Origin of the sequence: Algibacter pacificus (genome assembly GCF_008033385.1) — a bacterium.
In the GTDB taxonomy this organism is placed as follows: domain Bacteria; phylum Bacteroidota; class Bacteroidia; order Flavobacteriales; family Flavobacteriaceae; genus Algibacter; species Algibacter pacificus.
In genome coordinates, this window is record NZ_VOGY01000006.1 from 57,672 (window position 1) to 115,342 (window position 57,671).

55 protein-coding genes (2 of these 55 cut by a window edge) are annotated in these 57,671 nt (G+C 33.7%); 39 read left to right on the forward strand and 16 right to left on the reverse strand.

Annotation, left to right across the window (positions count from 1 at the left end; genetic code table 11):
- Nucleotides 1-262, reverse strand: the 5' portion of a protein-coding gene (locus tag FQU21_RS10410; RefSeq protein WP_147677945.1) for an ABC transporter substrate-binding protein. The gene continues 1,361 nt to the left of window position 1, outside the view; only the first 262 of its 1,623 coding nucleotides appear in the window; it begins with the start codon at nucleotides 260-262; its stop codon lies beyond the left edge, outside the window.
- A gap of 89 nt (nucleotides 263-351) precedes the next feature.
- On the opposite strand from FQU21_RS10410, the gene mtaB reads away from it, so the two are divergent.
- Nucleotides 352-1,668, forward strand: a complete 1,317-nt coding sequence (gene mtaB / locus FQU21_RS10415; RefSeq protein ID WP_147677946.1) for a tRNA (N(6)-L-threonylcarbamoyladenosine(37)-C(2))-methylthiotransferase MtaB — start codon at nucleotides 352-354, stop codon at nucleotides 1,666-1,668.
- Between the two features lie 67 nt (nucleotides 1,669-1,735).
- On the opposite strand, the gene FQU21_RS10420 is transcribed toward mtaB, so the two are convergent.
- Nucleotides 1,736-2,032, reverse strand: coding sequence for a GNAT family N-acetyltransferase (locus FQU21_RS10420; RefSeq protein ID WP_147677947.1), 297 nt, complete (start codon nucleotides 2,030-2,032; stop codon nucleotides 1,736-1,738).
- A gap of 121 nt (nucleotides 2,033-2,153) precedes the next feature.
- Between FQU21_RS10420 and FQU21_RS10425 the strand changes: the two genes are divergently transcribed.
- Together FQU21_RS10425 and FQU21_RS10430 are read left to right on the forward strand one after the other, a co-directional pair.
- The gene (locus tag FQU21_RS10425; RefSeq protein ID WP_147677948.1) at nucleotides 2,154-2,819 is read left to right on the forward strand and encodes an alpha/beta hydrolase family protein; all 666 of its coding nucleotides are present in this window, start codon (nucleotides 2,154-2,156) and stop codon (nucleotides 2,817-2,819) included.
- A 36-nt stretch (nucleotides 2,820-2,855) separates the two neighbouring features.
- On the forward strand, nucleotides 2,856-3,776 hold the full coding sequence (locus FQU21_RS10430; RefSeq protein ID WP_147677949.1) for a lytic transglycosylase domain-containing protein: 921 nt from the start codon (nucleotides 2,856-2,858) through the stop codon (nucleotides 3,774-3,776).
- A 294-nt stretch (nucleotides 3,777-4,070) separates the two neighbouring features.
- On the opposite strand, the gene FQU21_RS10435 is transcribed toward FQU21_RS10430, so the two are convergent.
- Nucleotides 4,071-4,646 (reverse strand): DUF2892 domain-containing protein, encoded by a 576-nt coding sequence (locus FQU21_RS10435; protein WP_147677950.1) that lies wholly within the window; start codon nucleotides 4,644-4,646, stop codon nucleotides 4,071-4,073.
- Between the two features lie 291 nt (nucleotides 4,647-4,937).
- Between FQU21_RS10435 and rpmH the strand changes: the two genes are divergently transcribed.
- Both rpmH and carB read left to right on the forward strand, forming a co-directional pair.
- On the forward strand, nucleotides 4,938-5,099 hold the full coding sequence (gene rpmH / locus FQU21_RS10440; RefSeq protein ID WP_042495769.1) for a 50S ribosomal protein L34: 162 nt from the start codon (nucleotides 4,938-4,940) through the stop codon (nucleotides 5,097-5,099).
- A 113-nt stretch (nucleotides 5,100-5,212) separates the two neighbouring features.
- Entirely contained in the window at nucleotides 5,213-8,065 is a 2,853-nt protein-coding gene (gene carB / locus FQU21_RS10445) for a carbamoyl-phosphate synthase large subunit (protein WP_147677951.1), read from the forward strand.
- Nucleotides 8,066-8,240: 175 nt separating this feature from the next.
- On the opposite strand, the gene FQU21_RS10450 is transcribed toward carB, so the two are convergent.
- Nucleotides 8,241-8,750, reverse strand: coding sequence for a metallophosphoesterase family protein (locus FQU21_RS10450; RefSeq protein WP_147677952.1), 510 nt, complete (start codon nucleotides 8,748-8,750; stop codon nucleotides 8,241-8,243).
- Between the two features lie 91 nt (nucleotides 8,751-8,841).
- On the opposite strand from FQU21_RS10450, the gene truA reads away from it, so the two are divergent.
- Together truA and FQU21_RS10460 are read left to right on the forward strand one after the other, a co-directional pair.
- The gene (gene truA, locus FQU21_RS10455; RefSeq protein ID WP_147677953.1) at nucleotides 8,842-9,585 is read left to right on the forward strand and encodes a tRNA pseudouridine(38-40) synthase TruA; all 744 of its coding nucleotides are present in this window, start codon (nucleotides 8,842-8,844) and stop codon (nucleotides 9,583-9,585) included.
- Complete coding sequence (locus FQU21_RS10460) at nucleotides 9,586-11,355, forward strand: ABC transporter ATP-binding protein (RefSeq protein ID WP_147677954.1); 1,770 nt, start codon at nucleotides 9,586-9,588, stop codon at nucleotides 11,353-11,355.
- Here the strand turns inward: FQU21_RS10460 and FQU21_RS10465 are convergent.
- The 3 genes from FQU21_RS10465 to folP are packed head-to-tail and all read right to left on the reverse strand — an operon-like array spanning nucleotide 11,352 to nucleotide 13,679.
- Nucleotides 11,352-12,137 carry a diadenylate cyclase gene (locus tag FQU21_RS10465; RefSeq protein ID WP_147677955.1) on the reverse strand — a complete coding sequence of 262 codons (786 nt, stop codon included), beginning with the start codon at nucleotides 12,135-12,137 and terminating at the stop codon, nucleotides 11,352-11,354. The two genes, FQU21_RS10460 and FQU21_RS10465, sit on opposite strands and share 4 nt — an antisense overlap.
- Nucleotides 12,138-12,172: 35 nt before the next feature.
- Nucleotides 12,173-12,853 carry a hypothetical protein gene (locus tag FQU21_RS10470; RefSeq protein WP_147677956.1) on the reverse strand — a complete coding sequence of 227 codons (681 nt, stop codon included), beginning with the start codon at nucleotides 12,851-12,853 and terminating at the stop codon, nucleotides 12,173-12,175.
- Between the two features lies 1 nt (nucleotide 12,854).
- Nucleotides 12,855-13,679 (reverse strand): dihydropteroate synthase, encoded by an 825-nt coding sequence (folP, locus tag FQU21_RS10475; RefSeq protein WP_147677957.1) that lies wholly within the window; start codon nucleotides 13,677-13,679, stop codon nucleotides 12,855-12,857.
- 135 nt (nucleotides 13,680-13,814) lie between these two features.
- Here folP and FQU21_RS10480 point away from each other — a divergent pair, with 135 nt between their 5' ends.
- The 7 genes from FQU21_RS10480 (at nucleotide 13,815) to FQU21_RS10510 (ending at nucleotide 20,832) form a co-directional block, all read left to right on the forward strand.
- Nucleotides 13,815-14,357, forward strand: a complete 543-nt coding sequence (locus FQU21_RS10480) for a DUF1599 domain-containing protein (RefSeq protein WP_147677958.1) — start codon at nucleotides 13,815-13,817, stop codon at nucleotides 14,355-14,357.
- A gap of 143 nt (nucleotides 14,358-14,500) precedes the next feature.
- The gene (locus FQU21_RS10485) at nucleotides 14,501-15,808 is read left to right on the forward strand and encodes a BT_3928 family protein (protein ID WP_147677959.1); all 1,308 of its coding nucleotides are present in this window, start codon (nucleotides 14,501-14,503) and stop codon (nucleotides 15,806-15,808) included.
- A 57-nt stretch (nucleotides 15,809-15,865) separates the two neighbouring features.
- Nucleotides 15,866-16,939 carry an ABC transporter permease gene (locus tag FQU21_RS10490; RefSeq protein WP_222708006.1) on the forward strand — a complete coding sequence of 358 codons (1,074 nt, stop codon included), beginning with the start codon at nucleotides 15,866-15,868 and terminating at the stop codon, nucleotides 16,937-16,939.
- Between the two features lie 45 nt (nucleotides 16,940-16,984).
- Nucleotides 16,985-17,473, forward strand: coding sequence for a TlpA family protein disulfide reductase (locus FQU21_RS10495; RefSeq protein ID WP_147677960.1), 489 nt, complete (start codon nucleotides 16,985-16,987; stop codon nucleotides 17,471-17,473).
- Nucleotides 17,474-17,550: 77 nt separating this feature from the next.
- The gene (gene tpiA / locus FQU21_RS10500) at nucleotides 17,551-18,300 is read left to right on the forward strand and encodes a triose-phosphate isomerase (RefSeq protein WP_147677961.1); all 750 of its coding nucleotides are present in this window, start codon (nucleotides 17,551-17,553) and stop codon (nucleotides 18,298-18,300) included.
- Between the two features lie 1,353 nt (nucleotides 18,301-19,653).
- The gene (gene prmA, locus FQU21_RS10505) at nucleotides 19,654-20,490 is read left to right on the forward strand and encodes a 50S ribosomal protein L11 methyltransferase (RefSeq protein ID WP_147677962.1); all 837 of its coding nucleotides are present in this window, start codon (nucleotides 19,654-19,656) and stop codon (nucleotides 20,488-20,490) included.
- Nucleotides 20,491-20,556: 66 nt separating this feature from the next.
- Complete coding sequence (locus tag FQU21_RS10510) at nucleotides 20,557-20,832, forward strand: ATP-dependent Clp protease adaptor ClpS (RefSeq protein ID WP_147677963.1); 276 nt, start codon at nucleotides 20,557-20,559, stop codon at nucleotides 20,830-20,832.
- A 130-nt stretch (nucleotides 20,833-20,962) separates the two neighbouring features.
- On the opposite strand, the gene FQU21_RS10515 is transcribed toward FQU21_RS10510, so the two are convergent.
- Nucleotides 20,963-23,749 carry a TonB-dependent receptor gene (locus FQU21_RS10515; RefSeq protein WP_246124820.1) on the reverse strand — a complete coding sequence of 929 codons (2,787 nt, stop codon included), beginning with the start codon at nucleotides 23,747-23,749 and terminating at the stop codon, nucleotides 20,963-20,965.
- Between the two features lie 1,013 nt (nucleotides 23,750-24,762).
- Between FQU21_RS10515 and FQU21_RS10520 the strand changes: the two genes are divergently transcribed.
- The 11 genes from FQU21_RS10520 to argH all read left to right on the forward strand — a co-directional run bounded on the left by FQU21_RS10520 (nucleotide 24,763) and on the right by argH (nucleotide 36,244).
- The gene (locus FQU21_RS10520; protein WP_147677965.1) at nucleotides 24,763-25,329 is read left to right on the forward strand and encodes a GNAT family N-acetyltransferase; all 567 of its coding nucleotides are present in this window, start codon (nucleotides 24,763-24,765) and stop codon (nucleotides 25,327-25,329) included.
- A gap of 27 nt (nucleotides 25,330-25,356) precedes the next feature.
- Nucleotides 25,357-26,538 carry an argininosuccinate synthase gene (locus FQU21_RS10525; protein WP_147677966.1) on the forward strand — a complete coding sequence of 394 codons (1,182 nt, stop codon included), beginning with the start codon at nucleotides 25,357-25,359 and terminating at the stop codon, nucleotides 26,536-26,538.
- 57 nt (nucleotides 26,539-26,595) lie between these two features.
- On the forward strand, nucleotides 26,596-27,579 hold the full coding sequence (gene argC, locus FQU21_RS10530) for an N-acetyl-gamma-glutamyl-phosphate reductase (RefSeq protein ID WP_147677967.1): 984 nt from the start codon (nucleotides 26,596-26,598) through the stop codon (nucleotides 27,577-27,579).
- Between the two features lie 215 nt (nucleotides 27,580-27,794).
- Nucleotides 27,795-28,589 carry a pyrroline-5-carboxylate reductase gene (proC, locus tag FQU21_RS10535; protein ID WP_147677968.1) on the forward strand — a complete coding sequence of 265 codons (795 nt, stop codon included), beginning with the start codon at nucleotides 27,795-27,797 and terminating at the stop codon, nucleotides 28,587-28,589.
- A 2-nt stretch (nucleotides 28,590-28,591) separates the two neighbouring features.
- Nucleotides 28,592-29,743 (forward strand): aspartate aminotransferase family protein, encoded by a 1,152-nt coding sequence (locus FQU21_RS10540; RefSeq protein WP_147677969.1) that lies wholly within the window; start codon nucleotides 28,592-28,594, stop codon nucleotides 29,741-29,743.
- Between the two features lie 178 nt (nucleotides 29,744-29,921).
- Entirely contained in the window at nucleotides 29,922-31,115 is a 1,194-nt protein-coding gene (locus FQU21_RS10545; protein ID WP_147677970.1) for a glutamate-5-semialdehyde dehydrogenase, read from the forward strand.
- A 93-nt stretch (nucleotides 31,116-31,208) separates the two neighbouring features.
- Nucleotides 31,209-31,970 (forward strand): glutamate 5-kinase, encoded by a 762-nt coding sequence (proB, locus tag FQU21_RS10550; protein WP_147677971.1) that lies wholly within the window; start codon nucleotides 31,209-31,211, stop codon nucleotides 31,968-31,970.
- A gap of 55 nt (nucleotides 31,971-32,025) precedes the next feature.
- The gene (locus FQU21_RS10555) at nucleotides 32,026-32,964 is read left to right on the forward strand and encodes a Rossmann-fold NAD(P)-binding domain-containing protein (protein WP_147677972.1); all 939 of its coding nucleotides are present in this window, start codon (nucleotides 32,026-32,028) and stop codon (nucleotides 32,962-32,964) included.
- 52 nt (nucleotides 32,965-33,016) lie between these two features.
- Complete coding sequence (gene argB, locus FQU21_RS10560; RefSeq protein WP_147677973.1) at nucleotides 33,017-33,793, forward strand: acetylglutamate kinase; 777 nt, start codon at nucleotides 33,017-33,019, stop codon at nucleotides 33,791-33,793.
- A 1-nt stretch (nucleotide 33,794) separates the two neighbouring features.
- Nucleotides 33,795-34,874 (forward strand): M20 family metallo-hydrolase, encoded by a 1,080-nt coding sequence (locus FQU21_RS10565; RefSeq protein WP_147677974.1) that lies wholly within the window; start codon nucleotides 33,795-33,797, stop codon nucleotides 34,872-34,874.
- A 95-nt stretch (nucleotides 34,875-34,969) separates the two neighbouring features.
- On the forward strand, nucleotides 34,970-36,244 hold the full coding sequence (gene argH / locus FQU21_RS10570; protein ID WP_147677975.1) for an argininosuccinate lyase: 1,275 nt from the start codon (nucleotides 34,970-34,972) through the stop codon (nucleotides 36,242-36,244).
- A 92-nt stretch (nucleotides 36,245-36,336) separates the two neighbouring features.
- Here argH and FQU21_RS10575 read toward each other — a convergent pair whose 3' ends face one another.
- Nucleotides 36,337-37,248, reverse strand: coding sequence for a bifunctional metallophosphatase/5'-nucleotidase (locus FQU21_RS10575; protein ID WP_147677976.1), 912 nt, complete (start codon nucleotides 37,246-37,248; stop codon nucleotides 36,337-36,339).
- Nucleotide 37,249: 1 nt separating this feature from the next.
- Nucleotides 37,250-38,008, reverse strand: a complete 759-nt coding sequence (locus FQU21_RS10580) for a 5'-nucleotidase C-terminal domain-containing protein (protein ID WP_147677977.1) — start codon at nucleotides 38,006-38,008, stop codon at nucleotides 37,250-37,252.
- A gap of 59 nt (nucleotides 38,009-38,067) precedes the next feature.
- Here FQU21_RS10580 and FQU21_RS10585 point away from each other — a divergent pair, with 59 nt between their 5' ends.
- The 14 genes from FQU21_RS10585 (at nucleotide 38,068) to FQU21_RS10650 (ending at nucleotide 51,873) form a co-directional block, all read left to right on the forward strand.
- Nucleotides 38,068-38,595: a DUF6913 domain-containing protein gene (locus tag FQU21_RS10585; RefSeq protein ID WP_147677978.1), complete on the forward strand. Its 528-nt coding sequence runs from the start codon at nucleotides 38,068-38,070 to the stop codon at nucleotides 38,593-38,595.
- Nucleotides 38,588-39,466: a 4-hydroxy-tetrahydrodipicolinate synthase gene (gene dapA, locus FQU21_RS10590; protein ID WP_147677979.1), complete on the forward strand. Its 879-nt coding sequence runs from the start codon at nucleotides 38,588-38,590 to the stop codon at nucleotides 39,464-39,466. Before FQU21_RS10585 ends, dapA begins: the two co-directional genes overlap by 8 nt.
- Nucleotides 39,467-39,604: 138 nt before the next feature.
- Entirely contained in the window at nucleotides 39,605-40,405 is an 801-nt protein-coding gene (locus tag FQU21_RS10595) for an outer membrane protein assembly factor BamD (RefSeq protein WP_147677980.1), read from the forward strand.
- A gap of 14 nt (nucleotides 40,406-40,419) precedes the next feature.
- Entirely contained in the window at nucleotides 40,420-40,749 is a 330-nt protein-coding gene (locus tag FQU21_RS10600; RefSeq protein WP_147677981.1) for a DNA-directed RNA polymerase subunit omega, read from the forward strand.
- A gap of 105 nt (nucleotides 40,750-40,854) precedes the next feature.
- Nucleotides 40,855-42,066 (forward strand): bifunctional phosphopantothenoylcysteine decarboxylase/phosphopantothenate--cysteine ligase CoaBC, encoded by a 1,212-nt coding sequence (coaBC, locus tag FQU21_RS10605; protein ID WP_147677982.1) that lies wholly within the window; start codon nucleotides 40,855-40,857, stop codon nucleotides 42,064-42,066.
- Nucleotides 42,059-42,946, forward strand: coding sequence for a type IX secretion system protein PorD (gene porD / locus FQU21_RS10610; protein WP_147677983.1), 888 nt, complete (start codon nucleotides 42,059-42,061; stop codon nucleotides 42,944-42,946). Before coaBC ends, porD begins: the two co-directional genes overlap by 8 nt.
- 63 nt (nucleotides 42,947-43,009) lie before the next feature.
- Nucleotides 43,010-44,662, forward strand: coding sequence for a DNA repair protein RecN (gene recN, locus FQU21_RS10615; protein WP_147677984.1), 1,653 nt, complete (start codon nucleotides 43,010-43,012; stop codon nucleotides 44,660-44,662).
- Between the two features lie 139 nt (nucleotides 44,663-44,801).
- A complete protein-coding gene (locus FQU21_RS10620) occupies nucleotides 44,802-45,629 on the forward strand; it encodes an enoyl-ACP reductase FabI (RefSeq protein WP_147677985.1) in 828 nt (275 codons plus the stop codon).
- A gap of 423 nt (nucleotides 45,630-46,052) precedes the next feature.
- A complete protein-coding gene (locus FQU21_RS10625; protein ID WP_147677986.1) occupies nucleotides 46,053-47,060 on the forward strand; it encodes a glycosyltransferase family 2 protein in 1,008 nt (335 codons plus the stop codon).
- Nucleotides 47,057-48,013, forward strand: a complete 957-nt coding sequence (locus FQU21_RS10630) for a CdaR family protein (RefSeq protein ID WP_246124821.1) — start codon at nucleotides 47,057-47,059, stop codon at nucleotides 48,011-48,013. Before FQU21_RS10625 ends, FQU21_RS10630 begins: the two co-directional genes overlap by 4 nt.
- Nucleotides 48,010-48,603 carry a dephospho-CoA kinase gene (gene coaE / locus FQU21_RS10635; protein ID WP_147677987.1) on the forward strand — a complete coding sequence of 198 codons (594 nt, stop codon included), beginning with the start codon at nucleotides 48,010-48,012 and terminating at the stop codon, nucleotides 48,601-48,603. The genes FQU21_RS10630 and coaE overlap by 4 nt, the downstream gene beginning before the upstream one ends.
- 106 nt (nucleotides 48,604-48,709) lie before the next feature.
- Nucleotides 48,710-50,239, forward strand: a complete 1,530-nt coding sequence (locus tag FQU21_RS10640; RefSeq protein ID WP_147677988.1) for a sensor histidine kinase — start codon at nucleotides 48,710-48,712, stop codon at nucleotides 50,237-50,239.
- Nucleotides 50,240-50,242: 3 nt separating this feature from the next.
- Nucleotides 50,243-50,947, forward strand: coding sequence for a response regulator transcription factor (locus FQU21_RS10645; protein ID WP_147677989.1), 705 nt, complete (start codon nucleotides 50,243-50,245; stop codon nucleotides 50,945-50,947).
- A gap of 317 nt (nucleotides 50,948-51,264) precedes the next feature.
- Complete coding sequence (locus FQU21_RS10650) at nucleotides 51,265-51,873, forward strand: hypothetical protein (RefSeq protein WP_147677990.1); 609 nt, start codon at nucleotides 51,265-51,267, stop codon at nucleotides 51,871-51,873.
- A 198-nt stretch (nucleotides 51,874-52,071) separates the two neighbouring features.
- Here FQU21_RS10650 and FQU21_RS10655 read toward each other — a convergent pair whose 3' ends face one another.
- The 6 genes from FQU21_RS10655 to FQU21_RS10680 all read right to left on the reverse strand — a co-directional run.
- The gene (locus tag FQU21_RS10655) at nucleotides 52,072-52,758 is read right to left on the reverse strand and encodes a hypothetical protein (protein WP_147677991.1); all 687 of its coding nucleotides are present in this window, start codon (nucleotides 52,756-52,758) and stop codon (nucleotides 52,072-52,074) included.
- 43 nt (nucleotides 52,759-52,801) lie between these two features.
- On the reverse strand, nucleotides 52,802-53,455 hold the full coding sequence (locus FQU21_RS10660; protein ID WP_147677992.1) for an alpha/beta hydrolase: 654 nt from the start codon (nucleotides 53,453-53,455) through the stop codon (nucleotides 52,802-52,804).
- Nucleotides 53,456-53,487: 32 nt separating this feature from the next.
- Entirely contained in the window at nucleotides 53,488-53,820 is a 333-nt protein-coding gene (locus tag FQU21_RS10665) for a magnetosome magnetite crystal formation protein family (protein WP_147677993.1), read from the reverse strand.
- A 4-nt stretch (nucleotides 53,821-53,824) separates the two neighbouring features.
- Nucleotides 53,825-55,081 carry a dihydroorotase gene (locus FQU21_RS10670; protein ID WP_147677994.1) on the reverse strand — a complete coding sequence of 419 codons (1,257 nt, stop codon included), beginning with the start codon at nucleotides 55,079-55,081 and terminating at the stop codon, nucleotides 53,825-53,827.
- Nucleotides 55,078-57,003, reverse strand: coding sequence for a BatA domain-containing protein (locus tag FQU21_RS10675; protein WP_147677995.1), 1,926 nt, complete (start codon nucleotides 57,001-57,003; stop codon nucleotides 55,078-55,080). The genes FQU21_RS10670 and FQU21_RS10675 overlap by 4 nt, the downstream gene beginning before the upstream one ends.
- A 91-nt stretch (nucleotides 57,004-57,094) precedes the next feature.
- Nucleotides 57,095-57,671: the 3' portion of a glycosyltransferase family 2 protein gene (locus FQU21_RS10680; protein WP_147677996.1), read on the reverse strand. 431 nt of this gene lie beyond the right edge of the window; only the last 577 of its 1,008 coding nucleotides appear in the window; its start codon lies off the right edge, out of view; the stop codon is at nucleotides 57,095-57,097.

The window sequence follows — 57,671 nt, forward strand, 5'->3', positions numbered from 1 at the left end:
TCCAACTTTTGGCAATGCAAGGGTTTACGTTTAGGTTTTCGTCCATTTGCACTAAACCATTAAAGAGTTGGTTGGTAGCCCAAATATCGGCGATATCCTTAGAAAAAGCAGGATCCAGCGATCCTATGTTTTTATGTTCGTTATATCGAAAAACAAGTTGATCTTTATTGGTAGTCGTATCTGTTTTACAAGAAAATAAGCATAAAAGAATGCAACCAATTGAAATATAGTTTGTTATTTGAAACGCAACATGTTTTATCATATAACTTATAAATTGTAAATTTGCAGACTTTTTAAATGTAAAGATAAATTTAATAAGACCCTGAAACAAGTCAAGGCTCCCAAAATATAATGAATAAAAAAGTTGCATTTTATACCCTAGGTTGTAAACTGAATTTTTCTGAAACTTCTACTATTGCTAGAAATTTTGATAATGAAGGTTTTGATCGCGTCGATTTTTCTGAAAAAGCTGATATTTATGTTATAAATACCTGCTCGGTAACCGAAAATGCAGATAAGCGTTTTAAAACTATTGTTAAGCAAGCGCAAAAGGCCAATCCGGATGCTTTTGTGGCTGCTGTGGGATGCTATGCGCAATTAAAACCACAAGATTTAGCCGATGTAAACGGGGTTGATTTAGTACTTGGTGCCACCGAAAAGTTTAAAATTACGGATTATATTAACGATTTGTCTAAAAACGATTTTGGCGAAGTGCATTCTTGCGAAATAGAGGAAGCCGATTTTTATGTAGGTTCTTATTCTATAGGCGATAGAACTCGTGCTTTTTTAAAGGTGCAGGATGGATGCGATTATAAATGTACCTATTGTACCATTCCTTTGGCTCGTGGTATTTCGCGTAGTGATACAATGGCAGGTGTATTGAAAAATGCTCGTGAAATTTCCAAAAAAAATATAAAAGAAATTGTTTTAACCGGGGTTAATATTGGCGATTATGGTAAAGGCGAATTCGGAAACAAAAAACACGAGCATACTTTTTTAGATTTAGTAACGGAATTAGATCAAGTGGAAGGTATTGAGCGTTTACGTATTTCATCAATTGAGCCTAATTTATTGAAGAATGAAACTATAGATTTAGTATCCAAATCTAGGGCATTTGTACCGCATTTTCATATTCCTTTACAATCGGGGAGTAATGAGATTCTTAAAAGAATGAAACGCCGCTATATGCGTGAACTGTATGTTGATCGTGTAAATAAAATAAAAGAAGTGATGCCACATGCCTGCATTGGTGTGGATGTTATTGTTGGATTTCCTGGAGAAACGGACGAACATTTTTTAGAAACGTATCATTTTTTAACCGAGTTAGATATTTCATATTTACATGTGTTTACTTATTCGGAACGCGATAATACGGAGGCAGCCGAAATGGACGGTGTTGTTGCAGGAAATGTGCGTAGCAAGCGTAGTAAAATGTTACGTGGTTTATCGGTTAAAAAACGTCGTGCTTTTTATGAAAGCCAGTTAGGAAGCTCCCGAACGGTTTTGTTTGAAAGTGAAAATAAAGAAGGATATATTCAAGGGTTTACAGAAAATTATGTGAAAGTAAAAACACCTTGGAATCCAGAACTTGTAAATACATTACATAATATAGAACTCACAGAGATAGATGAGGATGGTTTAGTTCGTTTTAATTTTGAAACCTCATAATTTTGAAATAAAAAAAGCCGAAACGTTTTAAATGTTTCGGCTTTTTTGTAATTTTTTTTAATAGAATTTAAATTCTTACACCTACGGGCAGCATGCGTTTATACTTCCTGTTGCCTCTAACAAATTTTGCTATTTCGGGGCAAGTAGGCATAACGCTTAAGTTACGTTCAGCTATTTGTTCGAAAACAGCTGTTAGAAAATCTTTTTTAAAGTTTTCATCCTCAATTTCTTCGGGAACAATAAGCTTTGTTAAAAATATTTTTCGTTCTTGTAAAGAGTACTCTATTATGGCCAAATGGTCATCGATTTTTATTTCAAATTGACGTAAAAAATCATTATCATTCAATTCAGCAGCTTCAACCATATCATAAAATTGTTTAAATTATTCCCAAACTTAAAATAGTGGGAACTATTTTGTATAAGTTTGTATTGCAAAAATACGAAAAAAAAACGTTATAGAGTTGTTAATTAGAACTTAATCCCTTATGCATCAAGAGCTAATACATGTTTATTTAATGCCCGGAATGGCTGCTAGTCCGCTAATTTTTGAAAATATTAAATTACCTGAAGATACTTTTAAAATCCATTTGTTAGAGTGGATGATTCCTTTAGAAAATGAGTCGCTAAATGCTTATGCTATGCGTATGGTAGCACATATAAAACATGAAAATATTGTGTTGTTGGGGGTGTCTTTTGGTGGTGTTTTGGTTCAAGAAATGGCAAAACTTATAAAACATAGAAAGCTTATTATTGTATCGAGTGTAAAGTCGATGCATGAACTGCCTAAACGCATGTTGTTGGCAAAAGCGACTAAAGCTTATAAATTGGTTCCAACGCAATTGGCATCAAATATTGATGTATTTGAAAAATACGCTGTAGGGAAGGTGGTTAAAAAACGCATAGAACTGTATCAAAAATACCTTTCGGTAAATGATAGTCGTTATTTAGCTTGGGCTATCGAGAATATGGTGTGTTGGAGTCAAAAAAGACCACCAAAACATATTATACATATTCACGGTGATGAAGATGGCGTTTTTCCTATTAAAAACATAAAAAAATGTATTGTTATAAAGAAGGGAACACATATTGCTGTTATTAATAAATACAAATGGTTTAATGAAAATTTGCCGAAAATAATTTTAGAAAATTAGAATAATAACTTTATATTTAATCAAAAGTTTATAAAAATGAAAATAGTACAAAAAGCGCTGGCATTAGTAGGATTATTAAGTTTATGCCTGTTATTTATTAATGCCTTCCAAGATGCTCCAACCGATGAGAATTTTGAAACTAAGCAGGCAAACGATTATAATGTGTATGCTTTGCAAGTTCCTGAATATTTAAATTTTGCAGGAGAACCTATGCCGTTACAAAATCCAGATATTTTAGAGCGCATGGATCGCGAACTTCTTGTAAATACGTATTGGCAATCCAATGGTTTATTGATGTTTAAAAGAGCCAAAAAGTACTTTCCAATTATAGAACCTATTTTGGAAAAATATAATATTCCGGACGATTTTAAATATTTAGCCGTTATAGAAAGTGGGTTAACAAATGCCGTTTCTCCAGCAGGGGCAAAGGGTTTTTGGCAAATTATGCCGGCTACTGCTCGTGAAAATGGATTGGAAGTAAATAGTAATGTTGACGAACGTTATAATTTAGAAATGGCAACCGAAGTGGCTTGTAAATATTTATTAAAAGCCAAAGCTAATTTAGGATCTTGGACCTTGGCAGCTGCAGCTTATAATGCTGGAAATGCGGGGATCTCACGAAGATTAAGAGATCAAAAAGTAAAAGGGTATTACGATTTACTTTTGGGTGAAGAAACTGGGCGCTATATGTTTAGAATTGTTGCTTTAAAAGAAATTTTATCACATCCAAGTAAATATGGTTTTAACTTTAGAGATAAAGATTTATATACTTCCGTGCCAACTTATAAAGTTCCTGTAGATACCGCGGTAACCGATTTTACAGCCTTTGCTAAAACCTACGGTATAAACTATAAAATATTGAAAATACATAATCCTTGGTTGAGAGAACCACACCTTAATAATAAATCTAGAAAACAATATTATATTGATATTCCTAAAAAAGGATATTATAATTAAAAGTTATTGCTCCAGATTTTTTAAGCTGATAATTTTAACTTTTCGATTTTTTTGAAAGTCGAAACGTTTTTTTATTAGTAATTGATAAAGCGAGAATACTAAAAAAGTTTGACCAACGATCAATTCCTGAAACACAAAAAGCAGAGCCGATATACGCGAAACAGTTGTCGATTAAAATAGTAATATTTTGGATAGACAACTTTGCTAAAAACAGGACGTATTCAAAAAATAACCCACAAAAAAAGCCAACACTATAAACAGTATTGGCTTTTTTTATATTTCAAAATCAGATATCTATCCTCTGCGTTTTTGGGATCTTACCGATCCACCAGCACCATAATGTTGGTTGGGGCCAACGGCACGTTTCATATTGTCTTTCATCATTTTAATTTGGTCGGTTAACATACCTTGTTTATCCAATTTAGTAGCTTCGGTAAGTAGTTTTTGAGCTTCTAGTTTTCTTCTTTTAGAAAAAGCAATACCTGCTAAATTTAGTTTAGCCATAGCCAAATCATGATCCATAGATAAGCCTAAGCTTAGTGCTTTCTTAAAATATTTTTCAGCTTCATTCATGTTCGATTGAGATACCATGATACCATGCAAATAATTATAATACCCTTGTTGTTTTTTTACTAAAGCGGCTTCAGGGTTTTTAATTTTATTTAACCATTTTGTAGCACCTTCAAAATCTTGTTTTCTTAATTTTAAAAAGGCTAATAAAATAAATTCATTCTTAAAGTATAAGAAAATAAATATAAGGGATAATAAAATAAGCATAATGCCATTACCTATATAACCTTCTGTAAATTGATATACGGCAAAACCAATAAGTCCTGCAGCGATAATTAGTTTTATAATTTTATTGTACATGGTTGAGTTTTGATGTGAAATTAGACGAAAAATCCCTTTCGTTTTATTGTTAACTGTGCAAAGAAACTAAATTTTTATGAAAAACAAATGATACCCTTATCATAAAACATACCAACAAAGTCAAATATATTGCGGAGTTCTCTTTGTTTTAGCCCGGAATAAAAATATTCTAAATTTTTTTAAATAACATTTGTGGAAATGAAAACTCTTTGTATATTTGCCGTCAGTTTTGGGGAACACTCAGAGCAAAAGATTAAAAGAAATAGAATTTAGTTTTAAAGATACAAGATAATGAGTAAAAGAACGTTTCAGCCTTCTAAAAGAAAAAGAAGAAACAAGCACGGTTTTAGAGAAAGAATGGCTTCTGCTAATGGCAGAAAGGTATTAGCACGTAGAAGAGCTAAAGGAAGAAAAAAATTATCTGTTTCTACTGAAACTAGACATAAGAAATAAATGATTAACAATTGTTGATAAATTAAAGGTGTTACTTAAGTGTAACGCCTTTTTTTATGTCAACTGATGATTATTTTTGCAATTCATTAAGTGACAATAAATAACGAGTAAAAATGCCGAAAAATCCAAAACTAAAATCGATATTAATTATTGGCTCAGGGCCAATTGTAATTGGACAAGCTTGCGAATTTGACTATTCGGGAACCCAAGCTTTGAGATCACTTAGAGAAGATGGGATTGAAACAGTCCTAATAAACTCTAACCCAGCAACCATTATGACCGACCCTTCTATGGCCGATCATGTTTACTTGCTTCCTTTAACAACAAAATCAATTATTCAGATTTTAAAAGAGCACCCTCAAATCGATGCTGTTTTACCAACAATGGGTGGGCAAACTGCGTTAAACCTATGTATTGAGGCCGATGAAAAAGGAATTTGGAAAGATTTTGGTGTAGAAATTATTGGTGTTGATATCGATGCAATTAATATCACTGAAGATAGAGAGCAGTTTAGAGAATTAATGCTTAAAATAGGAATTCCTATGGCGCCTCAAGCCACAGCAACTTCTTATTTAAAAGGTAAAGAAATTGCTCAAGAATTTGGTTTTCCTTTAATTATTAGAGCGTCTTTTACTTTGGGTGGTGCGGGTGCATCATTTGTATATAAAGAAGAAGATTTTGATGAGTTATTAACACGAGGATTAGAGATTTCTCCAATCCACGAAGTAATGATTGATAAGGCTTTAATAGGCTGGAAAGAGTACGAGTTAGAGCTGCTTCGAGATTCAAATGATAATGTGGTTATTATCTGTTCTATAGAAAATATGGATCCAATAGGGATTCATACCGGAGATTCTATTACGGTAGCGCCAGCGATGACGTTAAGTGATAAAACCTTCCAAAAAATGCGTGATATGGCTATACATATGATGCGTAGTATTGGCGATTTTGCAGGAGGATGTAACGTACAATTTGCGGTATCTCCAGATGAGAATGAAGATATTATCGCTATCGAAATTAACCCACGTGTATCACGTTCTTCGGCATTAGCGAGTAAAGCAACCGGTTATCCAATTGCTAAAATTGCAGCAAAATTAGCCTTAGGTTATCATTTAGATGAATTAAAAAATCAAATTACAAAATCAACGTCGGCACTTTTCGAACCAACATTAGATTATGTTATAGTAAAAATACCTCGTTGGAATTTCGATAAATTCGAAGGATCGGATAGAACTTTAGGACTTCAAATGAAATCCGTAGGTGAAGTTATGGGGATCGGTCGTTCTTTTCAAGAAGCTTTACATAAAGCAGCTCAGTCCTTGGAAATTAAACGTAACGGTTTAGGTGCCGATGGTAAAGAGAATAAAAATTACGAGCAAATTATAGAAAAACTAACCTATGCATCATGGGATCGTGTTTTTATAATTTACGATGCTATTGCCATGGGAATTCCTTTAAGTAGAATTCACGAAATCACGAAAATCGATATGTGGTTCCTTAAGCAATATGAAGAATTACATATGCTTAAAAACGAAATTTCAACCTTTACTATAGATACTATTCAAAAAGATTTGCTTTTAGAAGCAAAACAAAAAGGATATGGCGACCGTCAAATAGCACACATGTTGGGTTGTTTAGAAAGTCAAGTATATAATAAACGTGAAGAATTAGGCGTAAATCGTGTTTACAAATTAGTAGATACTTGCGCTGCCGAGTTCGAAGCTAAAACACCATATTACTATTCAACGTTTGAAAGCGATATGGAAACAGCAGATGGTAACCGTTATGCTGATAACGAAAGTGTTGTTACCGATAAGAAAAAAGTGATTGTTTTAGGATCGGGACCTAATAGAATTGGGCAAGGTATCGAGTTCGATTACTGTTGTGTTCACGGGGTTTTAGCAGCTGCAGAATGTGGTTACGAAACCATTATGATTAACTGTAATCCTGAAACCGTTTCAACAGATTTTGATACGGCAGATAAACTGTATTTCGAACCTGTATTTTGGGAGCATATTTACGATATCATTAAACACGAAAAACCAGAAGGGGTTATCGTGCAATTAGGTGGACAAACTGCTTTAAAATTAGCCGAAAAACTGACCAAATACGGTATTAAAATTTTAGGAACTAGCTTCGAGGCTTTAGATTTAGCCGAAGATCGTGGACTGTTCTCTAACCTTTTAAAAGAAAACAACATTCCTTACCCACAATTCGACATTGCAACCACTGCCGATGAAGCTGCAGCCATTGCCGATGTGTTAGACTTCCCAATACTTGTGCGTCCATCGTATGTACTTGGTGGTCAAGGTATGAAAATCGTTATCAACAAAGAGGAATTAGAAAAACACGTTGTAGATTTACTTAGCAGAATGCCAGGCAATCAACTGCTTTTAGATCATTATTTAGATGGTGCTATCGAAGCCGAAGCTGATGCCATTTGCGACGGCGAAGATGTTTACATCATCGGGATTATGGAGCATATCGAACCTTGTGGAATCCACTCGGGCGATAGTAACTCCTTATTACCTCCGTTTAATTTAGGCGATTTAGTTATGCAACAAATTATAGATCATACTAAAAAAATAGCCTTAGCCCTTAACACAGTTGGTCTAATTAATATTCAGTTTGCCGTAAAAGATGATACCGTTTACATCATCGAAGCCAACCCAAGAGCCTCTAGAACCGTGCCTTTTATAGCTAAAGCATATAGCGAGCCGTACGTAAATTACGCCACCAAAGTGATGTTAGGCGAGAAGAAAATTAAAGATTTTAACTTCCAACCTAAATTAAATGGTTACGCAATTAAACAACCGGTATTCTCATTTAGTAAATTCCATAATGTGAATAAAAAATTAGGACCAGAAATGAAAAGTACAGGAGAAAGCATACTATTTATAGATAGTTTAAAAGACGATGCTTTTTACGATTTATACGCACGCCGTAAAATGTACTTAAGCAAATAAGTCAAGGATTTCAAATCCATATAAATATCAAAAACCTCGCATTTATTTGTGAGGTTTTTTGTTTTTGGGCGTTACCCTTCGGGTCGGGCTTTCCGTTGCAAGTCCTCGCACTTCCTTCGTCAGGCTGTGGGCTTTCCACTACTATCCCTAACGCAACTACCTGCCAAAGTCGGGTTTAAACCTGTTTTTTAGGCTGTTTTGTAAACTCCACAACTTCTAAATTATCAATTTTTTCACCATCAATCGTAAACCGTAACATGGTTCTCACTTTATGAAATCCGTGCGTTCCAATAGCGCCTGGATTCATATGTAAAACATGTAATTTTTTATCAGGCATCACTTTTAAAATATGCGAATGCCCAGAAATAAAAAGCTTAGGCGGGTTTTTCCTAATCTCATCAATAACGCGTAAATTGTATTTTGGCGGATAGCCACCAATATGGGTTATCCAAACATCAACACCTTCACACATAAAGCGGTTGTGTTCCGGAAATTCACCACGTGTTTTAGCATCATCAATATTACCATAAACGCCACGTAGTGGTTTTAGCGCTTTAATGGCATCGGTTACTTTTAAATCGCCAATATCTCCAGCATGCCAAACTTCATCGGCTTGTTTTACATATTTTAAAACCGCATCATCAATATAACTATGGGTATCCGAAAGGAGTAATATTTTTTTCATTAAATCTTTTAATATATTATTAAGATTGGAGTATTCACAAGAACCGTAAAACTGCCTATATTTGTGCTTTCAACAAAAGTATTAAAACAAATTGCGATATTTTATAGAACTTTCATATAATGGTGCAGCATATCACGGTTGGCAAATTCAGCCCGATGCCATTTCCGTTCAAGAAGTTTTAGAAAAAGCCTTGTCTGTTTTATTAAAATCGACCATTTCAATAATGGGGGCAGGTCGCACAGATACGGGGGTGCATGCTAAACAAATGTATGCGCATTTCGATGTGGATACGGTTTTTAATTCTGTTGATTTAGTGTATAAACTCAATGCTTTTTTACCTCGAGATATTGCTATTCACGATTTGTTTAAAGTTAAAGATGATGTGCACGCACGTTTTCATGCCACGAGCAGAATGTATTTGTATCGCGTATCTGTACAAAAAAATGTGTTTAATGTTAACCAAGCCTATTACGTTAAACAAAAAGTAAATGTTGAAAACATGCAAGAAGCCGCTAAAATTTTGTTGGAATACAACGATTTTCAGTGTTTTTCTAAATCTAAAACCGATGTAAAAACCTATCTATGCCAAATAATGAAAGCCGATTGGACTTTGGTTAACGGCGAGTTACATTTCACAATTAAAGCCGATCGTTTTTTACGAAATATGGTGCGTGCCATTGTGGGGACTATGATAAATATTGGTTTAGGAAAAATTCAGGTTCAAGATTTGCATCACATTATTAAGTCGAAAAACAGGAGCAATGCGGGGTTTTCAGTACCTGCGCACGGCTTATATTTAATAGAAGTCGAGTATCCAAAAGATATAAAAATATAAATGAGTAAACCCAAAGAAAAAATATTTGATGTTAACCTTTTTAAAAGGTTGTTTGTTTACATAAAGCCCTATAAATTGGTGTTTATAAGCTTGCAAATTATGGTTGTTTTATCGGCTGTTTTTAGTGCAGCTACCCCATATTTAACCAAGTATGCCATAGATAATAGTATTGCTGTAAAATTAAAAGAAGATTTTTTATTTTATATTATAGTTATGTTGGTGGTGTTAATATTACAAACTGCTATTCAACTGGCGTTTATATATTATGCGGCATGGTTGGGGCAGAATTTAGTAAAAGATGTGCGGACTAAATTGTTCAATCATTTATTAAATTTTAAAATGAAATATTACGATAACTCTTCGGTTGGCGTGCTTATTACTAGGTCGGTTACCGATATGGAACGTATTGCCGATATTTTTGGGCAAGGTCTGTTCATGATTATAAAAGACCTACTCACTATGCTGGTTGTTTTTGGTGTTATGGTATACATCAATGTAAAGTTAAGTGTGATTGTTTTTGTTTTGCTTCCGTTGTTGTTATATGCGACAAGAATTTTTCAAAAAGTAATGAAAAAGGCTTTTGAAGAAGTTCGTACCGAAGTTTCAAACTTAAATTCCTTTGTTCAAGAGCGTTTAACAGGAATGAAAATTCTACAGCTTTTTACAAGAGAAGATACAGAGTATGAAAAATTTAAAGCCATAAATGAACGTCATAAAAAAGGCTGGCTAAAAACCGTTTGGTACAACTCTATTTTCTTTCCATTGGCCGATTTATCGGGGTCTATCGCTATGGGGTTAGTCGCTTGGTACGGTGGTTTACATGTGGTTTTAGAAGGAACCGATGTGTCCCAAGGTGATTTAATTGCATTCATAATGTTTATCCCTATGTTGTTTAGACCATTACGACAAATTGCAGATAAATTCAATACGCTACAAATGGGTATGGTTGCTGCAAACCGGGTGTTTAAAGTGTTAGATACCACCTCTCAAATTGATGATCACGGTACATATATAGCCGAAACATTTAAAGGCGATATCCGTTTTGAAAATGTGTTTTTTAATTATGTTGAAGATGAAGCGGTACTAAAAGGGATTTCGTTTCAAGTTGAAGCTGGCGCTACCGTAGCTATTGTTGGTGCTACTGGAGCAGGAAAATCGACTATTATAAATTTACTCAATCGTTTTTATGAAATTAAAGACGGGGTTATTTCAGTAGATGGTATCGATATTAAAGATGTCACTTTAGAATCATTGCGCACACAAATTGCGGTTGTTTTACAAGATGTGTTTTTGTTTGCCAATACTATTTTGAATAATATTACTTTAAATCATCCTGAAATTACCGAAGAACAAGTATGTCAAGCCGCTAAAGATATTGGTATTCACGATTTTATTATGTCCTTACCCAACGGTTATCATTATAACGTTAAAGAACGCGGAATCATGCTTTCTTCTGGGCAACGTCAGCTTATTTCATTTTTACGGGCTTATGTTACCAATCCTAGTATTTTGGTTTTAGATGAAGCCACATCGTCTGTAGATTCTTATTCGGAACAATTGATACAAACAGCAACGGATAAAATTACTAAAGGCAGAACCTCAATCGTGATTGCCCATCGTTTAGCTACCGTTAAAAAAGCCGATAAAATTATCGTAATGGATGCCGGTAAAATTGTGGAGCAAGGCACGCACGACGAATTGCTTAAAAAAGAAAACGGTTATTACAGAAACCTATACGAAGTTCAGTTTTTAAAAGAGGAAGTCGCTTAGGCTAAATCGTTTTTAATAAGGGTTGCTAACTGGCTATTGTCTTCAAAAACTACAAATTCGCCATCTTTAAAGTAAGAAATATGTCCTGTTTCCTCACTAACAACAAGGGCTAAAGCATCGGTTTTTTCGGTAACACCAATGGCAGCTCTATGGCGAAGTCCAAAACGTTTTGGGATGTTTTTTTCGTTATTTACAGGAAGGATAACTCGGGTGGCTTTCACAATATTATCGCTAATAATTATGGCGCCATCATGTAACGGGCTATTTTTAAAAAAGATACTTTCTATAATAGGTTGGGTGACTTTTATGTTCATTTCGTCTCCCGAATCTGCAATAAAATCTAAGTTGTTGCTACGTTCAAAAACAATCAGTGCGCCTGTTTTAGACATGGCCATTTTACTGCAAGCCGATATAATAACGTCCACATCTGTTTTTACACTTGTTTCTGTTTTTAAAAATTTAAACTGTTTTAAAAATTTGCGTCGCCCATTAAAGTTGGTCGAACCCACCATTAATAAAAACTTTCGGATTTCTGGTTGAAACACGACAATTAAGGCTATAATTCCCACTTTCATAAAACCGCCAAAAATACCCGTAAGCAATTCCATTTGAAGAAACTCGGTAAGTTTCCAAACAAAGTAAATAATGATGATCCCAATAAAAATATTGATAGCAACCGTGCCTTTGGTTAATTTGTACACATAATAGAGTAATACCGCTACAAGTATAACATCTATAATATCGACAATTTTAAAATTTAGAAGGTCATTAAAAATTTCCAAGGTGAATGTGTTTTTGTAAAATTAGTGAATTACGGTTAATTAAAAATAAATTCGGTATTGGATATTTTAGATTCTTTTAAATCGGCATTTTCAAGTAATGATTTGTATGAAATATACTCTTGAAAGCTTAAATTTTCATCAAAATTTAAATAAATCATATTCTTTGTAATGTCGTGTTTTTTTAAATCGGAAAGCAAATGCGCTTTATTCGTTTGGGTGGTTGCCATGCTACTGTCAATTCTAATTATTGAGATAGCTTCATTTTTGTTAAATCGTACAGAAACCGTGTTATAAGCGAGTTTCGAGTTATCTTGTTTCGATAAATAGATGCCGCTTGGGCCATCTTGGTAAATGGTTTCTGTAAACTCGATAAACCCTAAATTCTTTCGGCTAGTATCATTACAGGTGTAATAGTTTTTTGCTCCTTCTTTTATATGGCTTGCATTTTTCTTTTTATTCTGAAGAAATTTTATTTGAGGAATTACCAATTTCAGTGTTAAACGTTTGTCCACGTTTACTAACCAATTGGTTGTGCTAATTAAGTTTTTTCTGTTTAATTCAATACTGTCTTTTTCGGCATCATAAAAAAGATAAGCTGCTGAAATATCATCGATTTCCGTTATTTCAGAATGATTAATTTCTGGTAATTGTAGTATTTTTTCATGTCCGCATGAAAATATACTAATAGCTATAAAAAATATAAAAAGGTGTTTCATTTTAAGCATTCAAAGATTCAATAAGTTTAATAGTTTCCACGGCTTCTTTAACGTCGTGCACGCGCAAAATAGAAGCCTTTTTTTGTAAAGCCACCGTGTTTAAAACCGATGTACCATTTAGAGCTTCTTTGGCAGTGGTATTCAAAGTTTTGTAAATCATCGATTTTCGGGATACACCAACAAGTACAGGTTTTTCAAGAAGGTTGAATAATTCCAATTTATTCAATAACTCAAAATTCTGTTCTAAAGTTTTAGCAAAACCAAAACCGGGATCAACAATAACATCCACAATGCCTAATTGTTTTGCGGCTTCCAATCGTTCAGAAAAATAAAAAATTATATCCTTAACTAAATTATCATAATGCGTTTGCTGTTGCATGGTTTGCGGCGTGCCACGCATGTGCATCATAATATATGGAACTTGTAAATTGGCAACGGTTTTAAGCATATTGTTATCCAATTTTCCAGCGGAAATATCATTAATTATGGCAGCGCCAGCTTCAACAGTTTGTTTGGCTACTTCGCTTCTAAACGTATCAATAGAAATTAAAGTTTCAGGAAAAAACTTCAGAATACCTTCTACAATGGGTAAAATACGGTTTAATTCTTCGGTTTCGCTAACATGGTCGGCATTAGGGCGCGAACTGTAGGCGCCAATATCGATAAAAGTAGCACCTTCCGAAAGCATTTTTTCGGTATGTTGAAGCATCGATTTTTCATCTTTATACTGTCCGCCATCATAAAACGAATCGGGAGTTAAATTTAAAATCCCCATTACTTTTGGTGATGATAAATCGATAAGTGTTCCTTTGCAATTAATGGTCATAACGTGATAAAAATGTCAATGTTTTCAATATTAAGTTCAAACGTAAAACTTTAAAATTGTAACGTCAAACTTCCTTCTAAAAACTTTTGAACTTTAAACAATTTAAGCGAAATTTACACAAAATATAATTGATACATGCCAGATACTTCAAAACAATACGATGCTGTTATAAATACTTGTAAAAGTTTATTCATAAAAAAAATGAGCGATTACGGTAGCGCATGGCGCATCTTGCGTTTACCATCTTTAACCGATCAAATTTTTATAAAAGCACAACGCATTCGTGGTTTACAAGAAAACGATGTGCGTAAAGTTGACGAAGGTGAAGTGAGTGAGTTTATTGGTATTATTAATTACGCGATTATGGCACTTATTCAGTTAGAATTAGGTGTTGCAGATCAACCCGATTTATCTACAGAAGCGGCAACCGAATTGTACGAAAAACATATTTCCATCACTAAAACATTAATGGAAAATAAAAATCACGATTACGGCGAAGCTTGGAGAGATATGCGCGTGAGCAGTTTAACCGATTTAATTTTGCAAAAATTACTTCGTGTAAAGCAAATTGAAGATAATAAAGGAAAAACTTTGGTAAGTGAAGGTATTGATGCTAATTATCAAGATATGATTAATTATGCCATTTTTGCGATGATTCATTTAAATCAAGGTGAATAAAACAGGTTTTAAATTGTAATTGATAACTCAGTACACTTAAAAGCAACCTGTCACGCTAAGCTTGTTGAAGCAGAATATAAATTAGTAAAAACACAAAATCACTTTATTAAAAGTGTATGGTGTGAATTTAAAATAAAGTAAACATGAAAATTTTAGTAAGTCTAAGCCGCATTTTTGTTGGAGTTCTATTTATTATTTCGGGATTAATTAAGCTGAATGATCCGTTAGGGTTTTCATACAAATTAGCTGAATATTTTGGAGCAGACGTTTTAAATTTACCATTTTTAGAGCCCTATTCATTAATGATTTCGGTTTTAGTGGTGGTGTTCGAAGTTGTTTTAGGTGTCTTTTTACTTATTGGGTATAAACCAAAATTTACGGTTTGGAGTTTGTTATTAATGATTGTTTTCTTCTCATTTTTAACGTTCTATTCGGCATATTTCGATAAAGTAAAAGATTGTGGATGCTTTGGCGATGCCGTAAAACTGACGCCCTGGGAAAGTTTTACAAAAGATATTGTATTGCTGTTTTTTATTCTTATTCTATTTTTAGGCGTAAAACATATAAAACCTTTATACGGAAAATTAGTAACCACAATTTTAGCATTGTTAAGTTTTATTCTTAGTTTATGGTTTGGTTATCATGTGCTTATGCATTTGCCAGCAGTAGATTTTAGAGCATATAAAATAGGAGCAAACATTCCAGAAGGTATGAGTGTTCCGGATGATGCAGAAAAACCTGTTACCGAATATTATTGGAAGTTTAATGTAAATGGCGAAGAAGAAATTATTACCACCAACGGTTCGTATCCAAAAGTAGAAGGCGATTTTATTAGTGTAGATACTAAAGAAATTTCGCCAGGTTATGCGCCTCCAATTTATGATTTTTCTATTGAAACAGAAGATGAAGATTTAACCGATTACTTTTTAAATCAAGAACATATTATTGTTGTTATATCATACAATTTAGAAAATATGGAGCGTGGTGGAGCGGTGAAATTAAAAGCGCTACAAGATGAAGCCAGAAGAAATGGTTATAAAATTATAGGGTTAACAGCTTCTGGAAATGACGCTAAAGAACGCATAAAAGAAGCGTATGAAATTGATTTCGATTTCTATTTATGCGATGAAAAAGCCTTGAAAACAGTCGTGCGTTCTAATCCTGGAATTATTGAATTAGACAAAGGTACCATTATGCAAAAAGCACATTGGAACGATTTGGATGATTTAAAACTCCCCAAAGTAGAAAGAACCCCAGAACCTGTAAACGTTGAAAAAATTGCTTATTTTATAGATGATGTAATGGCTACTAAAACAGAAGTAGAAGCCTTGGATACAGAAACGATAGAAGCCGTAAATGTATTTAAAGAAGCTACGGCGGAATTGGATTCCATAAACCAAGCCAACCAAAGTGATTTTACAAGTTTGATAAAAGTAACTCTGAAAAAATAAAAACAGTTTTTGTTAAGTTAAGCAAGCTTATTTAATTCTAAACAACCAACAACCAATTTGAGTTACCTCATAAATAAAATAGCATACGCCATTCTCACATTATTTGGGGTAGTTACGGTTATTTTCTTTTTATTTAATGTATTGCCAGGTGATCCTGCTCAAATGATGTTGGGACAAAATGAAGACAGTGAACAACTCGCAACAGTAAAACAAAAATACGGTTTTGATAAACCGTTAAGCACCCAGTATTTCTATTATTTAAACGATTTATTACCTATTTCTTTTCACTCCAATCAAGCCGAGGATTACACCTTTTTACGCGCGGGTAAATATGTGGCAAGTCCATTATTTACTATCGGGAATACCACAACGGTTTTAAAACTCCCTTATTTACGGGAATCCTTTACCAAACAAGGAAAAAAGGTGAGCCAGGTTTTGGGTGAAACTTTACCAAATACTTTTGTCTTAGCGGTTTCAGCCATTTTAATAGCGATTATGTTAGGGGTTATTTTGGGTATTGTTTCCGCATTATATAAAGACCAATGGCTAGATAAAAGCATTCAAATTTTTAGCACTTTAGGGATGAGTGTGCCGTCGTTTTTTAGTGCTATTCTGTTCGCTTGGTTTTTCGGATTTGTACTTCATAAATACACCCATTTAGAAATGACGGGAAGTTTACATGAGTTAGACGATTTCGGCGAAGCCATGCACATAAAATGGAAAAACCTTATTCTTCCAGCCGTGGTTTTGGGTATCCGCCCGCTAGCGGTAGTCATTCAGCTTATGCGAAATTCACTACTCGAAGTTTTTAACCAAGATTATATTAGAACAGCACGAGCAAAAGGGCTAAGCGAATTTCAAATTATAAAAAAACACGCCGTTAAAAATGCCTTAAATCCTGTAGTTACCGCCATATCGGGTTGGTTTGCTTCTATGCTGGCAGGGGCCGTTTTTGTAGAATATATTTTCGGATGGAATGGCCTTGGAAAAGAAATAGTGAATGCCCTAAACACACTAGATTTACCCGTAATTATGGGAGCCGTTTTAGTTATTGCCGTTTTATTTGTAATGATTAATATTTTGGTCGACTTAATTTACGTTTGGTTAGATCCTAAAGTGAAATTAAAATAAATTTAAAATTCCGTGAAAACGGAAACCATTATAAATCCTTTTTATATGAATAAGTTAACCTATATTTTTATTGTATTTATTAGTTTTTTAAGCTGTAAAAGTGAACCGACTCAATTTTCTACAGAAGCTTTAAATGATACTTTTGTAACCTTAAATGGTACCCAAGCTACCTTTCAAAGTATCCTCGATAAGCATCAAGGTAAAACCATTGTCATCGATATTTGGGCCTCTTGGTGTAGCGACTGTATTAAAGGTATGCCAAAGGTTAAAGCCTTGCAAGCTAGTAATCCAGAATTGGCTTACGTGTTTTTGTCGTTAGATAAAGAACAAGGCGCATGGAAACGTGGTATTGAAAAATATCAAGTAACAGGCGATCATTATTTTATGGCAAACGGGAAAGATTGCGATTTTGCCGATTTTGTAAATATCAGCTGGATTCCGCGATATATGGTGGTAAATAAAGCTGGCGAAATCGTTGTATTTAATGTTATTGAAGCCGATGACGATAAGTTGCTAAAAGCAATAAAAAATTAACTATTTTAGCAGTAGAAAACAACAATTATTAATTAAATAAAACAGTCCTTTCCTTTTGGGAGGGTTAAATGGCAATCATGAGAAAAAACATCGTAGCAGGAAACTGGAAAATGAATAACGATTTAACGCAAACACAAGCGTTAATTACTGCTTTAAAACAACAAACAACAAGCTCTAACGCCGAGGTTATGGTAGCACCAACCTTTACCAATTTATTGGAGGCTAACAAAGCGTTAAAAGATTCAAATATCGAGGTTATTGCACAAAACATGCACTTTGCAGAAAATGGCGCTTACACTGGCGAAATTAGCGCAAGTATGTTAAAAAGTATTGGTATTAATACCGTAATTTTAGGACACAGTGAGCGTCGTGAGTATTTTAACGAAACCGATGAAGCCCTAGCAAAAAAAACCGATGCAGCTTTAGCAAAAGGCATGCGTGTTATTTTCTGTTTTGGTGAAGAGTTAGCCGATAGAAAATCTGGAAACGAAGAAACAATCGTTGGCGATCAAATTAAAAACGCTTTATTTCATTTAGAAGGAGCGGCGTTTCAAAATATAGTATTGGCATACGAGCCTGTTTGGGCTATTGGAACTGGCGAAACTGCAAGTCCAGAGCAAGCACAAGATATGCACGCCTTTGTTAGAAAAACATTAGCAGATAAGTACGGAAACGATGTGGCCGATGGGGTGTCTATTCTTTACGGTGGTAGTGTTAAACCAGCAAATGCCGAAGAAATTTTCTCTAAACCAGATGTAGATGGCGGTTTAATTGGTGGCGCAGCACTTAATGCAGACGATTTTTTCGCCATTGTAAATGCCTTTTAATACAAACAAATAATTAAAAATAATTTGGGCGTTACCCATAAAGGGTCGGGCTTTCGGCAGTCGCTCTCTTCGAGGAGCTCCAACAAAGCCTCAATCCCTAACGCGGGCTAATCTGTTAAAAATAGTTTCAACAGTTAGTTTGTTTATTTTTTTTTAACGTTCGGTTAATTTTAAATATAAAGCACTTTATCATTCATTTGATAAGGTGTTTTTTTTATTTTCATAAAACGGAAAGAAAGGCTCATGTCTACGAAATCGCGTGCGATACCTCCTAACGTCGGCATGACAAAAACAACTGAAAGTACTGGTCGGCAAAGCAGCATCATTTTGCATAATCTTTGTCATTTCGACGAAAGGAGAAATCACACATACTTTTTCTCGTCATAAATTAAAACAATTAGCACCCATGTTTGCGGAATCGCGTGTGATACCTCCTAACATCGGCATGACAAAAATCACGGAAAGTACTGGTAGGCAAAGCATCATCATTTAGTATAGCTTTTGTCATTTCGACGAAAGGAGAAATCACATATACTTTTTCTCGTCATAAATTAAAACAATTAGCACTCATGTTTGCGAAATCGCGTGTGATACCTCCTAACGTCGGCATGACAAAAACAACTGAAAGTACTGGTAGGCAAAGCAGCATCATTTTGCATAATCTTTGTCATTTCGACGAGAGGAGAAATCACACATGTTTGTTCTCGTAAGAAGCTAAAACAATTAGCACTCATGTCTACGAAATCGTATGGGATACCTCCTAACATCGGCATGACAAAAATCACGGAAAGTACTGGTAGGCAAAGCATCATCATTTTGCATAATCTTTGTCATTTCGACGAACGGAGAAATCACACATACTTTTTCTCGTCATAAATTAAAACAATTAGCACCCATGTTTGCGGAATCGCGTGTGATGCCTCCTAACGTCGGTATGACAAAAACAACTGAAAGTACAGGTCGGCAAAGCAGCATCATTTTGCATAATCTTTACAATTTCGACGAAAGGAGAAATCACACATACTTTTTCTCGTCATAAATTAAAACAATTAGCACCCATGTTTGCGGAATCGCGTGTGATGCCTCCTAACGTCGGTATGACAAAAACTACGGAAAGTACAAGTAGGCAAAGCATCATCATTTAGTATAATCTTTGTCATTTCGAGGAAAGGAGAAATCACATAAACCATGGGACTAAAAAACTATCAGGTATTTTTATTCGTTTTAATCCTTCATAAAACTATTCAAAAAAATTCGTGAATTCGTGGCAAAAAAACAGAATCCATTTTTTAATAAAATTTTATAACGAACTCCGTTAATAACACTTAAATTTGCACTTCAATAAAAAAGCAAATGTCAAATACAATTTATATAGGCTACTATTTTAAAGTAGCCCCATTGCAACCCGGAGTAGAAATTTTAATAGCCGAACTTGGTTACGCAGGTTTCGAAAGCTTTGTTGAAAATGAAGATGGCGTTACGGCATACATTCAAAAAGAAGAATGGTATACCGATATTTTAAAGGGTATTCAAATATTAAATTCCGATGAATTTGAAATTATATACGAGTTCGATGAAATAGAACAAACCAATTGGAACGAAGAATGGGAAAAGAATTTTAACCCCATAATTGTAGATAATGCCTGTTCTGTTCGCGCACCGTTTCATGAAAAACCAGAGACTACGTTCGATATTATTATAGAGCCAAAAATGAGTTTTGGAACCGGACATCACGAAACCACCCACATGATGATTCAGCATATTTTAAAAACAGATTTAAAAGATAAATCGGTTTTAGATATGGGTTGTGGTACAGGTGTTTTAGCTATTCTTGCAGAAATGAAAGGCGCCAAACCATTAGATGCGGTAGATTATGATAATTGGTGTTACTTAAACAGTTTAGAAAATGTAGCGCGTAATAATAGTAAGCATATTACGGTGATAGAAGGCGATGCCTCTGTTTTAAAAGGTAAACGTTACGATGTGATTATCGCCAATATTAATAGAAATATTTTACTGCAAGATATGGCAGCCTATGCCGCATGTTTAAATAAAAATGGGATGCTATTTTTAAGCGGATTTTACGCCGAGGATATCCCGAAGATAACCGCGGAATGTGAAAAATATTTGTTAAAATTTGAAGAAAAGTTGGAAAGAAACAATTGGGTATCATTAAAATTTTTAAATTAGTATCCAATTTAAAGGGTTAACCAGCTGTTTTCTACTAAGAAAACATGAGAAAGCAAACTATTGATTATGAGTACACAGGAAAAAACATTCGAAGAATTATTACTACAAGAAGAGGTTTTAACTCAAAACGAGATTGTTTTGCATAACGATGATGTAAATACGTTCGATCACGTTATTAATACTTTAATTTATGCTTGCGAACATACGCCAGAGCAAGCAGAGCAATGTGCTATGTTAGTGCATTATAAAGGAAAGTGTACGGTTAAAACTGGGCTGTACGACGATTTAAAACCCCGTTGTTCTATGCTGCTTGATGCAGGATTAAGTGCAGAATTAGTGTAATCTGTAAAATAGAAAAGAATAATAATAAGTTTATTATAAAGTTAAAAAACCTCCGAGAAGCAACTGCTTTTCGGAGGTTTTTAGTTTAATGTCAATATGTTTTAAAAGAGCGCTTTTACAGTTCTTATTCTTAAAACGTATAATTTAATTGAAGTAATGTAGCACGTGGTAAAATAGGAACCACAATAAAACTCGCGTCTGGATTATTCTTTACAAAGTCTTTAGTTACCCCATTAGCGTTGGCTCCAAAAGAATTGGCGCCCATAAAATTAGCTAAGCCATCGGAATTTAATAGGTTCGTTGCTAGTACATTGGCTCTTAGGTTTTTGTTTATTTTATATCCAAGTCCAGCATCGAAAACACTGTAAGCATCTAGTTGAAAAGCATTAGCCACATTACCTTCGCGTTTCCCTGTGTATTTCCATTTTAGGAATGCTGATACTTTGTCTTTTTCAAACTCAGCAGATAGGTTAAACATCAGTTTTGGGTTAAATGGTAAAGTGTTACCAGAGTAATCCGTTGTGTTATCGTCTGAATCATCAAAAGTGCCGGCAGCATCATAAATATTCCATTTACTAGCTTTAGGATCTTGGAGGATACCATTAAAACGAAATGCAAAGTTTTGAAAAGGAGTGTAAACAGTTTCCCATTCTAAACCAAGTGTTTTCGAGGTGTTAAATAATACTGGGGTATAAAAAATACGATTGGTATCTTCATCTATTTCAAAATTAGTAATACCTATATCTTTTAATTTACTCCAAAATAATGTTGTGGTAAAGGAGAAATCTTTTACTATAGATTTTAAGCCCAATTCAACTTGATGTATTTTTTGCATTTCACCCTTTTGATTAATAGGAACCTCTGGGAAATTATTAAAATAATAATTTAATTCCGGTGCTTTATTCCCTTTTGAGAAGCGTCCGAATAAAGAAGCGTCATGACTCAATTTGTAATTTAAACCAGCAGAATAAGACACATAGTTATAAGTGAAATTAAAATAATCTCGAGCTCCTGTTGGCATTAAAATATTGTTATCGTAGGCGGTGTTTTCATCGCCGTCTAAACCACCATCTTGTGTAAATGGCGCCGAGCGGTCGTTACTTCCTTTATGAGTTATCGATTCAAAACGTAGTCCTAAATCGAGCTCAAGTTTATCCGAAATATCCCAACGGTCATTCGCAAAAGTCGCTATTTGACTAATTTTTGCGCGGCTATTCGTAAAAAATAATCCACCATAATTACTTACGCCATATTCATCAGATAAAGCCATTACAGGGGCATCTGGATTTTCTAAAGAAACCTGTAGCATTTTCGGATTGTTTTCATAAGTTGAAAACACAAAACTACCTTGTGTAAATACCGAAGTATTTGAAAAACCTGTAGCAAAACCAAAATTTAAATCATGCTTATCCCATATTTTTCGCAAGGTTAATTGCTGCATAAATTCATTCGCATCATTATCTTTATACCAAGTAGATGTTCCCATAACGGCATCATTTGGTAATCTTCCATCGGTTAAATATTCAGCAGAATTTCCAGAGAAAATACCACTATTATCAATTCTGGCTACCTCGTTACCAGAATTAGCATCTTTAAAAACGTACTGTCCAACAGGAAAAGGGTTGCCGTTGCTTACTAAATAAGGCAGTAAAAAATCGCTGGTAGAAACATAGGCATTACTTATTGCGGTTTGCCAATTGGCGCTTTTTGAAGAAAACTTCATGTTGTTTTTTATAGACCAATGGTTGCCTAAATTTTGAAATAAATCGATACCAAAAGCTAAATCTTTTGCATGTACGCCGTTTGAAGGATTAAAACTATTTGTTCCACCTTCATCTAGATAACGACCGTCTGGGATGGTAGCATTAAAAGCGGGTAATAATAACGCTGTTGAATTGAAATCTTGACCAAAAGCAGCTTGTGGATTTTCCCAATTTGTAGCAGCCACACCATTATATCTATTAGTGTAATCGTTTAAATATTTTCCGTAAAGTTTAAAATATCCGTGCGTGTTTTCTTTTTTAACATCAAATTTAAACTGCCCACCTTTACTAAAAATGAAATCGGTATTTCTAGCGCCTTCATTATGTCGGTAATGGCCTCCTGCATTAAAAAACCAATGGTTTCCTAGCGCACCGCCTAAAACAGCATCGGCTCTATAAATTGGGTTACCTTCACCTTGAATACCACTTTGAAGTTGAATTTCTCCATTTAATTTTTCCGAAGAATTTCGAGATATAAAATTATAAACGCCACCCGGCGCATTCATAGCGGTTATAGAAGCGCTACCACCGCGCAAAGCTTCCACTTTGGCGGTTGTTAAATCGACACGGTGGAAAATATCTGGGCTATAATACGAATGTTGTACTAAACTAACCGGTAATCCATCTTCTTGTAAAGAGACGTAGTACCAACCCATATCATCTTCGGCTGCAGCCGAAATACCACGCGTATAAACTTTAGTAAATACTTCTCCTGCCGAAGCATCGGTAAAAGTACCTGATATATTTTGTAATAAATTGGCTGTGCCTTGTGGAATAACTTGTTGTATCTGTTGAGTATTAAGTGTGCTTATAGACGTACTGGATTCTAATTGCGTTTTTGGTGTAAAATTTCCTGTAACAATGATGGTGTGTAAATTAAGTAAATCGGTATTTAAAATATAATTGAACACCATATTCGTCGACCCAACTTGTATAGCATCTTTTATCGATTTAAAGCCTAAATGCGAAATGTTTAAGGTATACTGACCTGTAGGAATGCTGGTAAGATTAAATTCTCCTTTAGAATTACTGATACTATAGATTATCGGATCAGTGTTTATTGCAATAGTAGCGCCTTCAATTGGTTTATTGCTACTATCTTTTATGTTTCCAGTAATTAAAGACTGCGTATAGCAAAAAAAAGTTTGTGCCATAATAAAAAATAGCACAAAGTGTTTAAACATATTCATAGTTTGGGGGCGTGAAAATCGATAGTTATTATGGCATAGTGCGCACAAATTTATAAAATTAAATAAGATAATTGTTTATATATTATTTTTGATAGAATTAGAACAAAGTGGCCTGTACTATTAAAGTTATTAAAATTGTGTGATTTGGAGTTTAAATTATTCAAATAATTTAATTCAAAAAAATAAATAATATTATTGAACCATTCAAGCTAGTGACATTGTTTATTACGCCGATACTTACTTACCGTTAGCGGGTGTTTTTGAATGAAAAAAAATTAGTTTATTTCAACTTCAAATCTGGGTATAAATAGTTCTCGGGCTAGTTCAGGGACGCTTTTTTCTTATTCGTTTTCTTTTAAGATTTTCAAAATCTGTATCTCGGTAAATTTGCTTTTTTTTATCTGATAGTTTAGAATTTAAAATTAGTAAATCAATATGTTATGTTGGCTTATTTTTAGGTAAGGCTATATTCTTGAGTTGTTTACTAAATTGGGATAAATATTTTTTAAGATACATTATTTTAGAATTGTAGTTTTTTTTATTTTGTTGTTTATCAGTGTTTTAATTGATGTGTTTTTATAGTTTTAAATCTTAATATTTTTCATGTTTAAAGTTGGTAAATCCATAATTAATTGTAATTTTGCTCCATAATATTAACGAAAGGGGCTTGTGCCGACGATTTAGAGTTAATAGTTAAGGTAGTTATTCAGTGAAAGCAGGAAACAACATATCTCTTATCTCTTCTGTTTTAGTAGTTCGTACTAAAGCTCATGTTGTGTGTGTTCCTCAAATTCGCCCCTCGGGGGTTGTTTTTTTAAGAAAGTAATTCACTTTCAAATTTTCGTTATTTTTTAGAATCGGTTTTGTATGTGTTTATGGTAATAATACATGCTTAACACTTTAATTAATTTAAACTCAAGACAGTTAGGTTTGGTATTGAGTTATATAGATGTATGCTTTAAAGGGCATATTAAAAAATGGATACAATATTGAGTACAGATGCTATTAGTGTTGTTAAAAAAGCAGAAATGTATTGTTCTCGAGAGGGGATAGACATTGATCTTGTTTATAAACTTCCTGAGCGTGAATTAGAAATTATTTCTGAAAGATCAAAAGAACTTCCTACCTTATATTTTGTTAGTGTAGATTTGTTAAGAAGGCGGTTAAAAAACGGTTGCTTTTTGCTGCGAAGAGGGGATGAGATATTGGGTCATATTTTTGCACACGAGCATCACGTAAAAGGCCGTTCGGTTTATGAGCGCGCTTGTTTGTGGGTAAATCGCGATTACCGTAATTATAACCTTGGTTTGTTGTTAATGAGTAGAATGACGGAGTTATTTACCGAGAGTTTTCTTATTTCCATTGCGCAAACACCTAAAGTTCATTATTATAATGAATTGTTGGGGATGACGCATGTTACTTTAGCTCAAATGTCTAAAGTATTAGTGGAAGAGTTAGAAAAACTAGGGAAATTAAGAGATGAGTTAAATTATAGATATTATGTTAATCCATGTTTTTTGGCCGAGTCTAAACAATTAAAATAAATACGAAATTAAGTTATATAAAATAGAATGAAAAAGTTAGTAATAGCATACAGTGGAGGGTTAGATACATCATACTGTGCCGTAAGTTTATCAAAAGAATATGACGTACACGCCGTAAGTGTTAATACCGGTGGTTTTACAGAAGAAGAAATTAAGCATATTGAAAGTAACGCCTATAAAATGGGGGTTTCAACTTATAAGAATATTAATGCAGTGCCTACTTTTTATCAAAAAGTAGTGAAGTATTTAATTTATGGGAATGTATTGAAAAACGCGACATACCCACTTTCTGTAAGTGCGGAGCGTATTATTCAAGCCATTGAAATTATAGAATATGCAAAAAGTATTGGTGCTGAATATATCGCACATGGTAGTACTGGAGCAGGAAATGATCAAGTGCGTTTCGATATGATTTTTCAAACATTGGCACCAAATATTGAGATTATTACGCCAATTAGAGATGAAAAATTAAGCAGACAACAAGAAATAGATTATTTAAAAGCAAACGGCATTGAAGCTTCTTGGGAAAAATCAAGATATTCTATTAATAAAGGACTTTGGGGAACCAGTGTTGGTGGAGAAGAAACCTTATCTTCGGAAAAAGCCTTGCCAAGTGAAGCGTACCCATCACAATTAGAAAAAGAAGGTGAAGAAAAAGTAACCTTAACTTTTGAGAAAGGGGAATTTGTAGCTTTAAATGGTGAAAAAAATCTACCTGAAATTAATATTGAAAAACTGAATGATATGGCTTCGGCTTATGCTATTGGCCGCGATATTCATGTTGGAGATACTATTGTTGGTACTAAAGGTCGTGTTGGTTTTGAAGCCGCAGCAGCTTTAATTATAGTAAAAGCACACCATTTATTAGAAAAGCACACGCTTACTAAATGGCAATTACAACATAAGGAATATCTATCTAGTTTCTATGGTATGCACTTACACGAAGGGCAATATTTAGATCCTGTGATGCGAAATATTGAAGCGTTCTTACAAAGCAGTCAAGAGATGGTGTCGGGAGAGGTTACAGTAACCTTAAAACCATATCATTTTTCTTTAGATGGTATTGTGTCTAGTCACGATTTAATGTCGAGTAAGTTTAGTACCTATGGTGAAGAAAATAAAGCTTGGACAGCAGATGATGCTAAAGGCTTTATTAAAATTTTCGGAAACCAAAATAAAATTTACAGACAAGTAAATTTAGACGCATAAAAAGTACCGGGAGCGGTTTGATTTTTTTAAATTTAATCGCTCTAAAAAATATACAAAATGAAAAATATTGAAGTTGGAATTATAGGAGGTGCAGGCTATACGGCTGGTGAGTTAATACGTTTATTAATGCACCACCCAAATGCAAATATTAATTTTGTGTTTAGCACATCGAATGCTGGAAATAAAATAAGCAAGATTCATCAGGATTTAGTTGGTTCTTTAGATTTAGAATTTACCGATACCGTAAATCCAGAGGTTGATGTCTTATTTTTATGTTTAGGTCATGGGAATTCGGTGAAATTTTTATCGAATAATTCATTTTCTGAAAACACTAAAATAATAGATTTAGGAAATGATTTTAGGTTAGAAGCCGATAAGGTTTTTAACGGAAAAACATTTGTTTACGGTTTACCAGAATTGCAACGCGATGCTATAAAAACAGCAAACTATATTGCTAATCCGGGGTGTTTTGCAACGGCTATTCAGTTGGCTTTATTGCCATTGGCCGATAAAGGTTTAGTAAACACCGATGTACATATTAATGCGGTAACGGGTGCTACTGGTGCAGGAACATCATTATCTGCAACTACGCATTTTACTTGGAGAGATAATAACTTTTCGTATTACAAACCTTTTACGCATCAGCATTTAGGAGAGATTAATCAAACGGTGAAACAACTGCAAAATAGTTTTTCTTCCGAGATTATATTTATGCCAAACAGAGGCGATTTTTCAAGAGGTATTTTCGCAACACTGTATACCGATTTTGAAGGTAGCGTTGAAGATGCAAAGGCCATTTATAAAGATTTTTATAAAGATGCTAAATTTACTTTTGTATCCGATGATGAATTACATTTAAAACAAGTAGTAAATACTAGTAAATGTTTAATACATTTACATAAATATAACGGTAAATTGTTAGTTACGAGCATTATTGATAATTTATTGAAAGGTGCTTCGGGACAAGCTGTTCAGAATATGAATTTAATGTTCGGTTTAGATGAAACAGCAGGATTAGGTTTGAAAGCTACTTATTTTTAGAATTAGAGTAAGCACATAACCGTGGTGCGTTAGGGATTGAACGGTATGTTTGAGCTCCCCGACCAAAGGAGGGAGCGAGTAGTGAAAGCCCGACCGTGAGCGTTTCCTGCAAGGTTTTTTTACCTGGCAGGAATATAGCGAGGGGTAACGCCCAAAAAATATAAATAGATAAGATAGTGCGTTCTGCGGGAGTGGAAATAAAAAATAAAATCGAAATGAAAGTAGCCATTATTGGAGCTGGGAGCTTAGGACAGTCGATTGCAAAAGGTTTATTGACTTCGGATGCATTGACCAGTTTGTGTTTAACAAGACGGAATTTGAGTTCTCTTAAAGCCTTTGAAGGTGTTGAAAAAGTAACTTTAACAACAGATAATATTGAAGCTATAAAGCAGGCTGAGGTGATTATTTTTGCCGTGCAACCAAGACATTTTGAGGGAATTTTAAACGATCTTAAACCGTATTTAACAGAAAACCATGTGTTAATTTCTGTGATTACTGGTTTTGCTATTGCAAGAATGGAGGCTATTGTTGGACCTCATTATTACGTGATTCGTGCTATGCCAAATACGGCGGCGTCTGTAGGACAATCTATGACTTGTTTTTCTACCAATATAAAAGGGAAAGAAAAAAGTGATTTAGCGAAAACCATTTTTAATAGCATGGGAACCGCTTTAGAAATTCCTGAAGAACAATTGCAAGCAGCAACGGTAATTTGTGCGAGCGGTATTGCTTTTTGGATGCGCTTAATTCGTGCAACTACGCAAGGCGCTATTCAGTTAGGATTTGAAGCACATGAAGCCCACCAACTAGCTATGCAAACCTGTTTTGGAGCCGCGAGTTTATTAAAACAATCGGGAAAACATCCCGAGGAGGAAATAGACCGTGTAACCACGCCTAGCGGCTGTACTATTGAGGGATTAAACGAAATGGAACATCAAGGTTTGAGTTCCTCGCTTATAAAAGGAATAAATGCTTCTTTTGAGAAAATTAACCAGATAAAAACCAAATAATTATGCCACTATTTAATGTATATCCTCTGTATGATGTTACGCCTGTTTCGGGAAAAGGCGTTTATGTTTATGATGAAAATGGAACCGAATATCTAGATTTATACGGTGGTCATGCCGTAATTTCTATTGGTCATGCACATCCAAGATATGTTAAGGCAATTTCTAAACAAGTAGAGTCCTTAGGGTTTTATTCTAATGCTGTTCAAAATCCGTTACAAATAAAGTTAGCGAATCGGCTTGAAAGAATATCTGGTTGTAAGGATTATCAGTTGTTTTTATGTAATTCTGGGGCAGAAGCCAATGAAAATGCCCTAAAATTAGCTTCGTTTAAAACTGGTAAAAAACGTGTTGTTGCTTTTAGTAATGGGTTTCACGGAAGAACATCGGCAGCTGTTGCGGTAACCGATAATAAAAATATTATTGCACCAATAAATGCACAACAAGCAGTAACTATTTTGCCTTTAAATGATGTTGAAGGTGTAAAAGCAGAACTTGAAAAAGGTGATGTTTGTGCTGTTATTGTAGAATTTATCCAAGGTGTTGGTGGTTTGGATCAAGGAACTGCGGAGTTTTTTGAACAAGTAGATGCGCTTTGTAAAGCTAATAATACATTTTTTATTGCCGATGAGGTGCAATCTGGTTACGGACGTTCGGGTAAATTCTTTGCTTTTCAACATTATAATGTAACGCCAGATGCTATTTCCATAGCAAAAGGCATGGGGAACGGGTTTCCTATTGGCGGCATTTTAATTCACCCAAGTATTAAAGCAAAATTTGGTATGTTGGGGACTACTTTTGGAGGAAACCATTTAGCTTGCGCTGCTGGTTTATCTGTTTTACGAGTGATTGATGAGCAAAAACTAATTGATAATGTGAATGACATGAATTGTTACTTCGTTAAATTGGCTAAAACCATTCCGCAGATAAAAAATATTAAAGGAAAGGGCTTAATGCTTGGTTTAGAATTCGATTTTGAAGTAGCACAATTACGTAAAGATTTAATTTATAATCATCATATTTTTACTGGTGGTGCCATGAATAAAAATTTATTGAGAATTTTACCTTCATTAACTATTAGAAGAGAACATATTAATATGTTTTTTGAAGCTTTAGTTGAAGTTTTAAATGAAGTTGAAGAGTTGGAAGTGAAATAAATTAGTAGAGCATAAAAGCTAGAAAATAGAATAAAGAGCATAGAAAATAGAGAAGAGAAAATAGAAGATAGATTGTTGATGATATGAAGCGGTTTGTTATTTCGACTTTTGGAGAAATCTCATAAAAAGAAGGACTACGAACTAAAATATTTTCAACATAAAAATTGAATATTAAAAAATGAACACCCTATTATCCATAGAAACAAGAAATGCCGTTTTACTTAAAATGGCAGTGCTTTTAGAGCAGGAGCGCGAAGAAATAATCAACATTAATAAAACCGATTTAGACGCTTACAAAGGTGATGATATTTCGATGTTTGATCGTTTAAAAGTAGACGATTTTAAAGTGGACGAAATGATTAAATCTGTAACGCATTTAGCTTCTCAGGCTGATCCTGTTGGGGTAGAGCGTTTCAATTTTAAACACGATAATGGCATGCAGGTTTATAATAAAACCGCATCATTCGGTACCGTTTTAATTATATACGAATCGCGCCCAGATGTGACTGTTGAAGCGGCAGGCATTGCTTTTAAATCTGGAAATAAAATATTATTAAAAGGGGGGAAAGAGTCTTTAAATTCAAATTTAAAAATTGTTGCATTGTGGCACCAAGCTTTGAAAGAAGAAGGTGCATCGACCAATTGGGTGGAATATTTACAATTTAACCGAACAGAAACGCAGGCTTTTTTAGAAAAACCAACACAAAAAGTCGATTTAATTGTACCGCGTGGCGGCGAGCGTTTAATTGCTTTTGTTAAAGAACACGCTACTTGCCCGGTCATTATTAGTGGTCGTGGTAATAACTTTGTGTATGTTCATAAAGCAGCCGATTTAGATATCGCTATAGATTTAATTTTAAATGGGAAATCGAAAATTTCGGCTTGTAATGCCGTTGATAAAATTTTAATAGATGAAAATCTTGAAAATAAAGAGGCTTTCGTTAATCGATTAATTTTAAAATTAAAAGATTCTAAAATTGAAGTTTTTGGAGATGCAGCTATTAGTAAACATCATGACGTTGAAGCGATAACTTCTAATGTTATTTGGTATAAAGAATTTTTAGATTATAAAATCCTTATAGGTGAAATAGCTTCTACTCAAGATGCCATTGCTATGATTAACACATATTCTGGTGGTCATTCTTCTGTTATTGTTACATCAAATAATGATGAAGCTAAGATGTTTATGGAAAATGTGGATACCGCAGCGGTTTATCACAATGCTTCTACACGTTTTACCGATGGTGGTCAATTAGGTTTGGGGGGCGAATTGGCTATTAGTACCGATAAATTACACCAACGAGGACCTATAGGTTTACAACATTTGGTAACCAATAAATGGTATATTCACGGAAACGGACAAACAAGATAGAATGCATGCTCAGAATGGGCATTTTAAAATTAAAGCGCATTAGTTGTTGGTAACAAGAAATAATTATTCACGGGTTGATGAATGTTTAAGTAGATGAAGAAAAAACGAATTTTATTAAAAATAGGATCGAATACACTTACCAAAGAAACCGATAATATTTCAAGAGGTAAAATTGAAGATATAGCCGATCAAATAGCGAAACTTCAAGATACTTGCGAGTTTATAATTGTGAGTTCTGGGGCTATTGCCGTAGCAAAACAGTTCGTGAAACTAGAAAGTAAACACGAAGAGGTGTTTGTAAAGCAAGCATTGGCTTCCATTGGACAACCTCATTTAATCCGAATTTATCAAGAAATTTTTAGAGAGTATGGTTTGCTTACATCTCAGTGTTTATTGTCGTATTCCGATTTTGAAAAGCAGGAAAGCAAATCTAACATCGTGAACACTATAAATGTATTGGTTCAAAATAATTATATTCCTATTATTAATGAAAATGATACGGTTGCTACCGACGAAATTAAGTTTGGTGATAACGATAGATTAGGTGCATTAACAGCCTCGTTGTTAGGTGTAGATCTGTTTATTATTGCCACAAATACAAACGGAATTTATACTAAAGAATCTATAAATAACGGAACGCCGGAAACGATTACGGAGGTTGATAATTTTGATGAATTAAGAAAGCAAGTGGTCGATTCAAAATCATCACACGGTACAGGGGGTATGCAATCTAAAATTGAAGCGGCAGCAGTTGCCCGAAAATCAAATATAGAAACCTGGATTTTAAACGGGTTGGAAGACCATTTTTTAGTTAATGCCTTTGAAAATATTACAGCATTTACTAAAATTAAATAAGATGAAGGGGTATGCTGAATTTATTTCAGTAACTAAATAAAAAGATAAATAAAAAATGAAATATTACACGTCCATAAACGATATAGATAACATTAATGTTTGGATAGAAGAGGCGAAAGCATTAAAAGCCGATCCATTGCAGGATATTGAATTAGGAAAAAATAAAACCTTAGGGCTGTTATTTTTTAATTCCAGTTTACGTACCCGTTTAAGCACACAGAAAGCCGCTTTAAACTTAGGAATGAATCCTATTGTTATGAATGTGTTTGGCGATGCTTGGGCTATTGAATTTGGTGATGGAACCGTAATGGATGGTAATACTGCCGAACATATTAAAGAAGCTGCAGCTGTAGTATCTCAATATTGCGATATTATTGCTGTGCGTGCATTTCCAAGTTTAACGGATAGGGAATTGGACGAAAGTGAGTATGTTTTGGAATCTTTTAAAAAGTTTGCCTCGGTGCCTGTTATTAGTATGGAAAGTGCCACAGGCCATCCGTTGCAAGCATTAACCGACGCGATTACCATTTCCGAACATGCTAAAGTTGCTAAACCCAAAGTTGTGTTAAGTTGGGCGCCACATGTTAAAGCTTTACCTCATGCAGTTGCAAATAGTTTTACGCAAGCCATGCAAAAAATGGATGTCGACTTTGTAATTGCTAATCCAGAAGGTTACGATTTAAACCCTGAAATAACGGGAGATACACCAATTTATCACAATCAAGAGGAAGCTTTAAAAGATGCGGATTTTGTGTATACAAAAAACTGGAGTTCTTATGAAGATTACGGTAATATGGATAATAAAGATTTAAGATGGACCATTACAAAAGATAAAATTAGCGATGCTAAATTTATGCACTGTTTACCCGTTAGACGGAATTTAATTGTTGAAGACGCGGTTTTAGATAGTGATAGTTCTTTAGTCATTCAGCAAGCAAATAATAGAACATTTGCGGCACAATTGGTATTAAAGAAGATTTTAAAAGGGTTATAAACTTTAACTTGTTGTTTTTGAAATGGATTCAGAATAACATTAAAGAACAAGAATGGAAAAATTATCAATCATAAAAATAGGCGGAAACATCATTGAAGATGAAACTGCCCTGAATGCTTTTCTTAAACTATTTTCGAATTTAGAAGGAAAGAAAATTTTGGTGCACGGTGGCGGAAGGCGTGCTACTATTGTGGCTTCAAAATTAGGAATTGAATCTCAAATGGTAAATGGCCGACGCATTACAGATGCTGAAACTTTAGAAGTCATTACTATGGTTTATGGCGGATTGGTAAACAAGAATATAGTTGCTAAACTTCAAGCATTAGATATCGATGCTATTGGATTAACCGGTGCTGATATTAATAGTATTCAGTCTGTTAAACGTCCGGTAAAAGAGGTCGATTTTGGTTTTGTCGGTGATGTTGAAAACGTCGCGCATCAATCTATAGATAAATTAATTCAAGCCGATTTTACACCCGTATTTTGTGCCATTACTCACGATGGTAACGGACAATTATTAAACACTAATGCCGATACCATTACCTCGCAAGTTGCTATTGGTATGAGTAAATTATACGAAACCTCTATTTATTACTGTTTTGAATTTAATGGAGTTTTAGAGAATATAAACGATAAAAATTCGGTAGTAAAACATATTGACACTAATATTTATAAAGATTTGTTAGCCAAAGGAATTATTGTCGATGGCATGTTACCAAAGCTTGAAAACTGTTTCAATGCCTTGCAAAATGGAGTAACGGCCATAAATATGGGAAATACAGAGATGTTAACCCAAGAAAACGATAATTTTACAAAAATAACGTTATAAAATGACGCAGCAAGATTTAACAAACGATGCGATTTCACTTTTAAAAAAGTTGATTGAAACACAATCATTTTCTTCGGAAGAAGCGTCAACAGCTTTACTTATAGAAGATTGGTTTAAACGTTATCAAGTAGATTTTACACGAACCAAAAATAATGTTTGGGCCGTTAATAAACATTTTGACCAAAACAAACCAACTCTGCTTTTAAACTCGCATCACGATACTGTTAAACCTAATTCGGCTTATACTAAAGATCCGTTTAAAGCTATTGTAGAAGACGGTAAATTATACGGTTTAGGGAGTAATGATGCTGGAGGGTGTTTGGTGTCTTTAATAGCCACTTTTACTCATTTTTACAATCAAGAAAATTTAAAATATAATTTGGTGATGGTCGCTTCCGCGGAAGAGGAAAGCAGCGGGCCACACGGATTAAATTATATGTTATCCATTATTCCTGAAGTAGATGTTGCTATTGTTGGCGAGCCTACTTTAATGAATTTAGCGGTTGCCGAAAAAGGACTAGTGGTTTTGGATGCCGTTGTAAATGGTACACCAAGTCATGCCGCACATCCAAACGATAATAATGCTATTTATAATACTATAGAGGTATTACAATGGTTTAAAGATTTTAAGTTTGAAAAAGGATCCGAAGCTTTAGGTGATGTCAAATTAACGGTAACACAAATCAATGCAGGATCGCAACATAACGTAGTTCCTGGGCATGTAGATTTAGTGATAGATGTACGGGTAAATGATGCGTATAGTAATGCTGAAATTGCCGAAATTTTACAAGAAAAATCACCTTGTACAAAAATTATACCGCGTAGTTTACGATTAAATTCATCGTGTATTCCCATGGATCACGATTTAGTAAAAGCGGGCATTGCCATGGGAAGAGCAACTTATGGCTCTCCAACATTGTCTGATCAAGCTGTGTTGAGCTGTCCGTCGTTAAAACTTGGGCCAGGCGATAGCACCCGTTCACACTCGGCAGATGAGTTTATTTATTTAAATGAAATTGAAGAAGGTATCGATTTATATATTAAATTATTGGATAAGGTTATTGTAAATGAGTTAAAATAAAGCCTTAAAGGTTTTAAAAAATGGAAGTAGATTTTGCTACTTTCTATAAAATTAATAGATTTCTGCTTTTGCAGAAATAGAAAAAAGTATTTAAGATGAAGTTGTGGGATAAAGGTATTTCAATAGATAAAAAAATAGAACAATTTACCGTTGGAAACGATAGAGAAATTGATATTCATATCGCCAAATACGATGTGATCGCATCGCGTGCACATGCGAAAATGTTGCAAAAAATTGGTGTTATTTCTGTTGAAGAATTAGTCGATTTATTACGAGGTTTAAAAACCTTAGAGGCACAAATTGAAGACGGCACTTTTGTTATCGATCCTCAGTTTGAAGATGTACACTCTAAAATAGAATTTGAACTGACAAAATCTTTAGGTGAAGTTGGAAAAAAAATCCATACGGCGCGTTCACGAAATGATCAAGTTTTAGTGGCTTGTAATTTATATTACAAAGAAAATTTGGGGGTTATTAAAGCAAAAACGCATACCCTTTTTAATACCCTTTTAGATTTAGCAGATACCTATAAAGATAAAGTTTTACCAGGTTATACGCATTTACAAGTAGCTATGCCATCCTCTTTTGGGTTGTGGTTTTCTGCTTATGCGGAATTAATGATAGACGATGTATATCTATTGGATGCCGCTATTAAAACCGTAGATCAAAATCCATTAGGGTCGGCTGCAGGTTACGGAAGTTCTTTTCCTATCGATCGAGAATATACCACTAAAGAAATGGAATTTGCAACACTTAAATACAACGTGGTTGCAGCTCAAATGGGACGCGGGAAACACGAGCGTACCATTGCAGCAGCTTTAGGCAGTTTGTGTAATACGCTGTCTCGTTTTGCAATGGATACGTGTTTATATATGAGTCAGAATTTTGGATTTGTTTCTTTTCCAGATGAATTAACCACGGGAAGTAGTATTATGCCACATAAAAAAAATCCTGATGTTTTTGAATTAATTCGTGGAAAGTGTAATAAAATTCAAGCGCTACAAGGTGAAATGGTTTTAATTACCAATAATTTACCAAGTGGTTACCATAGAGATTATCAGTTATTAAAAGAAAATATGATTGCGGCTTTCGAAGAGTTAAAAGATATTTTAGATATTTTTAATTATTCAATTCAGCAAATTATAGTGAAAGATATTGATGTTCACAGCGATTTGTATAAATATTTATTCACAGTTGATAATATTAATACATTAGTTGTAGAAGGTCAAAGTTTTAGAGAGGCTTACCAGAAAATTGGGGGTCAAGTTCAAGACGGAACTTATGTGCCTGATACCTCTAAAAAACATACCCATGAAGGTAGTATTCATAACTTATGTTTGGAAGAAATTAGAGATAAATTTCCGGTATAATTTATAATAGATATAAAAAGGGCGATTGTTTTACAGAAAAACAATCGCCCTTTTTTTTTGTGCTGAATTTTAACTCAACAGCCGCCTAAACGTTAAACAATAATAGACGTGCCGTTAGCCGATTTGTTTTTATCCGAATCAAAATAGAAATCAATTTTTCCAATATTTAAACCGTAGCATCCTACTTGGTTTACAAGCGTGTTTTTATCTTCTATATTTTTAACTATAGTCGGTTTTTTTAAAAAGGTGTGCGTATGTCCGCCAATAATTAAATCGATGTTTTTTGTAGCTTTTGCTAGTTTTATATCGTCTATTTTTTTGCTTTTATATTGATACCCTAAATGCGAAAGGCAAATAATTAAATCGCAATGCTCGTCTTCTTTTAAAATCCGAGTCATTTCCTGACTCGTTTCAATAGGATCCAAGTATTTGGTTTCTTTGTACATGGCAGGATCTACCAATCCAGCGAGTTCAATTCCTATTCCAAAAACACCTATTTTAATACCGTCTTTTATAAAGGTTTTATAAGGTTTGGTGTGCGTATCCATTACCGTGTTAGATAAATCGTAATTCGATATAATAAAAGGAAATTCAGCATGCGGTAATTGTGCGTATAAACCAGAGATGCCATTATCGAAATCATGATTACCAATAGTAGCGGCGTCATATTTTAATTTACTCATCAGTTTAAATTCCAATTCACCACCATAATAGTTAAAGTAGGGGGTGCCTTGAAAAATATCACCAGCATCAAGCAACAGTGTGTTTGGGTTTTCTTTTCTTACGGCATCAATTAAAGTGGCTCTTCTGGCTACACCACCTTTGTTCGCATTTCTACCATCTTCTGGCCCAAAAGCATCAATATGGCTATGCACATCATTGGTGTGTAAAATGGTAATTTTTGTTGTTTTTTTTAATGTTGTAAACGATTGAAGTCCCATGCCACCAAGAGTTACTAAAGCGGTTCCTGCTGTGGCTTGTTGTATAAAGTCTCTACGTTTCATATTATTTAATTTGAGTAAATCTATCGTCTTTAACAGGATTAATCGTATCCAATTTTATGAATTTGTCAATGAGCGCATTTCTTATTTTGTAATCCAAAACATAAAGGCTGTCATTAGTTTTAAAAAAAGACATATTATCGCCACCATTATATAAGTAGTCGTTGGTGGCTACGTAATAGGTTTTATTTTTTTCAATGTTTTTACCATTAACTTTAGCTTCAAGAATATTTTCGTTTTTGTCAATCGTTAGTTTCAGTCCAGAAACAGGATGCGCTCGTTTTCCTTTAGATAAATAATACATCATACTATCTATTTGTGTGCCTTTAAGCCCAACAACCACAATGCTGTTTTCAAAAGGCATCAATCCAAAAGCAGTTCTTTTCGTGACATTTCCTTTAGATAAAATAGAACGAATACCACCGTGATTTAGCAAAACCATATCAATATCTTTACCTGTTCGGCTTTTAAAAATAGGGTTAGATTCGCTGTAAACGGCATCGGCCATAAAATTTCCTAAAGCGGTATTATAATCGCCATCTTTTTTAGAATAAGTATCTACGGCATAGGCTAAAACACTATCTAAATCTTTTTCAATCCGATCTCGAAATGGCTTGATATAAGCTTCTATTTCGCTATTTAATGCGATAGAATCTGTAATGGTAATTTGCTCACCGTAAATCTTTGTTAACCGTAAATTTTGTTCTTTACACCCCGAAAAAACAAAAATATTTAACAAAATAAATAAAAATGTAATCCTCATATATTAAACTAATTTTTTGAATATACTTTTTGCTACCTTTGCGCAAAGTATAAAGGTAAATGATTTTAAAGGGTTTTAAGGAAAAATCTAATAAAAAGCACTTAAACAAATTGTTAGCAGAACGTGAATTAAAGGCTAATAATGGCAATGTTGAGCGTTTAGGTATTGTTTTTTATGCAGATGGAATTATCGATTTAGAATGGTTTAAAATCTTGGCAAATACTTTAAAAGTGAAGCCTAATGAATTGAAAATCATAACATTTTCTCGTCTAGAAAAGGAGCTTTTAAATCCTGAGAATGATTGTTATAATCCTAAAGATTTTGGTTGGAATGGGCGTATTAAAAACCTAGATTTGCAAGCGTTTTTAGATGTAGAATTTGATGTTTTAATAAGTTATTATGATACGGATATCTTAGAGTTAAAACTAATTACAGCTAAATCTAAAGCAAAATTTAAAATCGGAATATTGCAAAACGATGAACGTTTAAACGATTTAATTATAAAAACAAACTTAAAAGCCTTCGATTTATTTAAAACCGAAACTTTTAAATACTTGAAAATATTAAATAAAATTAAGAATGAATAGTAAGTTTCTAGGAACAGGAGTGGCATTGGTAACACCTTTTAATACCGATTTAACGGTAGATCATGAAGCATTAACCAATATTGTTAACTTTAACATTGATAATGGTGTAGAGTATTTGGTAATTAGTGGTACTACTGCCGAAAGTGTAACCATTACTAAAGCAGAAAAAAAGGCTATTATAGAAACTATTTCAAAAGCCAACAATGGGCGTGTACCATTGGTTTTAGGTATTGGAGGTAATAATACCATGCAAGTTATTGAAGAAATAAAAACAACAGACTTAAGTGGAATAGACGCTATTTTATCGGTTGCTCCTTATTATAGTAAACCAACACAAGAGGGTATCTATCAGCATTTTAAAGCTATTTCAGAAGTTTCACCTGTAGATATTATTTTATATAATGTGCCAGGAAGAACTTCTAAAAATATGGATGTTGCTACCACGTTAAGATTGGCAAACGATTTTGAAAATATTATCGCGGTAAAAGAAGCCGGGAATAATGTGGCACAATATTTAGAATTAATTAAGAATAAACCAGCAGACTTTTTAGTGATTTCGGGAGATGATGATTTAGCTTTAGCTATTGTTTTAGCAGGTGGATCAGGTGTTATTTCTGTAATCGGTCAGGCTTTTCCTAAAGATTTTTCTGAAATGATTCGTTTAGGATTAAAAGGTGATAATAAAGCTGCTTATAAACTTCATTTTAAATTAATGGACGTTATTGGTTATATTTTTGAAGAAAATAATCCATCGGGAATTAAGGCTGTTTTTCAAGCTTTAAACTTATGCGATGATACGGTGAGATTGCCATTAGTGCCTGCAACTGATGCTTTAAAACAGAAAATAAAAGATTTTGTAGCAGCTTATTAATTCATTTTTTCTGTGTTAAATATTACTTAAACCTTGTGATTGCTGGGTTTAAGCCTTTATTTTAGCAAAAGTGCGGATTAAAAATAATATTTTTAATATCCATATTAATAACCTAATTTTGCATCCTCTTTTATATTTATGAAAAAGTTTTTTTACATTTTATTAGTATTCACAGTTTTAAGTAGTTGTAACGAATATCAAAAGGTTTTAAAATCTGAAGATATCGCTGCGAAATTTAAAATGGGTGAAGATTTTTATAACGAAGGCAAGTTTGCAAAAGCAAATAAATTGTTTGCACAAATTGTTCCCAATTATAGAGGGAAACCGCAAGCTGAAAAATTGATGTATTTATATTCTAATTCGTTTTATCAAATGAAGGATTATTATGTAGCGGGTTATCAGTTTGAACGTTTTGCCTCTAGTTATCCTAACAGTGAAAAGGTTGAGGAAGCTTCTTTTTTAAGTGCAAAAAGTTACGCCATGCTTTCTCCGATTTATTCAAAAGATCAAAAAGAAACAACAGAAGCTATAGATAAATTACAAGCATTTATTAATGCTTACCCCGATTCAGAATATGTTTCCGATGCTAATAAATTGGTAAACGAATTGGATTTTAAATTAGAAAAAAAAGCGTTTAGTATTGCTAAACAATATAATACTATATCGGATTATGAAGCTTCAATAAAATCTTTTGATAATTTTATTTTCGATTTTCCAGGATCGTCTTTAAGAGAAGAAGCTTTGTATGTTAGATTTGATTCTGCATATCAATTAGCAATGAATAGTGTAGAACGAAAAAAGGAAGACCGTTTAAATAAAGCTATAGACTTTTATAAAAGTTTTAAAGAAACATATTCAAGTTCAGAATTTATTTCACAAATGGATAATATGGCAATCGAATTAAACGATGCTTTAAAAAAATATAGCACAAAAAGTTAAATAACAATACAATAATGGATTTAAAGAAAACCAATGCTCCAGTTAATACGATTACGTATGATAGGAATAAAATTGATGCGCCAACACAGAACATCTATGAGTCTATTTCTATAATAGCACGTCGTGCAGACCAAATTAATACTGAGATTAAAAAAGAATTAATCGATAAGTTAGAAGAATTTGCAACTTATAACGATAGTCTTGAAGAAATCTTTGAAAACAAGGAACAAATTGAGGTTTCTAAATTTTACGAAAAATTACCAAAACCACATTCTTTAGCCGTTCAAGAATGGTTAGCGGATAAAGTGTATTATAGAAATACAGAGGAAGATTCGAAAGCGTAATTTCTCTTATTTCATTTTTACAAAATTTAAACTCCAAACCAATTATATTAATAGGTTTGGAGTTTCTTGGGTTATTAGGTATATATATTAAAAAGACATATTTTTATGAGTATTCTAAACGGTAAAAACGTACTATTAGGAGTCACTGGAGGTATTGCAGCGTATAAAACCGCAGCGTTGGTTAGATTGTTTATAAAACTAGGGGCCAACGTTAAAGTGGTTATGACACCAGCAGCTAAAGATTTTATAACACCATTAACCTTATCTACGCTTTCTAAAAACCCTGTACAATATTCTTTTACAACAGAAGATAATGATACGGTTATTTGGAACGATCATGTTGGCTTAGGCTTATGGGGCGATCTTTTTGTTATTGCACCAGCAACCGCAAACACCTTATCTAAAATGGCTAGTGGTACCAGTAATAATTTATTGCTTGCCACTTATTTATCTGCAAAATGCCCGGTTTATTTTGCTCCTGCCATGGATTTGGATATGTATAAACACCCATCCACCATGGAATCTTTCGAGAAATTACAAAGCTTTGGAAATATTATGATTCCTGCCGGTAGTGGAGAATTAGCAAGTGGTTTAGTAGGTGAAGGACGTATGGCAGAGCCCGAAGATATCGTGGCGTTTATCGAGCAAGATATTTTAGGTAAATTACCGTTGCGTGGACAAAAAGTACTGGTTACGGCGGGACCTACTTACGAGGCTATAGATCCTGTTCGTTTTATAGGAAACCATTCTAGTGGAAAAATGGGGTTTGAAATAGCCAAAGCATCAGCAAACCTTGGTGCAGAAGTGGTTTTAATTACAGGCCCAACTCATGAAAACGTGACGCATAGTTTAATTAATGTAGTGCCTGTAGTTAGTGCTTCGGATATGTATAATGCCGTTCACGACCATTTTAAAACGGTTGATATTGCTATACTTTCTGCGGCCGTAGCCGATTTTACACCAAAAGTAGTGGCGACTCAGAAAATAAAAAAGAAGTCGGATACGTTAACTTTAGAGTTGGAGCGTACTAAAGATATTTTAGCGTCTTTAGGCGAAATTAAAACAAAACAGTATTTAGTAGGTTTTGCATTGGAAACCAATAACGAACTTGAAAATGCAAAAGGAAAATTAAAAAGAAAGAATTTAAATTTAATTGTTTTAAATTCGTTAAATGATAAAGGTGCTGGTTTTAAAGGTAATACTAATAAAGTGACGTTTATAGATAATACGGGCGATATTGCCGAACATGATTTAAAATCTAAAACCGATGTAGCATCCGATTTATTAAACAAAATTATAGAAAATAGACATGCGTAATATATTAGTTGTTTTATTAGTGCTATTCAGTTTTACAGGAATTTCGCAAGAATTAAATTGTAAGGTTATTGTTAATGCACAACAAACTGGGAGTGAAAATCTTCCTATTTTTAAAACTTTAGAGAAACAACTTAACGAATTTATTAATAAAACCAAGTGGACCAATCAAAAATTTGCTCCGCAAGAGCGAATAGATTGTAGTATGTTTATTAATATTTCAGAATATAGTGGCGAATCGTTTAAAGCAACCTTACAAGTGCAATCTGCACGTCCCGTGTATGGTTCTTCTCTAAGTTCTCCAATTTATAACTTTAAAGACAACGATTTTAATTTTAACTATTTAGCATTTCAAAATTTAATCTATAATCCAACACAATACGAGTCGAATTTAGTCTCTGTTTTGGCTTTTCATGTTTATATTATTTTAGGTTTAGATGCAGATTCATTTGCAGAAAATGGGGGTGAAGCACATTTTAAACAAGCGCAAATTATTGCAAATTATTCACAACAAAGCAATTTAACAGGGTGGAAGTTAGAAGATGGATTACAAAGTCGTTTTGCATTAATAGATAATTTAATGTCTCCAACATTTAAAGAATTTCATTCCGCAATGTATGATTATCACAGAAAAGGAATGGATGTCATGTCTGTAAACACAAAGGAAGGAAAAGGGCAAATAGCATCGGCACTTTCTAGTTTTAAGGCGATGAATAGTCGTAGACCAAATTCCTTTTTATTACGAATATTTTTTGATGCAAAGGCCGATGAGGTACAACAAATATTTAGCGATGGACCTAACGTAAATATAGCAGATTTAAAAGAAACTTTGCAACGTATCGCTCCAATGCACAATACTAAATGGAGTAACATCAAGTTTTAAAAGTTTTATTTACTACATATAAAGTTTAAAAAGAAAAGTCTCATTATTTTAAGGCTAAAAAAAATGCTAACATCACTTTCCATAAAAAATTACGCATTAATCGATAGTTTACAGGTTAATTTTAACGATGGTTTTTCTATTATTACAGGTGAAACTGGTGCGGGAAAATCGATACTTCTTGGTGGTTTGTCTTTAATTTTAGGAAAGCGAGCCGATTTAAGTAGTTTAAAAGATGCTTCAAAAAAATGTGTAATTGAGGCAGTTTTCAACGTGTCTAATTATAATTTGAAAGCCCTTTTTGAAGCTGAAGATTTCGATTATGAAGCGCAAACTATCATTCGTCGTGAAATTTTACCATCCGGGAAATCTAGAGCGTTTGTAAACGATTCGCCAGTAAATTTAAAAGGGTTACAACTTTTGGGAGAACGGTTAATCGATATTCATTCGCAGCATCAAACCATGCAACTAACGGATAACGATTTTCAGTTTCAAATTATCGATGCTTTAGCAAATAACGATGCTATTTTACAAGACTATAAAAAAGAATTAAAAGGCTATAAAAAACTTCAAAAGGAATTAAAAGAATTATTGGTTTTTCAGGCGGAAGCCATAAAAGAACACGATTATAATACCTTTTTATTGAACGAATTGGTTGAAGCAAATTTAATCGATGGCGAGATTGAAACTTTAGAAGAAGAATATGAAACTTTAAATAATATTGAAGGTATTCAGGAAAAACTATCGGAAGCGCATCAATTATTAACCGAAGAAGAAATAGGCGTTTTAGGGAGTTTAACGAACCTTAAAAATGTGTTTCAAAAACTTTCGGGGTTATCTTCAAAATACGAAGATTTGTATAATCGGGTTAATAGCAGTCTCATTGAAATGGACGATGTTTTTAGCGAAGTCGATGCTTTACAAGAAGGATTAGATGCCGATCCAGCAAGGTTGGAAGTGGTAGACGCCAAGCTTAAAACCATTCATAATTTAATGCAAAAGCATGTTGCAGAAAATGTTTTAGAGCTTATTCAAATTAAAAACACTTTAGAAGAAAAAGTGTTAGCAACTGAAAATTTAGATGATGATATTCAGAAAAAACAAAATGAAATTTCATCTAAAATAAAACAGATTAATAAAATTTCAAATGCGCTTCATAAAACACGTATTGCCGTAATTCCGCAGTTAAAACAAGAAATAGAAACTATTTTGGGAAGTTTAGGCATGCCAAATGCGCAGTTTAAAATTGAAACGGTTTTTAAAGAGACCTTTTTTGCAAATGGGCAAGATGAACTAACCTTTTTGTTTTCGGCAAATAAAGGCGGCCAATTTAACGAACTTAAAAAGGCGGCCTCGGGAGGGGAATTATCTCGAATTATGCTGGCTATAAAATCCGTTTTATCCAATTATATCCAGTTGCCAACCATTATGTTCGATGAAATTGATACCGGGGTTTCTGGCGAGATTTCTAATAAAATGGGCGATATTATGCAGCAAATGAGTAAAACCATGCAAGTATTTTCTATTACGCATTTACCACAAGTGGCGGCCAAAGGCCATTCGCATTTTAAAGTGTATAAAGAAGATGTGGACAATGTAACCAGAACCAATTTAATCAAGCTAAATCACGACGAGCGTATTGTAGAAATTGCTCAAATGTTAGGCGGAATTGATATGTCATCCTCAGCAATAGCGCACGCTAAGGAGCTATTGAATTAAAAAAAATACAGGTTTTAAGCTTTAAAGTTTAAAGTTTAGTATTTTTGCGCCGTTAAATTAACCAATATTGTCCGTATTATAGTCCTGTTAAAGGACATAGAAAGGGAACTAACCGAAATTAAAACATATAATTATTACTATGTCATACAATTTACTAAAAGGAAAAAGAGGGATTATTTTTGGAGCATTAGATGAAAATTCAATTGCTTGGAAAACCGCAGAACGTGTTCATGAAGAAGGTGGAACTTTTGTTTTAACAAATGCACCAGTGGCCATGAGAATGGGACAAATTAAAGATTTGGCCGAAAAAACAGGTTCTCAAATTATTCCTGCCGATGCCACTTCTGAAGAAGATTTAAAAAATTTAGTAGAGCAATCTATGGAAATTCTTGGCGGTAAAATCGATTTCGTTTTACACTCAATCGGGATGTCTATCAATGTGCGTAAAGGAAACCACTATACAGATCAGAATTATGCCTATACTCAAAAAGGTACCGATGTTTCTGCTATGTCGTTTCATAAAGTCATGCAAACGCTATATAAAGCCGATGCTATGAACGAGTGGGGATCTATTGTAGCCTTAACTTATATGGCAGCACAACGTGTGTTCCCAGATTATAATGATATGGCCGATAATAAAGCTTATTTAGAAAGTGTAGCACGTAGTTTTGGTTATTTCTTCGGAAGAGACAAAAACGTTCGTGTAAACACCATTTCGCAATCACCAACACCAACAACTGCAGGTAGCGGCGTAAAAGGATTCGATGGTTTTATTGCTTACGCCGATAAAATGTCGCCACTTGGTAATGCAACCGCTTTAGATTGTGCAAACTATACCGTATCCCTGTTTAGCGATTTAACAAAACGTGTTACGCTACAAAACCTATTCCACGACGGCGGCTTTAGCAACATGGGCGTTAGCGATGCTGTTATGAGTGCTTTTGTAGAAGCCGAAGAGAAAAAATAGAACATATTTTTATATATTATAAAAAGCCATCTGTAAACGGGTGGCTTTTCTATGTTTAAAAATTAAATAATTATGGCGGGTTTTTATAGAAAAAATAAAAACCGCGCTATCCGTTCATAGTTTTGGCTCGATGCGCGCCTCGCCAAAAGCTAACCACTACTATCGCTCCCGCAACTATCCGCCAACTTGTTGTTTAATCAAAAGGGATTGGCTTGTTTGTTGTTTTATTACTTTGAGCTAGTGGTGCTACTGCGAGCGTCACACTCGTACCGGCAAGAGAAAGAATAATAAGAGTCGTAATAAAAAACAAAACCGTTACCGAACAAATAGAGGTTTTGTAGATGCTCAAAAAAAACAGAAAATATATTTTTTATATTCTAAAAGCCAACTGTAAAAGGATGGCTTTTTTAGTACTTTTGTATTATGCAATTAGAGTTTTCATTCATAATTCCCGTTTATAATCGTCCCGATGAAATTCAGGAACTTTTAGAGAGTTTTGTGGACTTAAAAACCGACACAAATTTTGAAATTGTTATTGTGGAAGATGGTTCAAAAGTATCATCAAAACCTATTGTGGATAGCTTTAAAAATAAGTTAGATATTTCTTATTATTTTAAAGAAAACTCAGGGCCTGGAGATTCTCGAAATTACGGAATGCAACGGGCAAAGGGTAATTATTTTATCATTTTAGATTCCGATTGTATTTTACCAAGCCACTATTTATCCGAAGTTGAAAAAGGGTTAACAGCCAATTATGTCGATTGTTTTGGTGGGCCAGATGCGGCGCATCAATCATTTACAAATTTGCAAAAAGCTATTAATTTCTCTATGACTTCAGTTATTACCACCGGAGGCATTCGTGGAAATAAAAACAGTGTCGATACTTTTCAGCCACGAAGTTTTAATATGGGGCTTTCAAAAAAGGCTTTTCAAGCTTCTGGCGGGTTCGGACGTATTCATCCCGGTGAAGATCCCGATTTATCCATTCGTTTGTGGGATTTAGGTTTTAAAACCGCTTTAATTTCAGAGGCTTTCGTATATCATAAACGCCGAATTTCTTGGTCTAATTTTTACAAGCAAGTCTATAAATTTGGTATGGTGCGTCCTATTTTAAATAGCTGGCATCCTTCAACTAAAAAATTAACCTATTGGTTTCCTACGGCATTTGTTTTAGGATTTTTAGCAGCTGTTTTATTGTTTGTTGTTGGTGTAAAATTTGCATTAGCCTGCTATGTCCTTTATTTTGGAATGGCCTTTATTTTGGTTTTAATGTCAACTAAAAATATAGTAGTTTCTATGTTGGCTATTCCTGCAATATTAATTCAATTTTTGGGTTATGGCTACGGGTTTTTAAAATCCACAATCGCTGTTTCAGTTTTAAATAAAGATCCCGAAAATCATTTTCCTAATTTATTCTTTAAATCGAAATGATAAAGACGTTAAAAACACATTTATTATCCTCTATTAAAAGTAAAAAGATTAATGTCTTTTTACTGTTTTTGCTGTCTGCTTTTATTATTTTAATTTTCAATAAATTATCTAAAGAATATACCAATACTTTAGTGTTTAGTGTTGAAAAACAGCAGGTGCCGTTAGAGCATGTTATACTCAATGATAGCGCGAATGTATTAGCGATTACGCTAAAAACTCACGGATTTAGATGGTTGAATTACTACATGAGCAAACCGAAGATTAAAATTGATTTTGCTAAAGATGTGTATAGAAAAGACTCGGCTTATGTATGGCATAAATCCATTAAATATTTAGCGAATACACAATTCGATGATCAGGTGGAATTATTGAATATTTCGCCCGACACCTTGTATTTTAAATATGGCGTGAATTTGGTGAAAACGGTTCCTATTCAATTAAAATCGGATATTAAGTTTGCTTTGGGGTATGATATTTCTGGTGATTATAATTTAAAACCAGATTCAGTAACCATCATTGGTCCCGATGTTTTGGTATCCAAATTAGATTTTATCGATACAAAACTGGTGACTTTAGCCGATGTTAAAACCAATATTATTAAAAATTTAGCATTAGATTTCCCAAATACAACCGATTTAAAATTTTCGACCGATTTAGTAACCTTAAGTGCAAATGTTGGAAAATTTACTGAAGGAAAGTTAAAGGTGCCGATAGAAATTATCAATATTCCAGAAAATTTAAATATTAAGTATTTCCCAAAAGAAATTAACGTATCTTATTACGTGAGTTTAAATAATTTTAATAGTGTTACCGTAAAAGATTTTAAAGTGGTTTGCGATTATAGTAAAGTAGGGAAAGGCTCTACGTTAACGCCAGAATTAGTTGAACGCCCCGAGCAGGTTAAAAACGCAAAAATTAATCAGCAACTTATAGAATTTATTATAACAAAATGATTGTAGTAGGACTTACAGGTGGAATTGGTAGTGGAAAAACGACGGTAGCTAAAATGTTTTCTGTCTTAGGCGTACCCATTTATATTGCGGACGATGAAGCCAAAAAACTCATGAGTAAGTCTAAAGTTATTAAACGCAAACTCATTGAATTGTTTGGACCAGAAGCTTATGTTAACAACACGCTAAATAAACCATTTATAGCCAGTATTATTTTTAACGATAAAACCATGCTTAGCCAAATGAATGCCATTATTCATCCACGAGTAGCACGGCATTTTGAAAAATGGGGCAATAAACAAAATGCGCCTTATGTTATCAAGGAAGTGGCTATTTTATTTGAAAATGGTGGTGATAAACTTTGCGATTATGTTATTACGGTAACGGCTCCAAAAGCGGTTAAAATAGAACGGGTTTTGGTTAGAGATCAGTCTTCTAAAGAAAAAGTAGAAGCTATTATGAATAATCAATGGAGTGATGCTGAAAAAATACAACGCTCGCAATTTGTTATAGAGAATTTAGACCTAGAAAACACACAAAAGCAAGTGGCTTCGGTTCATACTCAAATTCTTAAAAAAATACAGAAAACTTAGAATTTTAACATTTTTGTTAATGTAAGGTTAAAAGCTATTTTGGTAAATGTTAAAATGTTAATTTTGACCAATGAGCAAACGCATAATCTTTGTTTTAATACTGTTAATGAGCTTGTCGCTGATAGGGATAATTTCCATTCAGGCGTACTATATTAACAATTCTGTTAAGAATGAAAAGGAGCGTTTTAGAAGTAATGTAAAAACGGCGCTGTATTATGTCTCCAATACTATTGAAACTAGGGAGGAGGCCGAATATGTGTACAAATTGCAAAATTTAATACTGCAAGGCGTTGCTGTAGATACCGCAGCAATTAGAAATTTAAACATTATTCAAGAAGACTCCGATTCTAAAGAAATTGTAGTGTATAGCAGTGGTATTTTAGAAGAAAATTATAAGTTAAGCTCACCGCTCTTTGATATGGGACTAGATACTATAAATGTGAAACGCATTTATAACGAACGTCAAACGCGGGTTTATAGCAATAAAGGAAACGATTTAGACTTAACATCAAAAGATAAATTATTGGTTTTAGAAAAAATGTCTACCACCGATAAAATTTTATTTGAAGATCTTTATAAGGATATTGCACAAAGACGACCAATACACCAAAGGGTTTCTAAGAAAACCATAAAAGAGATGTTAACTAGAAAGCTTAAAGAAGATTCTATTAATATTAATTTTGAGTTTGCTATTTATAGTAATGGTTTAGCAACAAAAATACAGAGTGATGCCTTTGAATATGATAAAGCATCCACCTACGCTGTACCTATTTTTTCTAATATAAATACGGGAAGTCCGTATAAATTATTAGTGAATTTTCCAGACGATGGCAAGTTTATTTTATCATCAATAATTGGTATGATTTTGTTATCGGTTGTATTTACATTAATTATTATAATGGCTTATACTGGAGCTCTTTATCAGTTAATGAAGCAGCGTAAAATATCGGAAATTAAAACCGATTTTATAAATAACATGACGCATGAGTTTAAAACACCGATTGCGACTATAAATTTAGCTTTAGATTCTATTAAAAATCCTAAAATAATAGGAGATCAGGAAAAGGTAATTCGTTACCTAAATATGATAAAAGAAGAAAATAAACGCATGCACGCTCAAGTTGAAAATGTATTGCGTATTTCGAAACTAGAAAAAAATGAATTAAATATTAGTAAAGAAAAGGTCGATTTTCAAGAACTTATTGAAGATGCTATAACGCACGTAGAACTGATAGTTGAAGATAGACAAGGGTATATCCATACACATTTTGATGCGGAAAGCACATCAATTTTGGCAAACGAAACACATTTTACCAATGTGGTGGTTAATATTCTAGATAATGCCATAAAATATTCGCCAGATGCGCCTAAAATAGACGTGTATACCGAAAATGTTGGAACTAATATTTTATTGAAAATTAAAGATCAAGGTAGCGGAATGAGTAAAGCTGCCGTAAAACGTGTGTTCGAAAAGTTTTATAGAGAACACACTGGAAATATACACAATGTTAAAGGCCACGGTTTAGGCCTAGCATATGTGAAACGTATAGTAGATGACCACCAAGGTTATATAACAGTAGAAAGTGAAAAAGACAAAGGAAGTACTTTTACCGTAAGGCTTCCGTTAATATCGTAAATTATGGAAGAGCATAAAAAAAGAATTTTATTAGTAGAAGATGATCCAAACTTTGGAACCGTTCTTAAGGATTATTTAATGATGAATGATTATGAAGTAACCCATGCTAAAAATGGTATGGAGGGTTTTGAAAAATTCAAAAAAGACGATTTCGATTTATGTATTTTAGATGTTATGATGCCTTATAAAGATGGCTTTACTTTAGCTAAAGAAATACGTGAAAAAAACACCGATGTACCTATTGTTTTCCTAACAGCTAAAACCATGAAGGAAGATGTGCTTAAAGGTTATAAGGTTGGCGCAGACGACTATTTAAACAAACCGTTTGATAGTGAAGTATTGCTCATGAAAATTAAAGCTATTATGCAAAGAAAAGCAACTGAAACCGTTTCTGATAGCAAGCAATTTGAGTTTAAAATAGGTGGCTTCGATTTGAATTCTAAACTACGTTTTTTAAGTTATAACGGTGAAAATCCAGTAAAATTATCGCCAAAAGAAAACGAATTATTACGTTTGTTAGCCCTGCATGAAAACGATTTAATGCCACGTGAATTAGCTCTTACTAAAATATGGAGAGACGATAATTATTTCACCTCTAGAAGTATGGATGTTTACATTGCAAAACTACGTAAGTATTTAAAATTAGATCCTAAAGTAGAAATCCTTAACATTCATGGTGAAGGCTTTAGATTAGTGGTAAATAGCTAAAAAACACGAGTAAATATATTATATAACCCATCTAGTTATTTTAACTAGATGGGTTTCTTTGTTTTAAAGCATTATATTTAGGTTTTAGCCGAAAATTATTTATCAATAAATAATAAAATAGCACTGATATTTTTTATGCGATTTATTATTTTTAACTATCTAAAAAGTTCCCAGCGACTTGTACACGGGAGAGTAAAAAACATAAGAGTATAAGAAATTAATAATGAAAAAAATAATCCAAGCATAAGGGCAGTAGTGAAATGTTTGTGTTAGCGGAGAATAATCAATAACTTGTCGAATCTAAACTCAATAAAAAAATGACACTTCAACCTCTTAGAATAGATGCTGGTTGGCAAGTAAATTATAATCAATTTTATGAAGTGGATCCAATCCCTGGCTGCGAACACTATTTTGAAGGTTCCAGTTTATTGATGTTACAAAGCAACGGGCGATTAAAACTGATTGATGTACAATGGCGACCAGAAGGCGACCTCGAAGGTGAATATCAAGTACAAGTTTTAAATTTTTTGGAAAACTTCAATACCAAAACAAATACGTTTGATAATGACACCGATTGGGAACAACCATTTTTAATGTTTGCCACAAAGTCTCGGTTAGCGCTTGTAGAAAAATTGGAAGAATTAATGCGGACGTTACCTGTTTTCACAGACCCGAGAATGACCATAAAAAGAGGTGTTGTCGATGAACTTTCGGAATCGTATAGGTTGGAATTTGAAGAACATGGGTTTTCAATCAATTTAGTAAAAAACATATTAGAAAATGGAAGTGCTAAAATTCAAAACTTGATTTTAGATTCTGAAGACATAACAAGAGAAATCATACTAGAATTTACACGAAAAGGAATTACAAAAAAAGTAAAAAATAAAGCCAATCAAAAATTGAATAGTAAACGGTTTAAAGCATAGAAATTATTGGCTTAAAAGAGTTGTTTTATTTGGGGTTAACCAAGGTGAAAAGGTTATCCTAAATTTAGGATTCTTAATTTTATTTACAGCTAGTGAGAGCGTCACGCTCGTACCCGACTGAGTAAGAAAAATGAGTGATGAAAAAACAATCAATGCAGTAACGCAATAAGCAAGATGCTCGTGCTAGCGGAGGAGGTTCTATGCTTTTATTTTTTCCAACTTACTAATTAGTTCTTCTCTTTTATGAGCTGAAGAGTCATACCTGTTTTGAATCATTTTCTTAATAATCATCTCAAGAGTTCTTTCTGAAAAATCAATATAAGCATCTAATGATTTATGTAAATCATATGTTTTAAATTGATTTTGTTTATTAATAACATCTAACGAGCCAGAATCATTTAGGGAGTATCTTGCAATTTTAAAGTTCATCTTGTCTCCATTCAAATCGAAATTTACTGGGTGAGCTGAAATAGCGTTTCTCAGAAAAGAAATATCTAAACTTTTAAATTCTTGCTCTAATTTTGAAGTTTTAGCCTTAATTAAATCAGCTAGCGTTGAAATAGCTCTGAAATGAATGTAAACACTACTTAATACTCCGTACAGTCGTAAGTACCTTTCACCTGTATTAAAGTTTTTACCATTTTCAATGTTACTATTTAAAAAAGATACAATTGCGAAATGAGAGTCTCCCAAAGTATCTAAACTTGAAGTGAGAAAACTCCAACTGTAACTATCTTGAAACTTAAAAAGCTCTTTCATTTTATCTACAAACATCTTTTGTTGACTTTCTAGCTTATCCCAATCAATTCGATTAACCGATGAGTTTACAATCTCTCTTATAAAGTTCTCGTATTTTCTTATCAATGTGTTTTCGTATTCGATCAAAATTCTATGATTTATTGTAGATAATACCGTTACACCCCCAACCCTAAATCCTAGCCGACAACCATTCTTTTAATTCATAGAAATTTTGTGGCGCCACACCATGCCCAACAGGGAATTCCGAATATTTATGTTTAATATTCAATTTACTTAAATAAGGGGCGTTTTGTCTGGCCCAGTCTACCGGGATCACTTGATCAACGCTACCGTGAGAACAGTAAAAATCTAAATGGGCATAATCTTCCTTTTGGATGGGTTTTGGGAAAATATCTGGGTTAACATAACCACTTAATGCTACAATATTTTTAACTTTTTCTGGGTAAGTTAGTGCCACAGCATAGCTTAAAATACAACCTTGGCTAAAGCCTAAAAGCGACACGTTATCTTTATTTACAGGATAGGTTGCAACAGCCTCGTCTATAAATTTGGCAATTAAATCGCGAGATAAAATGGCTTGTTCGTTATCGCTCCATTTGCCTTTTTCAGCATCAAAATTAATGGCATACCAAGCATTTCCATAAGGTTGCATGGGGTAGGGCGCTTTTACCGAAATGATAAAAAGTTCCTCCGGTAATTCGCTTGCAAAGGAAAATAAATCGTTTTCATCGCTACCGTAGCCATGTAATAAAATGAGTAATGGCGCATTTTCGGACAATGTGGATTCACGAATAATATGTTCTAAAGAAAGCGATGTATTCATTGTTATGTTTTGGTTTAATGGAACTTATGTTTTTATTTGCCAAGATTAGCAAAAAGTTTTTGATAAAGGTCGCCAACTAAAGGAACGGCTTGTGCTTTTTTACTAATAGCATTGGTAAAGCCGAAAACAAAAAGTACAGCAAAAAAGATATAGAATCCCATAGACACTAACCAACTATCAAAACTACCAACAATATAACCTAAAGCAAAAAAGGTAAGCCATAACCCTAAGGCTTGTCGAATGTGAAAACTAGCAAATTCGCTTTTGTTTTCGTTATTTAAATAATACGCTATTATGGTTCCAAAAATGGTTAAATAACTAATTATGGCGTTTTTACGACCGGTTTCAATATCTTGTGCAGTCATTAAATTATGAATTTATAGAAATTTTATTATTAGAAATAATACCGTAAACCTTGCCTTTTAAAGTTTCACCTTCAAAAATGGCGTTTTTAGATTTCGATATAATATCCGTTTTAGAAAAGGTGTATTTAGTATCGGGGTTAAATAAGGCTAAATCGGCTTTATTTCCAATATTAATTGGGGTGTTTTCTAAACCAAATCTTGTTTTTCCTTTAGTTAAAACATCAATCGTTTTCTTGATGGTAAATAGAGAATTAAGTGCTCCAAAAGCAGATTCTAAACCAATAGTTCCGTATTTGGCGTGGTCGAATTCTACTTTTTTGTGCTCCACATCAATGGGGTTGTGGTCGCTAGTTACCATATCAATCGTGCCATCTTTTAGACCTTCAATTAAAGCATCCACATCACTTTGAATGCGTAACGGCGGTAATACTTTAAAGTGGGTGTTAAAATCGTTTAAAACCGCATCGGTAAAGTATAAATTATGAATAGCGACGCTACAGGTAATATCTAATTTTTTCTTTTTGGCTTCCCGAATTAAATCCACCGATTTGGCTGTAGAAATGGTTGGGATATGTAGTTTACCACCCGTATATTCTAATAAAAAGATATCGCGTGCTATTTGCAATTCTTCAGCAATTGCGGGAATACCTTTTAAACCAAGTGTCGTGCTTGTTATGTTTTCATTCATCACACCGCGACCGGCAATTTTATTTTCTTGTGGAAAGGCGCAAATTAATCCATCAAAATTACTCGCGTATTGCAAGGCAATTTTCATTAAATTCGGATTGGAAATCGATTTTTTATAATCGTAAAAAGCTACGGCTCCGGCAGATTTCATATCGAATAATTCGGCTAAATCTTCACCTTTACTTTCAACGGTTAAAGCACCAATAGGCAACAAATTTACGATGTGGTTTTGTGCTTTGGCATTCACAAAGGTAATGTTGGAGTTGCTGTCTATAACCGGATGGCTATTCGCATTCATAGCTACCGCGGTAAATCCAGAAGCAGCCGCCGTTTTTAATCCGTTTGCTATAGTGTCTCGCTCTTCGAAACCAGGCTCGCCAAAACTGACGCTACTATCAAACCAACCTTGCGAAATATGTAAATTATCAAATTGAATTTCTCGATATTTTCCTGGATTTGGAATCGATTTGGCAATGGCAGTAATCGTACCTTTTTCAATTAATATATCTTGAGTACTGTTATGAAACTCGCTTTTAGAATCTATTATCGTGGCCGATTTTATAAGTATGTTCATTTAAAATATTTTAATATGCACATTTCAGTAAGTAAAAACGCTAATGCAAAAATAACAAACCATTTCCATAGCGCATTAATTTTTGAGTCACTTTTTATGGTGTCGAAAACTTGTGCAACGGCGTTGTTTAGCTCGATGTTTTTGGTGTTCGATAAGTCGGTGTAAGTTAAAGAACTTTCGGCTCTATCATAATTATAACTCACGTTTTTAATAATTTCTGTCTTATTTTCAACTTTGTAAATACTCGCCAAATTAGGCGTTTCCGAAGTTTTTACAACTACTTTATTATTGAAAAGTTGCTGTTCCGGAATCATATTTATCGTTCCGTTGGATAAGGATAATACGGCATCTTGCTGCAATTGGGTGTTCACTTCAAAACTATTATTTTTCCCTATGGTGTAATACAATTCGGGGATTTTAAAACTGTATTTCCCAATGGTGTAAAGCGTGGGAACAATTAAAGGTGAATTTTTAAAGTTTGAATGGTTGCTATTTAAAGCCGACGTAAATACAAAAGTATTTTTATTTTGAAATAGAAAAGGACTGCTATCTTCATAATTAAGAATGGAAGATACGCTGTTGCTATTCAAATTATAAAACCCGTTTACTTTTGGGTATTGAAAATTGCTGACTTGTTTTTCAAACACGCCATTGTTAAATAACGGATGTGCATAATTTATAGTGGTGATGCGTTTTTCGGTTTCATTATAATTGCTAAAAGCAGATTGATAATTTTGCAACAAATCATTGTAAGAACCGATGTTAATATGGCTAGACGGAATGATAACCAATGCGCCACCTTGGCTGGTGAATTGTTTTAAAGCGGCAATGAGCGCATTTGGGATGTTGTTAATTTCATTTAAAACAATCAGGTTTTGAGACTCTAAAATATTATAGTTTAATTGATTTAATTCTGAAGCAGTGTAGTTAAACTCATCTTCGGTATAAATGCGTTTTAGGAAATCGTCATCGGTTTCGTTTATTGCTAAAACGTGCACTTTTGATGTGTTGTTAATGTTGAAAAACAAGCTGTTGTCAAACTGTAAACTGGCATCATCTATCGTGATTTTACCGTTTATTATTTTATTGGTTGGTAAAGTAAATAAGGTTTGCGCTTCTTTGTCGATACTTACCGATGTTTTTGCAATTAAAGTGTCGTTATTAAAAAGCGATACAGGTAAATTTTCAATAGCAGTGCCGTTGTTTTTTAAACGAACGCTTAGTTGAATTTCCGATGCTGTTTTTTCAGAAATAAAAGCACTATCAATAGCGATGTTTTGGTTGTTAACAGGTTTTAGTTGAACAAAATAATTTGTTTTTAATGAATCTTTTTCAATCGAAAACGGTGGATTATTATCTTGAAAATCGGATATGAAAACCAAGTTTTTTAAACTGCTTTTTTGTTTGCTAAAAAAGGTGTTACTTTTTAAAAATGCGGCTTGTGTGCTGAGTGGCGTCGCGGCATAATCCAGTTGTAGCAGTTCGTTTTTTATGGTTTTAACTGTGGTGTTTTTAAACACCTCGTTATTGGTTAAAAGCGTGATGTTTTCATCTTCGGGAACATGTCCTATAATATCTTGTACGGCACGTTTTAAAAGTTCGCCTTGCGGACCTTTACTTTGCATACTAAAGGAGTTATCCAAATAAATAACGGTTTCCTTTTTCGATTTAAAACTCGTGGTTTTCGAAGTAAATGGTTGTGCAAAAGCGAGAACAATACAGGCTAACAGCAACAAACGCATGCAGAGAATAAGCCATTTTTTTATTTGCGAACTTTTGCGGGCTTGCAGTTTGGCTTCTTTTAAAAAAGCCACGTTAGTAAAACTGACTTTTTCAAATTTTCGTAATTGAAATAAATGAACAATTATAGGGATAATCAGTAAAAATAACGCGTAAAGAAGTTCTGGGTGTTTAAACTGCATGTTTTTTTATAATTAGACAAATATAGAGAATGAAAAAAATATTGCCACAAATTCACAGATGTTTTTCTAATAATCCGTGACTAAAATAATATCAGCAGAAAAACACATAGTCTGCCATGGGTTTTAGGTGTAAGGCCTTCATATATTTTAAAATATCTTTTTGCTCCGTTTTATTGGCAACGGTAATAATACTTTGGGCGTTTCCTACGGTTTTTAAATAACTAAAAGGTTTTAGGATGACACCGTAAATATCGCGTCCAATTTTATTCGGATTATCACAAATCCATTCAAATTTCAGCTGCTTTTCAATCAGTTTTTTCGCAATGGTTTTTCCTTTTTTTCCCGCACCCCAAATCACTAAAGTTTTGTTGGGGTTATAATCGAGTTCTAAAAAATATTTCAGTTTAATATCTATAAAATGATTCTCGGCATAATGCACGTGGGTGCGGGACGCTCGGGTTTGGTAATCGCGCCAATTGTGTAGCACTTCATTACAAGGAATACAAGTGAAACCCTGTTTGTAAAAGCGGAAGGCTAAATCATAATCTTCCGGATAGCGGTTGGGATTAAAGGCTCCGCAGGCTATTAAATCACTGCGATAAACCATCCAGCAAGGCGATGGAATAACACATTCTTTATAAATTTCAGAAAAATTATGGCCTTTTTCT

What these genes read in the sequence shown, in the direction of transcription:
- mtaB (WP_147677946.1), top strand. Translation starts at nt 352, where the DNA reads ATGAATAAAAAAGTTGCATTTTATACCCTAGGTTGTAAACTGAATTTT.
- FQU21_RS10420 (WP_147677947.1), bottom strand. Translation starts at nt 2,032, where the DNA reads ATGGTTGAAGCTGCTGAATTGAATGATAATGATTTTTTACGTCAATTT.
- FQU21_RS10425 (WP_147677948.1), top strand. Translation starts at nt 2,154, where the DNA reads ATGCATCAAGAGCTAATACATGTTTATTTAATGCCCGGAATGGCTGCT.
- FQU21_RS10430 (WP_147677949.1), top strand. Translation starts at nt 2,856, where the DNA reads ATGAAAATAGTACAAAAAGCGCTGGCATTAGTAGGATTATTAAGTTTA.
- FQU21_RS10435 (WP_147677950.1), bottom strand. Translation starts at nt 4,646, where the DNA reads ATGTACAATAAAATTATAAAACTAATTATCGCTGCAGGACTTATTGGT.
- rpmH (WP_042495769.1), top strand. Translation starts at nt 4,938, where the DNA reads ATGAGTAAAAGAACGTTTCAGCCTTCTAAAAGAAAAAGAAGAAACAAG.
- carB (WP_147677951.1), top strand. Translation starts at nt 5,213, where the DNA reads ATGCCGAAAAATCCAAAACTAAAATCGATATTAATTATTGGCTCAGGG.
- FQU21_RS10450 (WP_147677952.1), bottom strand. Translation starts at nt 8,750, where the DNA reads ATGAAAAAAATATTACTCCTTTCGGATACCCATAGTTATATTGATGAT.
- FQU21_RS10460 (WP_147677954.1), top strand. Translation starts at nt 9,586, where the DNA reads ATGAGTAAACCCAAAGAAAAAATATTTGATGTTAACCTTTTTAAAAGG.
- FQU21_RS10470 (WP_147677956.1), bottom strand. Translation starts at nt 12,853, where the DNA reads ATGAAACACCTTTTTATATTTTTTATAGCTATTAGTATATTTTCATGC.
- folP (WP_147677957.1), bottom strand. Translation starts at nt 13,679, where the DNA reads ATGACCATTAATTGCAAAGGAACACTTATCGATTTATCATCACCAAAA.
- FQU21_RS10480 (WP_147677958.1), top strand. Translation starts at nt 13,815, where the DNA reads ATGCCAGATACTTCAAAACAATACGATGCTGTTATAAATACTTGTAAA.
- FQU21_RS10485 (WP_147677959.1), top strand. Translation starts at nt 14,501, where the DNA reads ATGAAAATTTTAGTAAGTCTAAGCCGCATTTTTGTTGGAGTTCTATTT.
- FQU21_RS10495 (WP_147677960.1), top strand. Translation starts at nt 16,985, where the DNA reads ATGAATAAGTTAACCTATATTTTTATTGTATTTATTAGTTTTTTAAGC.
- tpiA (WP_147677961.1), top strand. Translation starts at nt 17,551, where the DNA reads ATGAGAAAAAACATCGTAGCAGGAAACTGGAAAATGAATAACGATTTA.
- prmA (WP_147677962.1), top strand. Translation starts at nt 19,654, where the DNA reads ATGTCAAATACAATTTATATAGGCTACTATTTTAAAGTAGCCCCATTG.
- FQU21_RS10510 (WP_147677963.1), top strand. Translation starts at nt 20,557, where the DNA reads ATGAGTACACAGGAAAAAACATTCGAAGAATTATTACTACAAGAAGAG.
- FQU21_RS10515 (WP_246124820.1), bottom strand. Translation starts at nt 23,749, where the DNA reads ATGGCACAAACTTTTTTTTGCTATACGCAGTCTTTAATTACTGGAAAC.
- FQU21_RS10520 (WP_147677965.1), top strand. Translation starts at nt 24,763, where the DNA reads ATGGATACAATATTGAGTACAGATGCTATTAGTGTTGTTAAAAAAGCA.
- FQU21_RS10525 (WP_147677966.1), top strand. Translation starts at nt 25,357, where the DNA reads ATGAAAAAGTTAGTAATAGCATACAGTGGAGGGTTAGATACATCATAC.
- argC (WP_147677967.1), top strand. Translation starts at nt 26,596, where the DNA reads ATGAAAAATATTGAAGTTGGAATTATAGGAGGTGCAGGCTATACGGCT.
- proC (WP_147677968.1), top strand. Translation starts at nt 27,795, where the DNA reads ATGAAAGTAGCCATTATTGGAGCTGGGAGCTTAGGACAGTCGATTGCA.
- FQU21_RS10540 (WP_147677969.1), top strand. Translation starts at nt 28,592, where the DNA reads ATGCCACTATTTAATGTATATCCTCTGTATGATGTTACGCCTGTTTCG.
- FQU21_RS10545 (WP_147677970.1), top strand. Translation starts at nt 29,922, where the DNA reads ATGAACACCCTATTATCCATAGAAACAAGAAATGCCGTTTTACTTAAA.
- proB (WP_147677971.1), top strand. Translation starts at nt 31,209, where the DNA reads ATGAAGAAAAAACGAATTTTATTAAAAATAGGATCGAATACACTTACC.
- FQU21_RS10555 (WP_147677972.1), top strand. Translation starts at nt 32,026, where the DNA reads ATGAAATATTACACGTCCATAAACGATATAGATAACATTAATGTTTGG.
- argB (WP_147677973.1), top strand. Translation starts at nt 33,017, where the DNA reads ATGGAAAAATTATCAATCATAAAAATAGGCGGAAACATCATTGAAGAT.
- FQU21_RS10565 (WP_147677974.1), top strand. Translation starts at nt 33,795, where the DNA reads ATGACGCAGCAAGATTTAACAAACGATGCGATTTCACTTTTAAAAAAG.
- argH (WP_147677975.1), top strand. Translation starts at nt 34,970, where the DNA reads ATGAAGTTGTGGGATAAAGGTATTTCAATAGATAAAAAAATAGAACAA.
- FQU21_RS10575 (WP_147677976.1), bottom strand. Translation starts at nt 37,248, where the DNA reads ATGAAACGTAGAGACTTTATACAACAAGCCACAGCAGGAACCGCTTTA.
- FQU21_RS10580 (WP_147677977.1), bottom strand. Translation starts at nt 38,008, where the DNA reads ATGAGGATTACATTTTTATTTATTTTGTTAAATATTTTTGTTTTTTCG.
- FQU21_RS10585 (WP_147677978.1), top strand. Translation starts at nt 38,068, where the DNA reads ATGATTTTAAAGGGTTTTAAGGAAAAATCTAATAAAAAGCACTTAAAC.
- dapA (WP_147677979.1), top strand. Translation starts at nt 38,588, where the DNA reads ATGAATAGTAAGTTTCTAGGAACAGGAGTGGCATTGGTAACACCTTTT.
- FQU21_RS10595 (WP_147677980.1), top strand. Translation starts at nt 39,605, where the DNA reads ATGAAAAAGTTTTTTTACATTTTATTAGTATTCACAGTTTTAAGTAGT.
- FQU21_RS10600 (WP_147677981.1), top strand. Translation starts at nt 40,420, where the DNA reads ATGGATTTAAAGAAAACCAATGCTCCAGTTAATACGATTACGTATGAT.
- coaBC (WP_147677982.1), top strand. Translation starts at nt 40,855, where the DNA reads ATGAGTATTCTAAACGGTAAAAACGTACTATTAGGAGTCACTGGAGGT.
- porD (WP_147677983.1), top strand. Translation starts at nt 42,059, where the DNA reads ATGCGTAATATATTAGTTGTTTTATTAGTGCTATTCAGTTTTACAGGA.
- recN (WP_147677984.1), top strand. Translation starts at nt 43,010, where the DNA reads ATGCTAACATCACTTTCCATAAAAAATTACGCATTAATCGATAGTTTA.
- FQU21_RS10620 (WP_147677985.1), top strand. Translation starts at nt 44,802, where the DNA reads ATGTCATACAATTTACTAAAAGGAAAAAGAGGGATTATTTTTGGAGCA.
- FQU21_RS10625 (WP_147677986.1), top strand. Translation starts at nt 46,053, where the DNA reads ATGCAATTAGAGTTTTCATTCATAATTCCCGTTTATAATCGTCCCGAT.
- FQU21_RS10630 (WP_246124821.1), top strand. Translation starts at nt 47,057, where the DNA reads ATGATAAAGACGTTAAAAACACATTTATTATCCTCTATTAAAAGTAAA.
- coaE (WP_147677987.1), top strand. Translation starts at nt 48,010, where the DNA reads ATGATTGTAGTAGGACTTACAGGTGGAATTGGTAGTGGAAAAACGACG.
- FQU21_RS10640 (WP_147677988.1), top strand. Translation starts at nt 48,710, where the DNA reads ATGAGCTTGTCGCTGATAGGGATAATTTCCATTCAGGCGTACTATATT.
- FQU21_RS10645 (WP_147677989.1), top strand. Translation starts at nt 50,243, where the DNA reads ATGGAAGAGCATAAAAAAAGAATTTTATTAGTAGAAGATGATCCAAAC.
- FQU21_RS10650 (WP_147677990.1), top strand. Translation starts at nt 51,265, where the DNA reads ATGACACTTCAACCTCTTAGAATAGATGCTGGTTGGCAAGTAAATTAT.
- FQU21_RS10660 (WP_147677992.1), bottom strand. Translation starts at nt 53,455, where the DNA reads ATGAATACATCGCTTTCTTTAGAACATATTATTCGTGAATCCACATTG.
- FQU21_RS10665 (WP_147677993.1), bottom strand. Translation starts at nt 53,820, where the DNA reads ATGACTGCACAAGATATTGAAACCGGTCGTAAAAACGCCATAATTAGT.
- FQU21_RS10670 (WP_147677994.1), bottom strand. Translation starts at nt 55,081, where the DNA reads ATGAACATACTTATAAAATCGGCCACGATAATAGATTCTAAAAGCGAG.
- FQU21_RS10675 (WP_147677995.1), bottom strand. Translation starts at nt 57,003, where the DNA reads ATGCAGTTTAAACACCCAGAACTTCTTTACGCGTTATTTTTACTGATT.